Here is a 56,592-nt window from a genome sequence, read left to right as displayed (position 1 = left end):
CGCTGCTCGACCAGCGGTTGACCGCCCTGGCCGGGTCAGAGTTCATCGCCGGTCTGCCTGACGTTCTGCGGATTCCTTTGTCGCAGCCGTTGTTCATTCTCGGCACACTGTTTATTCTCGTGGTGTTGTTTCTTCCGGGTGGGCTGGCTGGGCTCACTCGGCGCAGCGGGCGGCCGCAACGACCTCAGGGGCGAGGCCGGAAGCGCATGCTTGACTCAGAGGAGACGACATGACTGACGACGGCCTGCACACCCTGGGCCGATGGACCCGCGACCGGGCCAGGGCCACGCCCAAGCGCGTCGCCGTCGACGACCGCGGCGTCACACTGCGCTACCGCGACCTCGACGACCGGGCCAGCGACCTCGCCCAAGCTTTTCGCGCCGCCGGCTACGGCGTCGGCGATCGGGTGGCCACCATCACCGGCAACAGTTCGGACCAGGTCGTGTTGTTCTTTGCCTGCGCGCAGGCCGGCCTCGTTCTCGTGCCGCTGTCCTGGCGGCTCGCGCCCCGCGAGCTTGCCGCGCAACTGCAGCTCGCTGATCCGGCACTGTTGCTGGTCGAAGACGAGTTTCAGACCCTGGCAACGGATGCCCAGGGTCGGCTTCCTTTGCCGCTCCCGTCGACGCTGCTCGGCATGAGAGGGGTCGAGGACAGCGTGCCCGCCCCGCGACGCGCCCCGGAAGACCAGCTGGTGAACCGCGAAGTTCATGACGATGACGCCCTGCTGATCGTGTTCACCTCCGGCACCCTCGGCCCGGCCAAGGGCGTGGTGCTGACCCATGCGAACTGTTTCTGGACCAACCTGTCGCTCTCTCGCATTACCGAGATCACCAGCAGAGATGTCGTGCTCTCGGTCATGCCGCAGTATCACGTGGGCGGCTGGAATATCCAGCCGTTGCTGGCCTGGTGGATGGGTGCCACGGTCGTGCTCGAGCGCACTTTTGACCCCGGCCGGGTACTGCACCTGATCAAGGACCGTCGCATCACGACCATGATGGGCGTTCCCGCGAACTACTTGTTTCTCGCACAGCACCCGGATTTTGCCGCGACCGACCTGTCGAGCCTGAATCACGCCGTGGTTGGTGGCGCGCCCATGCCCGCGCCCTTGCTGCGCACCTGGCATGCCCGCGGTGTCGCACTCACCCAGGGCTACGGCCTGACCGAGGCTTCCCCAAACGTGTTGTGTCTGCCCGACGACGAGGCCCGCAGCATGGTCGGCTACGCCGGCAAGCCGTATCCGCACGTCGAGGTCGCCGTGGCCGATCCGATCACCGGCGAACTACTCGGTGGGGCCGCCACGGGTGAACTGCTCGTGCGTGGGCCCGGCGTGTTTTCGGGCTACTTTCGCGCTCCCGAGCAGACCGCTCGCACCCTGCGCGGTGGCTGGCTGCACACCGGTGACCTGGTGCGTCGCGATGAGCACGGTTATTTTGCCGTGATCGATCGACTCACCGATATCTTCATCTCGGGCGGGGAGAGCGTGGCGCCGGCCGAGGTAGAGACCGTGCTGGTCGAATACGCGGCGGTCGCGGAGGTGGCGGTCATCGGGGTGCCGCACGAGCGCTGGGGAGAGGTCGGTGTGGCGTTCATCGTGCTGGCACCCGGATTCGCGGCTGATGAGGCCGGCATTCTGTCCTACGCCCGTACCCAGCTGGCCGCGTTCAAGGTTCCGGCCTTCGTACGTTTCGTGCCGGAGATTCCACGATCCCTCGGCAGCAAGGTGCTGCGGCACCAGCTGCTGGAGCGCTGGAAGCACGGTCTTGATTTTGAGAAGATAGGAAACAAACAATGAGCGCCGGAATGCCGCGCACCGCCCGAGGCGAAGAAACCAAGCGCAAACTCATCGAAGCAGCCGAGCAGGTCTTCTCGCGGGTCGGCTACGCCGACGCGTCGATCTCGCGAATAACGGATGCCGCTGGCATCGGCCAGGGCACGTTCTACCTCTATTTCGACTCGAAACTGCAGATCTTCAACGAGCTGGTCGAGGACCTCAACCACCGCGTACGGTTGGCGATGAGTGCGGCATCCGCTGTCACGGAAAATCGCATCGATTCGGAGCGCGCCGGATTTCGGGCCTTCTTTCAATTCACCGCCGACCACCCGGCGCTCTATCGGGTGATTCGCGAGGCAGAGTTCGTCTCGCCCGGTGCCTTGCGCCTGCACTACACCCGCATCGTTGAGGGCTACATAGCGGGGCTGCGCGCGGCCGGCGCCGCGGGCGAGATCAGCGACATCGATCCGACCGTCGCCGCCTGGGCGCTCATGGGAATCGGCGAGATGATCGGCATGCGCTGGGTGCTCTGGGGAGATGACGAGGCGCTCGAAGGCGCCGCATCCGATCCGTTCGCAAGCGGAACCCGCGCCGTGCCCGAGCATGTTTTCGAGCAGATGATGCGGTTCATCGAGGGTGCGCTGGGTGCCGGCAGTACCGTCTCCAGCAGCACCGTCTCCAGCAGTACCGCGGAAATGAGGCAATCATGAGTGAGCATTATCAGCCGTTACGTGTCCCGGTGGCCGAGGGAGACCTGCGCGGTGGCCAGTGGCGCGCTGCGCAGGAGCAGTCGACGGTGCTGGCCATCCACGGCATCACCGCCTCGCACCTCTGCTGGCCGTGGCTGGCTGAACGCCTGTCCGGCTCAAGGGTGATCGCTCCTGACCTGCGGGGTCGCGCTCGCAGCAACGCGCTGCCCGCGCCCTACGGGCTGCGTCGGCACGCCGAAGACCTGGCTGGGCTGCTGGACTTTCTGGAGGTCGACCGCACGGTCGTGGTCGGCCACTCGATGGGCGCGTTTGTCGCAGTGTGGCTCGCCCACCTATACCCGGACCGGGTTGACTCCCTCGTTCTGGTCGACGGTGGCCTGCCGATTCCGCGGGACGCGGGCATCGACCCGCTGCTCATGCTCGGCCCAGCCGCCAAACGGCTGTCGCAGACCTTCGAGACGGTCGAGGCCTATCTGGACTTTTGGCAGAATCACCCCGCTTTCGTCGCCGACTGGTCGCCGCGGGTGGCCGATTTTGCTCGCTACGACCTCGATGGCACCGCGCCGGCTCTGCACCCCTCGGCGCGGCTGGAGGCGGTGGCCGCCAATGCGATGGAGCTCAACGGCGCCGACGGGTACGCGGAGGCGCTCGCCGGCCTGGGCGTGCCGATCGATTTTCTGCGTGCGCCGCGCGGGCTGCAGAACGAGCCGACCGCACTGTACGACCGCGCGGCCTGCGCCGACTGGGCGACACGACTGCCGCAGCTGACGGTGCGGGAGGTCGACGATGTCAACCACTACACGATCGTTATGAGCGACCAGGGCGCCGACCAGGTAGCCCGGGCCGTGAACCTGCACACCCCGGCCAGCTACCCGAGAGGACCCCGATCATGAGCGACACCATCACCACCAGTACGGGCAACATTTTCGACGGCATCACCGCGCACAGCGTTGCCACCCCGCGCCTGCGTGCCGGAATGCTCGAACGACCGGCAACAGGAACCACCAAGGCGACCGTCGTCTTCGTGCACGGCAACGTGTCGTCATCGCTGTTTTGGCAGCCGCTCATGCTGGCCCTGCCCGCCTCGGTGCGGGCGCTCGCCATCGATCTGCGCGGCTTCGGCAGCAGCGAAACTCTCCCGGTCGATGCCACTCGTGGTGTGGCCGACTACTCCGACGATATTGCGTCGGTGCTGGCCGAGCTCGGTGTCGACCGGGTGCACCTCGTGGGCTGGAGCATGGGCGGCGGCGTGACCATGCAGCTGCTGCTCGATCACCCCGGCCTCGTGGCCACGGTGACCCTGGTGGCGCCGGTTTCCCCGTACGGCTTCGGCGGCACCGGGGGAGCGGATGGTCATCGGCTGAGCGTAGACGACGCCGGCACAGGCGCCGGCGGAGCCAACGGCGACTTCGTGGCGCGCCTGCAGAACGGCGACCGAGGTGCCGACCCGACCAGTCCTCGCACCGTCTACCAGACTACCTACGTGAAGCCGCCGTTCAGCTCGGAGCACGACGATATCTGGATCGACTCCATGCTGACCACGGCCACCGGCGTCGGCAACTACCCCGGGAATTCGACGGCTTCAGAGAACTGGCCCGGCTTCGCCCCCGGCGACAGCGGCGTGCTCAACACCATGTCTCCCGGCCATTTCAATACGAGCGGCGTCGTCGACCTGGCCGAGAAGCCAGCCATCCTCTGGATTCACGGAAGCGACGATGCCATCGTGTCGGACACCTCGTTCTTCGACCTCAACTATCTCGGGCAGCTCGGCGTGATTCCAGGCTGGCCGGGCACCGATGTGGCCCCTCCCCAGCCGATGATCCAGCAGACCCGGGCTGTGCTTCTCGCCTACCAGGCCGCCGGCGGTCAGCTGACCGAGCTGGAACTGGCCGACTGCGGGCACTCACCGCACCTGGAACACCCGGCGGCGTTTCTGGAGGCACTGCTCGCTCAGCTCGAGCGTTGACCCGAGGCTGCATTCAGCTTGGCTTGCACTTCGACAACTAAGCTAGGCAAGTGGCTGCAATCAACTTGGGGATGCCCAAAGTACCTGAGGTACTCGCTCCCAGACGTAAATCCCGTCAAATCAAAGTCGGAAAGGTCCTGGTCGGTGGCAATGCTCAAGTGAGCGTGCAATCGATGACGACGACTCCAACGACGAACATCAATGCGACGCTCCAGCAGATCGCCGAACTCACGGCGACCGGATGCGACATCGTGCGTGTTGCCGTACCGACCCGCGATGACGCCGAGGCGCTCCCGATCATCGCGAAGAAGAGTCAGATTCCGGTCATCGCGGACATCCACTTTCAGCCGAACTATGTTTTTGCCGCGATCGATGCCGGCTGCGCCGCGGTGCGCGTCAACCCCGGCAATATCCGCAAGTTCGACGATCAGGTCGGCAAGATCGCTGCGGCCGCCAAGGCCGCCGGTGTCAGCCTGCGCATCGGCGTCAACGCCGGCTCGCTCGAGCCGAGCCTCATGCAGAAGTACGGCAAGGCCACCCCGGAGGCGCTCGTGGAGAGCGCCGTCTGGGAGGCAAGCCTGTTCGAGGAACACGACTTTCACGACTTCAAGATCTCGGTCAAGCACAACGACCCGGTGATCATGGTCAAGGCCTACCGTCTGCTGGCCGAGCGCGGCGACTGGCCGTTGCACCTCGGTGTGACCGAGGCCGGCCCGAGCTTTCAGGGCACGATCAAGAGCGCAACGGCGTTCGGTATTCTGCTCGGCGAAGGTATCGGCGACACCATCCGCGTCTCGCTGAGTGCTCCACCGGTCGAGGAGATCAAGGTGGGCCTGCAGATTCTGCAGTCGCTCAACCTGCGGGAGCGCAAGCTCGAGATCGTCTCCTGCCCGAGTTGCGGCCGGGCCCAGGTGGATGTCTACAAGCTCGCCAACGATGTCACCGACGGGCTGGAGGGCATGACAGTGCCGCTGCGCGTCGCGGTCATGGGTTGCGTCGTCAACGGACCGGGTGAAGCTCGCGAAGCCGACCTCGGTGTCGCGAGCGGCAACGGCAAGGGCCAGATCTTCGTGCGCGGCGAGGTCATCAAGACCGTGCCAGAGTCCGAGATCGTGGCCACGCTGATCGAAGAGGCCAACCGTCTCGCCGCCGAGATGCCCGCTGCCGCGCTCGGCAGCCCCACGGTCTCCGTCGGCTCCAACTAGCACTTCGCCCGGCGACACCGCTGCGCGCGGAGCGCGCGTCTCGAGACCCCGGGAGCCGATTCGCGAGAGCGGGGAAAATGCTGCTTCAGCACCCCTGAGACAACATTTTTCCCGCTCTCGCGGGCTATGGCGCGAGTCTCGGTCGCTCCTTTGTCGCGCCTCGACCAGCAGACAGCATCCGCTCGCACGCTTGCATTTCTTACGGGTGTCATAATATAGTTACACCTGTCAGGAGGCGTCGCAATGAATGTGGAACAGCTCAGCGCGACCCTCGCGGCGGTCGCCAGCCCGCAGCGCATGTTAATTCTCGCCGAGTTGCAGGGCGGGCGCGTGCACGTCAGCGAGCTGGCCAGGCGCGTTGGAATGTCGCGGGCGCTGCTCTACATGCACCTTGCCAAACTCGAAGCGAGCGGGTTCGTCACCACGTCACTCGAACTCTCCCCGGAGGGAACCGCTCTCAAGCACGTCGCGCTGGCCCCATTTTCAGTCACCGTGACCATCGACACCATCGCCGATGCCGTGGCAACAACCGCCACGGTAAACAACCAATAAGGGGAAAACTATGAATTTTGACTTCGCGTATCTCGTTCCCATCGTCGCTATCATCGGCGGAATCACCTACGCAATTTTCAAGCAGTACTTGAGGTCTCGGGGCCACGACTACGAGGGTTCGCCTGCGGTGCGAGAGGCATTGGCGCGGAGCAACGAGACCAACGCCGCATTGCTATCAAAACTCACCGCAATGGATACGCGCCTGGCCGCAATCGAGCGCACCCTGAGCGAGGTCGGCTGACGCCTGCGGTTGCACGGCCAGTGGGGAAGTGGCTGGCGGCGCCCGCGTAAGGTAGACGGGTGCCTACACGTCTCTCCAACTACTTCCTCCGTACTCTCCGCGAAGACCCCTCCGACGCCGAGGTGACCAGTCACCGTCTGCTCGTGCGGGCCGGCTACATCCGTCGCCAGGCCCCGGGCATTTTTGCCTGGCTGCCACTCGGCCTGCGGGTGAAGGCCAAAGTGGAGCGCATCATCCGCGAGGAGATGACCGCCGCTGGCGCCCACGAGGTGCACTTTCCGGCACTGCTGCCGCGCGAACCCTACGAGCTGACCGGCCGCTGGGACGAATACGGCGAGGGCCTGTTTCGTCTAAAGGACCGCAAGGGCTCCGACATGCTGCTCGCGCCGACCCACGAAGAGGTCTTCGCGCTGCTCGTAAAAGACCTGTACAGCAGCTACAAAGACCTGCCGTTGTCGATCTATCAGATTCAGGACAAGTACCGCGACGAGGCCCGCTCGCGCGGCGGACTGCTCCGCGGCCGCGAATTCACCATGAAGGATGCCTACTCCTTCGATTACACCGACGCCGGCCTCGACCTGAGCTACCAGCTGCAGCGCGACGCCTACGAGCGCATCTTCACCCGTTTCGGCCTCGACTACGAGATCGTGCAAGCGGATGCCGGCGCAATGGGCGGCTCCAAGAGCGAAGAGTTCCTGCACCCGACCGCGGTCGGCGAGGACACTTTTGTGCGCAGCGCCGGCGGCTACGCGGCCAACATTGAGGCGTTCCGCACCCTCGTTCCGGAAGGCAAAGACTTCAGCGCGCTGCCAGCAGCGCAGGTTTTCGACACTCCGAACACCCCGACCATTCAGACGCTGGTCGACAAGGCCAACTCCGATCATCCCCGCCGCGACGGCCGGGAGTGGACGGCAGCGGACACGCTCAAGAACGTCGTGCTCGCGCTGACCAGCCTGGACGGTACGCGTGAACTCATCGCTATCGGCGTTCCCGGCGACCGCGAGGTCGACTTGAAGCGCGTCGAGGTGGCATTCGCTCCGGCCGAGGTTGAGGCCGCGAATGAGGGTGACTTCGCCAAGAACCCCGGCCTGGTCAAGGGCTACATCGGCCCGTGGGGGGCGACTGGCGCGGTTCTCGGAGTGAAATCGACCACCGGCATCCGTTTTCTGGTCGACCCGCGCGTGGTCGCCGGCACCGAGTGGATCACCGGCGCCAACGAAGCAGGCCGTCACGTGTTCGGCCTCGTCGCCGGCCGTGACTTCGCTATCGAGGACGTGGTCGAGGCCTCCGACGTGCGCGCCGGCGACCCGGCCCCGGACGGCTCCGGCCCGGTCGAACTCATTCGCGGCATGGAAATCGGGCACGTGTTCCAGCTCGGCCGCAAGTACGCCGAGGTGCTCGGCCTCAAGATTCAGGGCGAGGACGGCAAGCTGGTCACCGTCACGATGGGTTCATACGGCATCGGCGTCACCCGCATCCTCGCGGTCATCGCCGAACTCAACAACGATGCAAAGGGCCTGATCTGGCCCGAATCGGTCACCCCCTTCGACGTGCACGTGATCGCCACCGGCCGGGACGAGATCGTCTTCGACACCTCGGAGGCCGTTGTGGCAGCCCTCGAGGCTACCGGCCGTGAGGTGCTCTACGACGACCGCCGCAAGGTCTCGCCCGGAGTCAAGTTCGGTGACGCCGAGCTCATCGGGGTGCCGTGGATCGTCATCGTCGGCCGCGGAGCCGCCGACGGCATTGTCGAACTGTGGAACCGCCGCACCGGCGACCGCGAGCAGGTCGACGTCGCCGACGTCGCCAAGCACTTCGCGTAGCACTGACTAAATTCCCCGCTGTCAGAGCGGATGCTGCCGGCTGGCCCAGCCGGCAGCATTCGCTCTTCGGCGTACCAGCGCGGAACGGACCCGGCCACGGCAGTGGGTGACGGGGCGCTGCAGATTCGGGTACCGTAGTACCCAGCCCGCTGCGCGGTTTCGCGGCGGCAAGATCTTAAATAGAGGAGGCCGGCCATGGACATCGACCTCAGTGTTTTGCGGCTATTGGAGCGCGAAAAAGAGATTCCCTTCGAGGAACTCGTGCAAATCATCGAACAGGCGATTCTGACCGCCTATGTCAAGCACATCCAGCAAGACGTCTCGAAGTTTGAAGCTTCGAAGATTGCTGAAGCCAAGCACGATATCCAGGAAGTGCCAGAAGCGCGCGTCGTTCTCGACCGTAAGTCTGGGCACGTGGACATCTACATTCCGGAACACGACGACGATGGCAACGTCATCGGCGAAGCCGTCGACAACCCCACCGACTTCGGTCGCATCGCGGCCTTCGCCGCCAAGCAGGTCATCAACCAGCGCCTGCGCGACCTGGCCGACGACGCGGTGCTCGGCGAGTTCAAGGGCCGCGAGGGTGACATCGTCGCCGGCATCATTCAGCAGGGTCCGAACCCCCGCATGATCCACGTCGACCTCGGCACCATCGAAGCGATCATGCCTCCAGAGGAGCAGGTTCCCACCGAGAGCTATGTGCACGGCGCGCGTATTCGTGTGTTCGTCACGGCCGTCGGTCGCGGGCTCAAAGGCCCACAGATCACCGTGTCGCGCACCCACCCGTCGCTGGTGCGCAAGTTGTTCGCACTCGAGGTCCCTGAGATCGCCAGCGGAGTCGTCGAGATCGTGTCGCTCGCCCGCGAAGCCGGTCACCGCACCAAGATCGCGGTGCGCGCAACCGAGCCCGGCGTCAACGCCAAGGGCGCCTGCATTGGCGAACTCGGCCAGCGCGTGCGCGCCGTCACCGTTGAACTCAACAACGAGAAGATCGACATCGTCGATTTCTCTCCCGACCTCGCGACCTTCGTTGCCAGCGCACTGTCGCCGGCCAAGGTGACCAGCGCGTACGTGATCGACGAGTCGATCAAGGCGGTGCGAGCCCTCGTGCCCGACTACCAGCTCTCGCTCGCCATCGGCAAAGAGGGGCAGAACGCCCGCCTCGCGGCCAAGCTCACCGGCGCGAAAATCGACATTCAGCCGGACAGCATTCTGGAGGATGCCGAATAGGGGGTACGATGGACTCCGTAAGAACGTGTATTGGCTGCCGTTCGCGCGCCCCTCGATCCTCACTTTTGCGGATCGTTGCTGGGAAATCAGAAATTGTGGTGGATGAAACCGCCACAATCCCCGGTAGAGGTGCGTGGTTGCATGCCCGTGAATCGTGCTTTCAGGATGCCGTAAGGCGACACGCTTTCGGGCGTGCCTTTCGTGTGACCAGGTCACTGGACGCGAAACAACTAGAGAACAGGCTGAATTGGCTTATGGATAACTAATGAGCGGCTCGAAATGAGACCCGTCCGTTACTAACGGTCTGCCCCTTTCCGGGTGCAGACCCGGAACAGGAGAATTGTGGCTGCGAAACCACGCGTGCACGAGATCGCTACCGAACTCGGACTCGAAAGCAAGGATGTCCTTGCTAAATTGAAAGAAATGGGCGAGTTCGTCAAAGGACCGTCTTCCAGTGTTGAACCGCCAGTAGCGCGTCGCCTTCGCGCCGCTCTCGAGTCGGCAAGCGCTGCCGCAAAGGCTGCAACGCCCACGCCTGCTGCTGCCGGTGCTACCAGTACCGCAACGCCGGCTCGTCCGAGCCACGGCGCCAAGCCGGGCGCTCGTCCGGGCCCGAAGCCTGCGGCTGAACCGGTCGCCCCGGTTGTCGCCGAGTCTGCCGCTCCAGTTGATGCTGCGCCCCTTCCGGTGGCACCCCTCACCGTTGCCGAGCGCCAGACCCAGGCCGCCGAGAAGGCTGCCGCTGCCGAAAAGGCTGCCGCCGCCGATAAGGTCGTCGCAGCAGAGGCCGCCGACAAGCCCAGCACCGATGCTCCAGACGCAAAGACCACGGAAGGATCGGCTACGCCGGTCAAGCCGGGTATGCCTCGCCCCGGAGCTGCCCGACCGGGCAATAACCCGTTCGCCAGCAACCAGGGCATGGGCCAGCGCCCGGCTCAGCCGCCGCGTCCGGGTAACAACCCGTTCGCGAGTGCTCAGGGCATGGGCCAGCGCCCCGCAACACCTACGCCGAGCAACATTCCGCGCCCTCCGGCACCTCGCCCGGGTGCCCCGCGCCCCGGCGGACCCGGCCAGGCTGCACGCCCGACCGGCTTCGGTCAGCGGCCAGGTGCCTTCCAGCGCCCGGGCGGCGCTCCGGGTGGAGCCGGCGCCGCCCGCCCCGGATTCACTCGTCCCGGCGCTCCCGCCGGAGCTCCCGGCTTCGGCCCGCCTCGCCCTGCCGGCGGAGGAGGCGGAGCCGGTCGCGGTCGCGGCCCGGGCGGTGGCACCGCTGGTGCCTTCGGTCGCGGTGGCGGCAAGAACAAGGCTCGCAAATCGAAGCGTACGAAGAGAGCAGAGTTCGAGCTGCGCGAGGCCCCGTCGCTGGGTGGAGTATCCGTACCCCGCGGCGACGGTGGAACCGTTGTGCGTCTGCGTCGCGGAGCATCCATTACGGACTTTGCTGACAAAATTGACGCGAGCCCAGGAAACCTCGTTACCGTACTGTTCCACCTCGGTGAAATGGCCACGGCAACGGAGTCCCTCGATGAGGCCACGTTTGACGTGCTCGGTAGCGAGCTCGGCTACAAGATTCAGATGGTGTCGCCAGATGACGAAGACCGTGAGCTGCTGCTCGCGTTCGACATCGACATCGACCAGGAACTCGAAGACGAAACCGATGAAGACCTTGAGATTCGTCCTCCCGTTGTCACTGTCATGGGTCACGTCGACCACGGTAAGACCGCGCTTCTTGACGCGATCCGTAACGCCAAGGTCGCCGAGGGCGAAGCTGGTGGAATCACGCAGCACATCGGTGCGTACCAGATCATCACCGAGCACGAGGGCATCGACCGCGCGTTGACCTTCATCGACACACCGGGCCACGAGGCGTTCACCGCCATGCGTGCTCGTGGTGCGCAGGTCACCGACATCGCCATTCTCGTAGTCGCTGCCGATGACGGCATCATGCCGCAGACGATTGAGGCACTCAACCACGCCCAGGCCGCCAACGTGCCGATCGTGGTTGCAGTGAACAAGATCGACAAGCCCGGTGCCAACCCGCAGAAGGTGCGTCAGCAGCTCACCGAATTCGGTCTCGTCGCCGAAGAGTACGGCGGAGACGTCATGTTCGTGGACGTGTCGGCCAAGAACAAGACCGGCATCAAGGAAATCCTTGACGCTGTGCTCCTAGTCGCTGACGCCGGACTCGACATGCGCTCCAACCCGAACAAGGATGCCCGTGGTGTCGCCATCGAGGCTCGCCTCGACAAGGGCCGCGGCGCGGTGGCAACCGTGCTGATCCAGTCCGGAACGCTGCACGTCGGAGACTCCATCGTCGCCGGAACGGCCTACGGCCGCGTCCGTGCGATGGCCGACGAGAACGGTGTTGCCGTTCTCGCCGCCACGCCGTCCCGCGCGGTCCAGGTGCAGGGTCTGTCGAGCGTTCCCCGCGCCGGCGACACCTTCCTCGTTATCGAGGAAGACCGTACTGCCCGTCAGATCGCTGAAAAGCGTGAAGCCGCCGAGCGCAACGCCCTGCTGGCCAAGGCCCGCAAGCGCATCAGCCTCGAAGACTTCACCCGTGCACTCGAAGAGGGCAAGGTCGAGTCGCTCAACCTCATCATCAAGGGTGACGTTTCTGGTGCCGTTGAGGCCCTGGAAGAGTCGCTGCTCAAGATCGAGGTCGACGATTCGGTTCAGTTGCGCATCATCCACCGTGGTGTCGGTGCGGTCACGGAGAGCGACGTCAACCTCGCTACCGTCGACAACGCCATCATCATCGGGTTCAACGTTCGCCCCGACACGAAGGCCCGCGAGCGTGCTGCTCGCGAAGGCGTCGACGTGCGGTTCTACTCCGTCATCTACTCCGCCCTCGAGGACATCGAGAATTCCCTCAAGGGAATGCTCAAGCCCGAGTACGAAGAGGTCCAGAGCGGTATCGCCGAAATTCGAGAGGTCTTCAGCTCGTCGAAGTTCGGAAACGTTGCCGGTGTCATCGTGCGCTCCGGTACCATCACCCGAAATGCCAAGGCTCGCGTTATTCGCGAGGGCATCGTGGTGGGGGACAACCTGGGCATCGAGTCGCTGCGTCGCTTCAAGGACGATGTCACCGAGGTCCGTACGGACTTCGAGTGTGGTATCGGACTGGGCAAGTTCAACGACATCCGAATTGGCGATGAGATTGAGACCATCGAAATGAAGGAAAAACCGCGCGTCTAACTCGCGGTTTGGTTGGGGTCGGGCTCTTCACGGAGCCCGACTTCGGCATTGGGTCGGGTCTCCGCAAATTTCCCCCGAAAAGGAAAGAGCGGGGACCCCTACCCCGATTCCCTTTTCGGGGGAAATTTGCTCCGACCCTCAGTTGGGTAGGCAACATCCGTTTAATGCGGTGAAAAAACAGAATTACCGGGCGCTTCGGGCCCCGCTAACAAGGAGTATCGAAATGGCAGATCCGGAACGCGCCAGAAAGATGGCGGACCGCATTAAGGTCATCATTGCCAAGCGGCTGGAACGCGGTCTGCGCGATCCAAGGCTCGGGTTCGTGACCATTACGGACGTGAAGGTCACGGGCGATCTGCAGCACGCCTCGGTGTTCTACACCGTCTACGGCTCGATCGAGGAGCGCACCGACAGCGCAGCGGCGTTGAAGGCCGCTACCGGCCTGATGCGCAGTGAGGTCGGCAAGAACATCACTGCGAGGCTCACGCCGTCGATCGAGTTCATCGCCGACGGTATCCCGGAGAACGCGGCTTTGATCGACGACCTGTTGCGCGAAGCGCACGACCGCGATACGGCGACCGAAGACAGCAAGGGCACGGCGACGTACGCCGGTGACGCCGACCCGTACAAGAAGCCGCGCGAGTACGACCTCGACGACGACTCGGATGACGATGAGTCGGACGAGTCCGACGCCGCGAGCACCGCGAAGCACTAGCACCACCAGCATTCTGCACGGGGCCTGGGCCCCGTCCTCGTTGAGGCTGCGCTTCGAGGGGTTTGCTTCGGGGACGACGGCGGGCTAGGGCGTAGGGCGGGCTAGCGGTGGGCAGGGGTGCGCTCGTAGCGCGCGAAGCGGTAGCGGAGTGCGGTGGTGGAGCGGAGCCATCCGCTGGTTGGGTCCGTGTGTACCCGGGTCCAGGCAGCGGTGAGTGCGGGCGCGTGGGTATCACCGGGGATGTCGGCGTCGATCTCGGTCACCTCGAGAATGCCGGCGAAGGGCAGAGCGAGCCGGTAGATTTCGGCGCCGCCAATCACCCAGACGACACTCGAGGTAATGGCGAGAGCGTCCTCCAGGGTGTGCGCTACGGATGCCCCCTCCGCTGCCCAGCCCTGCTGCCGGGTGATCACGATGTTCTGTCGGCCGGGCAGGGGGCGGAAGCGTTCGGGGAGGGAATCCCAGGTGCGCCGGCCCATGATGACGGCGCTGCCACTCGTAACGGCACGAAAATGGGCGAGGTCTTCCGGCAGATGCCAGGGCATGACCCCGTTGGCGCCGATCACGCCTTCGCGCGTCTGCGCCCAGATCAGGCCGAGTGTCATACCGCGACCGCGCCGCGAATGGCGGGGTGGTGCTGGTAGTTCTGCAGAACGAGGTCGTCGTACTCGTAGTCGAACAGGCTGGCTCGACCCGGCTTTATACGCAGGGTGGGGGAGGCGAACGGGGTGCGGGAGAGCTGCTCGGTGACCTGCTCGACGTGGTTGTCGTAGATGTGGCAGTCGCCGCCGGTCCAGACGAACTGACCGAGTTCGAGTCCGGCTTGCTCGGCGACGAGCTGGGTGAGCAGGGCGTAGCTGGCGATGTTGAAGGGTACGCCGAGAAAGAGGTCGGCGCTGCGCTGGTACAGCTGGCAGGACAGCTTGCCGTCGGCGACGTAGAACTGAAACAGGGCGTGGCAGGGGGCGAGTGCCATTTTCGGCAGGTCGGCCACGTTCCAGGCTGAGACGATCATGCGGCGGGAGTCCGGATCGGTGCTCAGAGTGTCGAGCACCTGGCTGATCTGGTCGATAGTCTCTCCATCGGGGGTGGGCCAGGACCGCCACTGCACCCCGTAGACGGGGCCGAGCTCACCGTTCTCGTCGGCCCACTCGTTCCAGATGCGCACCCCTTTTTCCTGTAGCCAGCTCACGTTGGAGTCGCCGCGCAGAAACCAGAGCAGTTCGTAGGCGATCGACGCGAAGTGCACTCGCTTGGTCGTGATGAGGGGAAAGCCCTCGGCCAGGTCGAAGCGCAGCTGGCGGCCGAACACGCTGCGGGTGCCGGTTCCGGTGCGGTCGGCCTTGCGTGCACCGTTTTCGAGGGTGTCGCGCAGCAGCGCTGAGTACTGGGCATCGGCGGTTGAGTAGCCGGGCGAAGCGGCAGGTGAAGCCGTCGCAGAAGTCGTTGATGTCACCACCCCAGCGTACGCGATGCGCTCACTCCGGCAGGGTGAAGCCGCCATCGGCCGGGATCGCCAGGCCGTCGGTGACGAGGCTGGCCAGCGCGCGCTGCAGCTGGTCGGCATCCGGCCAGAGTGTGACGAGCTCGGCATCCGTGACCGAACGGTGCGTCGAACGTAGTTCGGCCATGATCAGGCCGCGCACCTGCCGGTCACTGCCCTCGAACTTCTTCTGCACGCTCTTGCGGGTGCCAGTGTATTCCGGGTAGTCGGCGGCGCGCCACGCACACACATTCCTAATCGGGCATACATCGCAGTGGGGGCTGCGGCTGGTGCAGACCACCGCCCCGAGTTCCATGATCGCGGCGTTGAACAGGGTGGCTTCCTGGGCACTCTGCGGCAGAAGCGCGCCCATCGCGTCGAGGTCGCGGCCGCGGCTGGGCTGCGAGGGTTCGCCGGCGCCGGCAATCGCCCGGGCGATCACCCGTCGGGTGTTGGTGTCCACGACCGGATGCCGGTGGCCATACGCAAACGCCGCCACCGCCCGTGCGGTGTAATCGCCAATGCCGGTCAGGGCGAGCAGATCGTCGACGTCGGACGGCACGACACCCTCGTGCAGCTCGGTGATCTGCACCGCTGCGGCGTGCAGCCACAGCGCACGCCTCGGGTAGCCGAGACTGGACCAGGCCCGCACCGCCTCGCTCGGCGGAACCGCGGCCAGCGACGCGGGTGTTGGCCAACGCGCCAGCCATTCTTCCAGCCGGGGGATGACCCGGTTCACCGGCGTCTGCTGCAGCATGAACTCACTGACCAGAATGCCCCAGGCGCCGAAGCCGTCCCGGCGCCAGGGGAGGTCGCGGGCGTTAGCCGTGAACCAGGCGTTGAGCGTGGCGCTGACGGAAGTCGCATTGGTCTGCGAAGAGGGTGTGACGTTCATCCGTTCTAACCTAGGCTCGGTTCATGAAGCTGGTTTCCACACCGCGCATCGACTTTCTGCGCACCCTCGCCGCCGAGATTCTGCACAACTACGGCCGTGGCCGCACAATCATTGCCATCGACGGAACGGATGCCGCTCGTCGCGCCGCCTTCGCCGACGACCTCGCCGCGGTCTTTCGGGAACAGGAACGACACGTGTTTCGGGCGAGCCTGCGCTACTTTCAGCACTCCCGCGCCGAACAACAGCGACTCGCTCACGACACAGCAGACCGGCTCTACCGGGTCGGCTACGACTACTCGGCGCTGCGCCGGGTACTGGTCGAACCGTTTCGCCTGGGCGGCAGCACCGGCTTCGTCACCGAAGAATTCGACCCCGACCGGGACGCCTGGATCCAGCCAACCTGGCAGACCGCGCCCGCCGATGCCACGCTGATCATCGACGGCGACTACATCAACCGTCCCGAGCTTCACGGGCTCTGGCTGTTCAGCGTGCTGCTGGAGGGCGAACCGGGCAACGAGTCCCAGACCAGCTACCTCGCCGAGGTACACCCGCGCGATATCGTGTCGGCCGTCGTCGACGAGACCAACCCGCAGGCCCCGCGCCGCGTGCTGACCGACCGCTGCTAGCGAAACCGACCGCTGCTAGCGAAACCGACCGCGGCTAGCGAAACCGGCTCCGTAGGTCAGCCGGCGTCAGAAAGACGCCGCTTCGCTCAACCTCGTGCACCAGATCGGTGAGCCGCGCGTTCACCGGAGCGGCCAGCCCGACCGCCGCCGCGGCCAGCACGACCGCGCCGTTCAGAAAATCGATCTCGGTGCGCTGCCCGCGCGCGAGGCTCTGCAGGGTCGAACCCTGATTCGGCACAGTGCCCATGCGCGCGCGCAACGAGCGCGGCAGCACCTGGCCGGCCCAGACCGGCGCCAGCGCAAACAACCGCAGCCGCCGGTGCGAAAGCCCCTGCAATGTACCAAACCGCACCCCGCTGGCCAGTCCCACCCGCACGGTTTCGCGCATGCTCCGGGTCATCAACCGGCGTAGACCGGCCTGCCCGATCACGTCCTGCACGCTCATCCCCGTTATGGCCGGCAGGGCATTGAGCATGTTGACGACGAGTTTGGTCCACTGCGCACCGATGAAGTTATCCAGCGCCAGGGTGGGCGCGGCCGCGTGCATCACCGCCTGCCAATGCCGGGTGGCGGCATCCGCTCTGCCGTCGCCGCGGCCGAGATAGCTCTGGGCGGCCGTCGTGACCCGCACCCGGCCCGGCCCCTCGTAGTGAGCGGCAACGATCGTGATCAGCCCGAAACAGTCAGACCGCGGCAGCAGCCGGCGGGCGGTCGCCACTCCGTCAAGCCCGTTCTGCACGATGATCACCGGGGTGCCGTCAAGTACGGCGGCGTTCTCGGTAATCGCCGCCGCGGCATCCTGGGCCTTGGTGCAGATCAGCGCCAGGTCGCAGGGTGCAACCAGCCGTTCAACCGCGATCGGGTGCGCGAGGAGGTCACCGAAGCCCCCGGTCAAGCGGATGCCGTCGGCCAAAACCGCCGGCAGGGCAGCTCCGCGGGCGGTCACCACCAGATCGTGCCCCTGGGCCGCGAGCAGGCAGGCGAACGTACTGCCCAGGGCGCCAGCACCGATCACCGCAATTCTCACGGCTCACATACTACGGCCCATCAGCCGATTCGCACCGCGGCCCCAGTTGCACGCTGGTACCCTCAGGAAGTGACCAGCGGCCTTCTACTCATTGACAAGGCGCAGGGCTGGACCAGCCATGACGCTGTCGCCCGAACCCGGCGTTTGGCCGGCACCCGCAAGGTCGGCCACGCCGGCACCCTAGACCCCATGGCCACCGGGTTGCTCGTACTCGGCATCAACAGTTCGACCCGGCTGCTCACCTATGTCGTCGGTCTCGATAAGGAATATCTCGCCACCATCCGCCTCGGCCAGTCCACCACAACGGATGACGCGGAGGGCGACTGCCTCACCCGCGCCACCGCAGAGCGGGTCGCCGCCATCACCCCGGCAGCCGTCGCGGCCGGCATAGCAGACCTCACGGGCGATATTAGCCAGCAGCCGAGCGCGGTCAGCGCCATCAAGGTGGACGGCAAACGTGCGTACGCCCGGGTTCGCGCGGGCGAAGATGTGCAGTTGCCGTCGCGTCCGGTGACCGTGAGCGTGTTCGAACTGCTCTCCAGCACCAGCCGCGACGGATTTCTCGACCTCGAGGTTCGCGTCGAATGTGCCTCCGGCACCTACATTCGGGCTCTCGCCCGCGACCTGGGGCTCTCGCTCGGCGTCGGCGGCCACCTCACCGTGCTGCGCCGCACCCGCATCGGGCCGTTCCGCATCGAGAACGCCGCCACCCTCGAACGAGTCGACGTCGCCGCCGCGCTCATTTCGCCAGCGGATGCCGCCACCCGGCTGCTCCCACGCCTCACGTTGACCCACGAGCAGGCCATCGACCTCGGCCTCGGCAAACGCATCACGGTCGCGCCGGACGCTTCCCGCACCGGACCCGTCGCCGCCATCGCTCCCGACGGCCGCCTGGTCGGACTGGTCGAATACCGCGGCGACCAAGCCAAGTCCCTGCTGAACTTTCCACCAGATGAACCGAGCACCCCATGATCGAATGGTTCACCTGGCTGCAACTGGCCATCGCCGTGCCCGGCGGGGTGCTCTGCGTCGTCCTCGGCCTGTTCGGACGTAAACCCACCGACCTCACCATGGGAGCGACTGCCCTCGTGGAATTATTGTTGATTGTGCAGCTCGCGGCCGCGATCGCGGCGCCGCTGGCCGGCAATACAGCCACCGGTAGCCTGCTCGAGTTCTACACCTACCTGGTCAGCGCCATCCTGCTGCCGGTCGTGGCCGGATTCTGGGCCCTGGTCGAACGCAGCCGGTGGAGCACGGTCATCCTCGGCGTGACCTGCCTGTCGGTCGCAGTCATGCTGTACCGCATGAACCAGATCTGGAACGTACAGGGCAGCTGACGCGGTTCCAGGTTCGCTGCGGATGCTGCAATAATTACCGAACCAGATGAATGCCGAGCAATGACACAATCAGACACCGAAACGCCAGCCCCCTCCAGCCGGGTGAGCGGCATCGGCCGACTCCTCATCGCCGTCTACGGTGTGCTGGCCCTCGCGGCCACCGGGCGTTCGTTCGTGCAGATCGTACGGGCTTTCGATGAAGCCCCGCTCGCCTACACGCTGTCGGCTCTTGCTGCCGTCGTCTACATCGTCGCCACGGTCGCCCTGATCAAACGCAGCGCCCTTTGGTACCGCATCGCCTGGATCACCATCAGCTTCGAATTGCTCGGAGTGCTCGTCGTGGGCACGTTGAGCCTGGTCGATCCGGCCTTGTTCCAGCATGCCACCGTGTGGTCGGTCTACGGCAGCGGCTACATCTTCATTCCGCTCGTGCTCCCGCTGCTGGGCATGTGGTGGCTTCGACGTCACCCGGTCACCCCGGCCGAGGGCCTTGCATGAAAACCCTTTACGGAGTCGACTCGGTACCAGCGAACTGGCCCGCCTCGGCCGTGAGCATCGGCAAGTTCGACGGCGTGCACGCCGGGCATCGCGCGGTCATCGCCGAACTCAAGGCCATCGCGGCCCGGGAACAACTCGCGGCCGTCGTCGTCACGTTCGACCGGCATCCGCTGGCCCTGCTCTCGCCGGCCAACTGCCCGAGCACGCTGGTTAGCGCCGAGCAGAAACTCAACCTGATCGCGGAGACCGGCGTTGATGCCACGCTGCTGCTCGAGTTCAACCACGCTCTCTCCAGCCTTCCGCCGCAGGAATTCATCGAGCGCATCCTGGTCACTGCGCTGCATGCCCGCTTCGTGCTGGTCGGTCGCGACTTTCGATTCGGGGCGAAGGGCGCGGGCGATGTTGCCCTGCTCCGTGAGCTCGGCACCGAGTTCGGCTACAAGGTACGCCTGATCGACGACGTGAAGCCCGACGGCGAACGCCGTGTGTCGTCCACCTGGATCCGCGATTTGCTCGGCAGCGGCGCGGTGACCGAGGCCGGCCAGCTGCTCGGCCACCTGCCCACCGTGCGCGGCGTCGTCGTGCACGGTGCTGCCCGGGGCCGCGAGCTCGGTTTTCCCACTGCCAACCTGTCCGCCGATTCCGACGGCCTTATTCCTGCCGACGGCGTCTATGCCGGCTGGCTGAGCGATGCCGGATCCCGCTACCCGGCAGCCATTTCGGTGGGTAACAACCCCACCTTCGACGGCGTCGCCCAGAAGCAGGTTGAAGCGTACGTGCTCGACGAGGTCGATCTGGACCTCTACGACCACGTCGTCGACGTATCGTTCGTCGAGCGGATTCGCGGCATGGTCGCCTATTCGGGTATTGATCCGCTGATCGCGCAAATCCGCGATGACGTCGCGCGGGTGCGGGCAATTCTGATCCGCTCGAACGCGAGCTAATCCAGCCGTAGCCGGTTGCCCACGGCAAACCAGGCTGTCGCGCCGAACAGCGGGGCGAGCAGAACCGCCAACGCCCAGTTGGTGCGAACGGTCGGGCAGAGGTGTGCGGCCCGCCCGATCTGAATCATAGCGACGAGCGACAGTGCGAGCACGATCACGCTGGCGACCAGCGCCACCACGATGCCCACCCAGCCATTTTCGCCCACATTCCCCATGTCAGAAACCATACCAATTAGTATGTTTCTTGTACAGCCACAAGCGGGAGTGGAGTTGGAGCCGGCGGTCACGGCATGGGGGCAGTTCGCCCCGGTACGCTGGGCATACGAGTATTTTCCTGGGGGTTTTATGCCACAACAAACACGAGCGATAGAAACGCGCGCGGCGATAATTCGCGGCGCCGCGGAAGCTTTCGAACAACGCGGGTACGGGAGCACATCACTCGCACAGGTGAGCGCTGCCGCCGGGGTCACCAAGGGGGCTCTTTACTTTCACTTCGACTCCAAGGAAGCCCTCGCGGTGGCCATCATCGATGCCCAGCATGAGAAATCGGTCGGGGCCGGCCGAGCGCTGCTTGACCACAACGTGCCGGGCTTGCGCGCGCTCGTCTCCATGTCGTACGAGCTGGCGCGCCAGCTGCGCGACGACGTGATCGTCAGTGCCGGGGTGCGCCTGACCATCGAGGCCGTTAATTTCTCCACGCCCGTTTCCGCTCCGTATCTCGATTGGATGGTCGCCTGCGAGGAGTTCTTGCGCCGGGGGATCATCGACGGGGACGTGACGCCAACAGTGAATGTGGCGGCCGCGGCGCGTTTTTTCACGGCCGGTTTCACCGGCGTGCAGGTCGTCTCTGACGTCCTGACCAAACGCGGCGATATCGACCAGCGCCTGACCGAGATGTGGGCGCTGATGCTGCCCGGCCTTGTTGCCCCCGAACGCTGGGACGACCTGAAGAATCTGGCCGTCGAGGTGCAGCGGGACCGCACCGTGGCCGCACCCCTAGACTGACTGAGTGAATACCGTCGTCTCCCGCCGACTCTGGCCGGGGCGCGGCCTCGCCCTGCTGGGCATCATTTTGGTCGCGGCGAACCTGCGAACCGCTGTCGCCGCGCTCTCGCCGATCGTGACCCAGATTAACGCCGATATTCCTCTCGGCGCCGTGTCGCTCGGGGTACTCGGCATGCTCCCACCGGTCTGCTTTGCCCTCTTAGGCATTTTCACCCCCCTGTTCACCCGCCGACACGGCCTGGAAGCACCACTCGTGCTTGCCCTCGTTGCGATCCTGCTCGGCCACGTCACCCGCGGCCTGTCCGGCTCGATCACCATGCTCATCATCGGTAGCGTCATCGCTTTCGCCGGGCTCGGCATTGGCAACGTGCTGCTGCCTCCGCTGGTCAAGAAGTACTTTCCCGACCGGGTCGGGCTCGTGACGAGCCTGTACGTCACCGTCGTGTCCCTGAGTACCCTCGTACCGCCGCTGATCGCGGTTCCGGTAGCGGATGCCGCCGGCTGGCGCCTCTCGCTCGGCATGTGGATGCTGCTCGCCCTGCTCGCTCTGGTGCCGTGGATCACCATGCTCGTGCGGCATCGCACCACGCGAACGCCCGGCCCCGTCGCCGACGAGGCCGACGCTGGAATTCTCGGTCGCCTGTGGAAGTCATCGATCGCCTGGGCGATCACTGGGGTGTTTGCGGTCTCGTCACTGAACGCCTACGCCATGTTCGCCTGGCTGCCGCAATTGCTCGTCGATACGGCGGGGGTCAGCCCGGCCCAGGCTGGCACTCTCCTCGCGGTCTATGCCGGCATGGGTATTCCCTGCGCCCTGATCATTCCGGTGCTCACCGCCCGCATGACCAACGTCGGGCCGCTCGTCTACATCGGCGTGTTCCTGTTCGTGGCTGGTGATCTCGGTCTCCTGATCGCGCCGGAGACCCTGACCTGGCTCTGGGTCAGCTTTGCGGGTCTGGGGCCGTTGTTTTTCCCGCTCGCGCTCGTTCTGATCAACCTGCGCACCCGAACCCACGCGGGCGCTGTGGCTCTCAGCGGCTTCGTGCAGAGCGTCGGCTACACCCTGGGAGCCGCCGGGCCGCTGGTCTTCGGTCTGTTGCACGAGCTCAGCGGCGGCTGGACCTGGCCGCTTGGCTTTCTGCTCGTCACCGCTCTGGTGATCATCATCGCCGGTACGGTAATCGGTCGGCCGCACATGCTCGAGGACGATTTGGAACGCTCTCGCTGACCGGTTCCCTCAGGGCACCAGTTCGGCCCGGTGGATCAGCGCCGCAGCACCGATCAGCGGGCCGTCGCCCGACAGTGCTGACGGCACCACCCGCACCCGGGTGGCACAGGCGAACTGCACCCGCCGTTTGATCGCCTCCCGGGCAAACTCAAGCAGATCGGGGGTGACGTTGGAAAAACCGCCGCCGATGGCAACCAGGTCGAGATCGAGCAGGGTCGCTGCGGAGGCGATGGCCTGACCGAGCGCACCGCCGCTGCGTGCGACGGCGGCGACCGCGATCGGATCGGCGGCCGCATACGCTGCCGCGAGTTCTTCGCCCGACTCGCCGGTGAAGCCCTGGGTACGCGCCCAGGCGACGGTCTTCGGCCCGGAGGCGATCGCCTCGATGCAGCCCACCCCGCCGCAAGCGCACGGGTCGCCAAAACCGCCGACTTCGATGTGGCCGATATGCCCGGCATTTCCGGTCGGCCCCGACGCGGTCACACCACCGAGAATCAGGCCGCCGCCGATGCCGGTCGACACGATCATGCCCATCAGGTTGTCGACGCCCTGCCCGGCGCCCACCCAGTGCTCGGCGAGGGTGATGCAGAGCCCGTCCATGCGCAGGCGTACCGGCAGGTCGGGAACGAGCGCGGCCACCAGCTCCTGGAGGGGATACTCGCGCCAGACCGGCAGATTCAACGGTGACACCGCGCCCTGCCGCAGCTGGATCGGCCCGGCACAGCCGATACCGACCCCGACCAGCGGATATCCCAGAGGCACGCTCGCCAGGGTTTGAAGCACCACACCCCTGACGGCGAATGCCAGCTCCTCACTCGTCGCTCTCGCCCCGGTCGAAGCGCGGTGTCGGCTGGCGCCGAGGACGACTCCGTGGTCATCCACGAGGGCCGTTTCGACCTTCGTGCCTCCCACATCGACGGCGAGAACATAGGCGGAGGCTTCCATGGCGGGCATGCACTCATCGTAGAAGGTTGTGCACCCTGCTCAGATGAGCAACAATCCCTACGGCTGTTGATTCGCGCGGAAGACCGCCGTAGGCTGGGTTCAAACGATTGGACCGCGATCTCTACATGAGCGACACCGACGAACTCCTGTCCATCCGCGCCGCCGAGCTCTACTACGAAGAGAACCAGACCCAGGACGAAATCGGTGTGATTCTGCGCCTGACGCGGTGGAAGGTCGGCCGCTTGCTGGCGAGTGCCAAGGCCAACGGTTTCATCCGGATCGAGATCGTGCACCCGCGCGCCCGCCGGCTGCCGATCGAACGCCGCCTGCGGGAATCGACCGGCCTCACCGACGCGATCGTGGTCTCCTCCGCTGGGGTGTCGAGTGACGCCGAGCTGCAGTCGCGCACCGCGCAGGCCGCCGCCGACTATCTCACCAGCCTCCGCCCGATTCCGCGCACCCTCGGCATCAGCTGGGGTCGCACCCTGCACGACGTCTCCCTGCATCTGAAACAGGGGTGGGCGCCGGGTGTGAACGTGGTGCAGATCAACGGCGGCGTCAGCCTGAATCAGCGCACCGGCACCGCGGCATCCACTGCGGTGACCATCGCCCACAAAGCCGACGGTTCGGCCACCCTGCTGCCGAGTCCCGCCATCTTCGAACGCCTCGAGACCAAGCAGGCTATGGAAGCCGACCGCACCGTCGCTGGGGTGCTCGCCCTGGCGCGCAACGCGCAGGCCTACGTTTTCAGCGCCGGGCAAGCGGATGCGCATTCTGCCCTGGTCGACAGCGGCTACCTGACGGTGGCCCAGATCGACGACCTCGTGGCCCGCGGCGCCGTCGGTGACGTCGTCGGCCGCTACATCGATGCCAACGGCCGCATCGTCGACCCCGAGCTCAACGAACGCACGGTCGGCATTCAAATCGACCAGTTGCGCCGCGCCCCGCACACCATCGCGGTCATCTCCGGACACTCCAAACACGCCATCGCCCGTGCCGTGGTCCGCAACGGGCTCTGCACCGTGCTGGTGACCGACGAAGACACCGCAAACGCTCTGCTCCAGGAAAAGGACACCCCATGACCCACAGCCCCCTGGCTACCTACCAGCCGGAACAGCGCGCCCTCGCGTTGATCGGCGGGGAGGCCACCGACGCGAACCTGCGCCGGTATCTGCACGGAATCCCCGGAATCGACGCCGTCGGCCTCGAAGCCCGCGCCGCCGACCTCGGTACCCGCTCGATCAAGACCAGCTCCAAACGCTGGGCGATCGACACCATCATCGGCCTGATCGACCTGACCACCCTCGAGGGCGCAGACACCCCAGGCAAGGTGCGTTCTCTCGTAGCGAAGGCCCTCGTGCCAGACCCTGGGGACCCTGGCTGCCCGCGCGTCGCGGCGGTCTGCGTCTACGGTGACATGGTCGGCGCCGCCGTCACTGCGCTCGGCTCAACCCACGCCGCCGGTGGGACAGACGGTACCGGTGTTCAGGGGGTGCGCGTCGCAGCGGTCGCGACCGCCTTCCCGAGCGGCCGAGCCTCCATCGCAATCAAGCTCGCCGACGTGCGCGACGCGGTCGCAGCCGGCGCCGATGAGATCGACATGGTCATCGACCGGGGAGCTTTTCTGGCCGGCCGGTTCGGCCAGGTCTACGACGAAATCGTCGCCGTGAAAGAGGCCTGCCGCCGCGCGGACGGATCGTTCGCCCACCTCAAGGTGATCCTCGAGACCGGCGAACTCAACACCTACGACAACGTGCGCCGAGCCTCCTGGCTGGCCATCCTGGCCGGCGGTGACTTCATCAAGACCTCCACCGGCAAGGTCGCCCCGGCCGCGACGCTCCCGGTGACGCTGTCGATGCTCGAGGTCGTGCGCGACTGGCACCGCCTCACCGGCGTGCGAATCGGCGTGAAGCCGGCCGGTGGCATCCGCACCTCCAAAGATGCCATCAAATACCTCGTGACGGTCGCCGAAACCGTGGGGGAGGAGTGGCTGACGCCGCACCTGTTCCGCTTCGGCGCCTCCAGCCTGCTGAACGACGTGCTGTTGCAGCGCCAGAAGATGACCACCGGGCACTACTCCGGCCCCGATTACGTGACGATTGACTAGGGAACGACCATGAAATTTCTTGACTACGCCCCGGCCCCAGAGTCCCAGGCCCTGCTTAATCTCAAAAGCGATTACGGTCTGTTCATCAACGGTGATTTCACGCCCGGCCGCGGCACCCCGTTTCAGACCATCAACCCGGCCACCGAGCAACAGATCGCCATGATCTCCACCGCCAATGAAGCGGATGTCGACGCCGCCGTCTCCGCCGCCCGTCACGCCTACGACGGGGTCTGGTCGCGGCTCTCCGGTAGCGACCGGGGCAAGTACTTGTTTCGCATCGCCCGCCTAGTGCAGGAACGCGCACGCGAACTCGCGGTCGCCGAAACCCTCGACAACGGCAAGCCGATCAAGGAAACCCGCGACGTGGACATTCCCCTCGTCGCGGCCTGGTTCTTCTACTACGCGGGCTGGGCCGACAAGCTCGACCACGCCGGAGTCGGACCGAACCCGGCCGCGCTCGGCGTCGCAGCCCAAGTCATCCCGTGGAACTTTCCGCTCATGATGCTGGCCTGGAAGATCGCCCCGGCGCTCGCCGCCGGCAACACCGTCGTGCTTAAGCCCGCCGAAACCACCTCACTCACCGCGCTGCTGTTCGCCGAGATCCTGCAGCAGGCCGACCTGCCAGCCGGCGTGGTGAACATCATCACGGGCGACGGCAGCACCGGCCAGACCCTGGTCAACCACCCCGGCGTCAACAAGGTCGCCTTCACCGGCTCGACCGCGGTCGGGCGGGCCATCGCCCGTTCCGTCGCCGGAACCGATAAGAAGCTCAGCCTCGAACTCGGCGGCAAGGGCGCCAACATCGTCTTCGACGACGCCCCGATCGACCAAGCCGTCGAGGGCATCGTGCGCGGCATCTTCTTCAACCAGGGCCACGTCTGCTGCGCCGGAAGCCGCCTGCTGGTGCAGGAAAGCATCCAGGACGACGTCATCGACCGGCTCAAACGTCGCATGCAGACGTTGCGCCTCGGCGACCCGCTTGACAAGAACACCGACATTGGTGCCATCAACAGTGCGGAACAGCTCGCGCGCATTCGAGAACTGTCCGACCTGGGCCAGCAGGAGGGCGCCGAACGCTGGAGCACCGACTGCGTCATTCCTACGACCGGCTTCTGGTTCGCGCCGACCATCTTCACCAACGTGTCGACGAGTCACCGCATCGCCCGCGACGAGATCTTCGGCCCGGTGCTTTCCGTGCTCACCTTTCGCACCCCGGCTGAGGCCATAGCCAAGGCGAACAACACGCCGTACGGTCTCTCCGCCGGAATCTGGAGCGACAAGGGCAGCCGCATCCTCGCCGTCGCCGATAAGCTGCGCGCTGGCGTGATCTGGGCGAACACCTTCAACCAGTTCGACCCGTCCAGCCCCTTCGGCGGCTACAAGGAGAGCGGTTACGGCCGCGAGGGCGGCCGCCACGGTCTCTCGGCGTACCTCAAGCCCGCCGTGCGTAGCGGCTCACGGTCGATCCCGGCCGTCGAGCACACACCGCAAGCCGTCGCCTCCGCTGGCAAGAAGTCGGCATCCGCAAGCAAGAAGTCCGCATCAGCAGAGAAGGCCGCCAAGTGAACCGCCTCGCCATTCCCAAGACCTACAAGCTCTACATCGGCGGCAAATTCCCGCGCAGCGAATCCGGCCGGGTCTACGAGGTGCTCTCGCACCAGGGCGACTTTCTGGCCAACGCCGCGAAGGGCAGCCGTAAGGACACCAGGGACGCCGTCGTCGCCGCCCGCAGCGCTCTCAGCGGCTGGGCCGGTGCCACGGCCTACAACCGCGGCCAGGTCTTGTACCGCATTGCCGAACTGCTGGAGGGCCGTCGGGCGCAGTTCGTCGACGAGATCGAGAGCTGCGAGGGTGTGAATGCGGCGGTGGCGGGCACCCAGGTCGATGAGGCCATCGACCGCTGGGTCTGGTACGCCGGCTGGGCCGACAAATACGTGCAGGTCGCCGGCAACGCCAACCCGGTCTCCGGACCGTTTTTCAACCTCTCCGTGCCCGAACCGACCGGCGTCGTGGCGATCATCGCCCCGCAGGGCAGCGAGTCGCTGCTCGGACTGGTCAGCGCGATTGCCCCGGCCCTGGTCGCGGGCAATACCGTCGTCGTCGTCGCCAACGAACTCGCGCCGCTGTCTGCGATCAGCCTCGGTGAGGTGCTCGCTACGAGCGACGTACCCGGCGGCGTGGTCAACATCGTGACCGGTTCCCCGACCGAGATCGCACCGTGGTTGGCCAGCCACGCCGACGTCAATGCCCTCGACCTCGTCGGTGCCGGGGCCCTGGACTGGGTGGAGCTGCAAATCAGCGCCGCCGACACGCTCAAGCGTGTGCTGCCGCCCGAGACCGGAGCGGATGCCGCGGCTCCCGCCCTGTCCCGCATCCTCGCCTTCACCGAACTCAAAACCGTCTGGCACACCAAGGCAATCCTCTGATTCGACCGGACTGCCGGTTCGCGGCATCCACTCAGGGGCGGCTGGGGAGAACGGGATAAACTCCGCCGCATGACCTTACGCAGAGCACTTGTCACCGGCGCAACGGGCTACATCGGCGGACGCCTCGTCCCCAAACTCCTGGAGGCCGGCTTCACCGTGCGGGTGCTCGTGCGCACCCCGTCGAAACTGCGGGATGTGCCCTGGGCCGACCAGGTCGAGGTCGTGCAGGGTGATCTCGGCGACCTGGCCTCTGTACAGCGCGCCTGCGCCGATATCGACGTGTTGTACTACCTCGTGCATTCGATGGGCGCGGCCGGGGATTTCGAGAAGACCGAGCATCTGGCCGCCGAGAATGTCGCACAGGCCGCAGCCGCAGCCCGGGTTTCACGAATCGTGTACCTCGGTGGCCTGCATCCCGCGACCGGCACACTCTCGCCGCACCTCAACTCCCGGCGGGAGGTTGGCCGCATCCTGCTCGCCAGCGGCGTGCCGACCATCGCGTTCCAGGCCGGTGTGGTGATCGGCTCCGGCTCGACGTCGTTCGAGATGATCCGCCACCTGACCGATGTGCTCCCGTACATGCCCGCGCCTAAATGGGTGCGAAATAAGATCCAGCCGATCGCCGTACGCGACGTACTGTACTACCTGCAGGCCGCCGCCGACCTTCCAAGCGACGTGAACCGCACCTTCGACATCGGCGGCCCCGATGTACTGCGCTACGGCCAGATGATGAACGGTTATGCCCTCGAGGCGGGCCTCAAACAGCGGGCCATCGCCGCCCTGCCCGTGCTCACGCCGTGGCTGGCTTCACAGTGGGTGAACCTGGTCACGCCCATTCCGCGCAACCTCGCCATCCCCATAATCGCGTCACTGCAGTACGACTGCGTCGTGGCCGAGAGCGACATCGACGAATACATTCCGCAGCCGGAAAACGGCCTCACCGGCTATCGCCGGGCGGTGCGCCTCGCTCTCGGCCGAATGCGCGACGGCGATGTGGAGACCAGCTGGCGCAACTCGTCCATCGAGGGGGCGTCGAGCAATCAGCTGCCGAGCGACCCGGACTGGGCCGGGCACACCGTGTACACCGACCTGCGCGAGAAGACCACCACGGCCGACCCCGCCGCCCTGTGGCGGGTCATTGAGAGCATTGGCGGTGAGAACGGCTGGTACTCCTTTCCGTTGGCCTGGGCCGTTCGCGGTCTCATGGACAAGGCCGTCGGCGGCGTCGGACTCCGCCGCGGACGCCGCAACCCCGACCATCTGCACACGGGCGAGGTCCTCGACTTTTGGCGGGTCGAGCAGATCGACCACGGCAGTTTCCTGCGGCTCCGCGCCGAGATGCGCGTACCGGGCCGGGCCTGGCTCGAAATGACCGTCAAAGAAACGGATGACGGTGGCTCGGTCTACCGTCAGCGCGCGGTGTTCTTTCCCCGCGGTCTCAGCGGGCGACTGTACTGGGCGGCGATCCTTCCGTTCCACGGCATTATTTTCGAGGGCATGGCCACGCGCATCACGGCGACCGCTGCAGCGGAGCGGAAGGCGGAGCATGCGCTTGCGCCGGCTTCTGGCTCTGACGCACACTGAACCTGCAGTAGAACGTGCGTATAGTCTGAGAATTCTGGCGGCTCGGTCAGGTTCGGGGCATGATGGTTACAAGTAGGAGGCCACTATGTCAGTTTCTCTCGTTTTTCTGGGCGACGGCCTCGTTGCGGGCGGTCAATGGGACGAATGGTTTCCCGAGCACGATGTGCACAACCTGGCCGTCAGCGGAAACACCACCGATGAGGTGATCGCCCAGATCGACCGGGTGATTGAGTTGCGACCGGACGCCATCGTGATCGGGGTCGGAACCAACGATCTCGGCTGGCGTAAGTCCGACGAGTACGTCGTGCGAAACATTGAAACCATCCTGCACACCCTGCGCCGCGCCTTACCGGAAACCCGCATCATGGTGCAGTCTGTCTTGCCTCGTGACCAAGACTTCGCCGAGACCATCCGCTCAATAAACCGGCACGTATGGCAGTATGCCCCCACCCAGCACGTGCAATATCTCGACCTCTGGCCGACCCTCGCCCTGCCGGACGGCGAGCTCGACCCAGCACTCGGCATTGATCGTCTGCACCTGAATCCGGCCGGGTATGCTGCCTGGCTCGCCGAACTGAAGCCGGGGCTGGAGCTGCTGTTCGAACGCCCGCCTTCGACGACGTCAATTCCTATCCAGCACGCCTGAGTTTCCCGCACGAGCGCGCAGTTCGCTGCCCGCACGCTCGGTAGAGTGGACTCATGCTCAGATCGGTTCGCCCCGCGCTCGTTCTCACTCTCGGTGCGCTGATCAGCGGTGTTCTGGTCATCGGGGGAGACGTGTTCGCTCTGGCGCCGCCCGCGCAGGCCGCCACCGCTCCGGCACCGCTTCGCACCAACACGCTTAACCTGGTGGGCGCAGACGTCAACGACTTCAGCTTTGATTCCTTCGACGCCCAATACAACCTCGGCCTGGACGTCGACGGCCGGTCAACGCTGACAACCGTCGAGACGATCGTGGCCCGGTTTCTTGAGGTCGACCAAAACCACGGCATTCAGCGTGCCATTCCCACGCACTACGAGGGACGCCCCACCGACATCGTGATCGAGAGCGTCACCGACGAGAACGGTACGCCGCGACCGTTTGACACCGAGACCACCAGCGAAGACCGCGATGAAGAGTTTCTCATCGTGACGAGTGCCGCCGACGAATTTGTGCATGGGGCGCAGACCTACGTGATCACGTACGCGCAATCCAACGTGACCCTGTACTCCGACGACGCAGACACCGAAGAGTTCTACTGGGATGTGAACGGTACCGGATGGGACCAGCCGTTCGGCCAGGTCACCGCAATGGTGCGGTTCGATCCGGAGCTGGTGGACCGGTTGGGCGCCGAGGTGCGGTGTTTTCAGGGGCGGGGTGATTCTGATAGGCCGTGTGACAGCATCCGTTTCACCGGGTCCGATACTGAACCGACCGTCTCCGCGCTGGCTCTCCAGCTTGGGCCGCAGGAGAATCTGACCATCGATGTCGAGTTCCAGCCGGGTACCTTCGTGCCGCGCGATGATTCTTTCACCGCCAACGCCCTCCCCAGCATTGGGCTGGTCGGCGCGATCCTGGCCCTGCTGACGGCCGTGTTTGCCGCGTTGTTACGCGCCACCCGATTGCGTGATGCGCGCGGTCGATTCACCATCATCGCCGAGTATCTTCCGCCACGAGGAGTGAACCTGCTCACCTCCGGAGACATCGTCGGTGCCGCGAGTAAGGCGATGGCGGCCCAGTTCATCAGCTTCGCGGTGCGTGGCAACGTGCGCATTCTCGAGGCGGGCGACAAGAAAAGTCACTTTCTGCTCGAGTTCGTGCACGCCGACGGTGTCGACGAGACCGAGAGTCGCATTCTCGGCAAGCTCTTTCCCGGACTAGAGCCCGGCGACCAGCGTGACCTGAAGAAGAAGAGCATTTCGCTGAGCAAGGCCCTGGCGAAGGAACGCACGGCGAGCCGCGCGCAATCTCTGCGTCTGGGTCTGCGGGAACAGAAAAACGTCTCCCTGCGCAGTGGGCTGCTCGGGCTTGCCGTGGTCAGCGCCGGCGTCGCCATCGTGGCCAGCCTGGGCGCCGTCATCACCGTGGTGGGTGGGCTCTGGCCCCTGCTGATCATCGTGGTGGGTATTGTGGCCGGGGTTGCCACGATCGCGTTGGTCGCTAATTTTAGAACGCTCACTGAGAGCGGTGCAGAACTGCGTGACTATCTGAAGGGCGTCAAGTTGTATATAGGTCTCGCCGAAGCCGATCGGCTGCGAGTGTTGCAGAGTCCGGAGGGAGCCGTGCGTTCCGTCTATCGGCCGGAAAATGGTCGGCCGGAGAAAGGTCGGCCGAATCTCGGCCTTGGCACCGTGACAGCGGATGCCCCCTCCGTGCAAATCGTGAAACTTTACGAACGCGTGCTGCCCCTGGCCGTACTGTTCGGGCAGGAGAAGGAGTGGTCTGGCGTGCTGAGCCAGTACTACGCCGAGAGCAACACTCAGCCCGACTGGTATTACGGGTCCGGAATTTTCCAGGCGGCGTACTTCGCGGGTGCGATCAGCTCCTTCCAGGCCGCCACGACGGCGTCCTGGTCGGGTAGCGCCACCAGCAGTTCGAGTTCAGGCGGAGGCGGCGGCGGTTTCTCGGGCGGCGGAGGCGGCGGCGGCGGCGGGGGAGGCGTTTGATGAAACGGGCAATGGGCACGCCAGCCGCACCGACGTTCACGCGCTCGGCCCTCGCGCCGGGACTGCTCGGCGCCATCGTTCTGCTAGCCGGACTCGCGCTTCTGGACGGTGAGAGTTTCATCATCATTCGCTACGCGGTCAGTATTCTGGCACTCATTATCTGTGTCTTCGTGATTCAGGCACGTTCCTGGTACTGGCTGATCGGCCTCGTTCCGATGGCCATCCTGTGGAACCCGGTCGTCATCATCGACCTCAGCGGTCAGGGCTGGGTCTCGGCTCAATTCATCGCGGCGATCATCTTCATCGTCGTCGGGCTGCGCACCAAAGTGCCAATTCGCAAGGAATGAACGTCGGGCGTAGACTACTATCGCGTTGGGAGAACTCGAGCAGGTCTCTACTGGCTCTCGCATTCGGTGGCAGCACCTGTCATAGCTGCAGCACCGTTGCGACAGCATCCGCTTGACCTTGGGTCCGGCATTATGATCAGGGCGCGTGCTGTGTTTCATGTACCACTTGTTTCTGTATGTCAGAGAAACGATGTGCGCACAGCGCGTTCAGGAAACACCAGAATGCCGTGACCGGCACGCTCGGATACGTACAGCCGGTACCCGTACCGTTCTGCTTCGAAGTGGAGAACAATGGCTTATACCCGCACCGATGCCTCGAGCAGCCGGAACAACCTCGGTCGTAGTGGGTCCACCCGCAATCGGGCTCACCCGCGTTCACGCGACGATGACGCGCCGATCATTCCCATTCTCGCCCGCAAGGTGCGCGAGGTCGAAGCGAAGGCGCAGTCCGGCACCAAGCTCGGGCCGACCAACCGCACGAAATACCAGGTCATTGCCCTGCTGATGCGTGAGGAACGCGCTCGGGTGAAAGGCGACAAAGAGCTCTCCGACGCCAACCGAGCAGAGCTGCTCAAACGCCTCGATGGGATCGCTCAGATTCTGGCCAAGACGGCCGCCCGCGACACGAGCCTGATCACCCTGCTCGAACCCGACGCTGGCGTCTCCACCGTCGCCCAGCGGTTTCGGCGTGATTGGCTGCTCGAATCCGGTGCCGAACTCAGCCCAGACGAACTCATCATCACCCGGGAGCCCGAGGCAGCACCGGTCGTGCTGCAGAACCAGGTCATCCCGCAGTCGGTGAAGGCCAGGCAGCTGGCCAACCCGTTCCTCGCCCCCGACTTCAGTACCGCGGCCCAGCCGATCGTGCACCCGCGTCGACTCGCGAACTGGGAACTGCTCGGTCCCTTGTTCAAATCGTTCGAGTACGGATCCGGCGGCCAGGCGGCCAGTATGGACATGCCGGAAGCGCCCCGCCTCGACCGGCTCTCCCCGGGCGGCATGGAGCTCATGCGGCACCAGGCGCGTTTCATTGAGAGTGCCCGCCTCGGCCATCGCAGCTACCTGCTCGCCGACGAGCCCGGTCTCGGCAAGACCGCGCAAAGCTTGCTGGCGGCATCCGTTGCCAATGCCTACCCGTTGCTGGCCATCGTGCCGAACGTGGTCAAGATGAACTGGGCGCGCGAAGTGGAACTGTGGACGCCGAACCGGCGGGCGACCGTCATCCACGGCGACGGCGACACCCTCGATGCTTTCGCCGACGTTGTAGTGGTGAACTACGACGTGCTCGACCGCCACCTCGCCTGGCTCGGCACGCTCGGGTTCAAGGGCATGGTCGTCGACGAGGCGCACTTCATCAAGAACCTGTCGTCCCAGCGGTCCAAACACGTGCTGTCGCTGGCCGACCAGATTCGTCGCCGCACCCCGGGCGGCAACCCGCTGCTGATGGCTCTCACCGGAACGCCTCTCATCAACGACGTCGATGATTTTCGCGCCATCTGGCAGTTCCTCGGCTGGATCGATGGTGACAAGCCTGCCCCTGCACTGCTGAAACGTCTGGAAGAGACCGGCCTGACCCCGGCCGACATGGGCTTCTACAAGGAAGCCCGCGCCGCCGTCATTGACATGGGCATCGTGCGCCGCCGAAAGGTCGACGTCGCCGCCGATCTGCCGGCCAAGCGCATCGCCGACCTGCCGGTGGAACTCGACGATGACCTCGGCCGATCCATCCGCCAGGCCGAGCGGGAGCTCGGTGCCCGTCTGGTCACCCGTTTTCAGGCGCTCGTCGCGGCCCGGCACGCTGGCTCGGGCGGTCCGGCCGTTCCCGACGAAGACCAGCGGGATGCCTACATTCGCGCCGTCGCTCACGCTGAGCTCGAAGATTCCAAGGGCCAGACCACTGGCGAAAACGTCTTCACGATGGTGCGCAAGATCGGTCAGGCCAAGGCCGGGCTCGCGGCGGATTACGCGGCGCAACTGGCCCGCTCGGTGGGCAAGGTGGTGTTCTTCGCCAAGCACATCGACGTCATGGACACCGCGGAGGAGATCTTCGCCAAGCGCGACCTGAAAACGGTTTCGCTGCGGGGCGACCAGAGCGCCTTGGCCCGCCAGGTCGCAATTGATTCCTTCAACAACGATCCCGACGTCGCGATCGCGGTGTGTTCGCTCACCGCAGCCGGTGTCGGCGTCAACCTGCAGGCCGCATCGAACGTGGTGCTCGCCGAACTCAGCTGGACCGCAGCCGAGCAGACCCAGGCGATCGACCGGGTGCACCGCATCGGTCAGGATGAGCCGGTCACCGCGTGGCGCATCATCGCCGCGCACACCATCGATGCGCGAATCGCCGATCTGATCGGCAGCAAAGAGGGTCTGGCTGCTCGCGCCCTCGATGGTTCCCAGGCAGAGTTTTCGGCCACCGATTCGGTGCAGGCGAGTGCGCTCATCTACCTGCTCAGCCAGGCCCTCGACGGAAAGCTGTAACCCGGATGAAGATCGGTATTCTCACCAGCGGCGGCGACTGCCCCGGACTGAACGCGGTCATTCGCGGCGCCGTGCTCAAGGGTGTGCGCACCCATGAATTCGAATTCGTCGGAATCCGCAATGGCTGGCGCGGACTCGTGCAGAGCGAGTTCATGGAACTCGATCGTCACAGCGTTCGCGGCCTGTCTCGCCAGGGCGGCACTATTTTGGGCAGTTCTCGCACCAACCCGTTCGAGGGCGAACACGGCGGCCCGGAGAACATCCAGCGCACCCTCGACGCCAACGGCATCGACGCCGTGATCGCGATCGGCGGAGAGGGCACGTTGACCGCCGCACATCGCCTCACCGAGGCCGGACTCAACATTGTCGGAGTGCCCAAAACCATCGACAACGACCTCGAAGCCACCGACTACTCGTTCGGCTTCAATACCGCCGTCGAAATCGCCACCGAAGCCATCGACCGCCTGCGCACCACCGCCGAATCGCACGGGCGCTGCATGGTCGTCGAGGTCATGGGGCGCCACGTCGGCTGGATCGCGCTGCACTCCGGAATGGCCGGCGGTGCCCACGCCATCCTCATCCCAGAGCAGCCCAAGTCGATCGAGCAGATCTGCGACTGGGTCGAGCACGTGCGTGACCGCGGCCGGGCCCCGGTCATCGTCGTCTCGGAGGGTTTTCTGCTCTCCGGCATGGAGGAAGCGCACTCCACCAAGGGCCTCGACGCATTTCATCGCCCCCGCCTCGGCGGAATCAGTGAGGTCATCGCCCCGCTGATCGAGGAACGCACCGGCATCGAAAGCCGCGCCACCGTGCTCGGCCACACCCAGCGCGGCGGCGCACCGTCGGCCTACGACCGGGTGCTTGCCACCCGCCTCGGCATGGCGGCGGTGGACGCTATCCACAACTCGCAGTGGGGGTCGATGGTGTCGCTGCGCGGCACCGAGATCGACGTCGTGAGTATCGCATCGGCCACAATCGGCCTCAAGCGGGTCTCACCAGCCCGCTACGACGAGGCCGCCGTACTTTTCGGCTAGGAGCGTGGCACGCGTTTGAGCTGGTGGCACGTGTTCAAACCAGTGCCGGCTTCTCAAACGAGTGCTGCGACGTGTAGACCCGAGAGCTGCGGGCTGGTCAGGCGAGTTTGGCCTGCACCTGGGCCAGCGATGGGTTGGTCGCGGCCGATCCGTCGGGGTACAGGATGGTCGGCACGGTCTGGTTGCCGTTATTGAGGCTCATCACGAGCTCCGGTGTGCCGTCAACCTGCTCGATATTCACCTCGGTGTAACCGATGCCGGCGGTGTCGAGCTGCTTCTTCAATCGTTTGCAGTAACCGCACCAGTCGGTCGTGAACATGGTGATGGTTCCGGTAGCGGGTACAAAGTCCATGATCGGAGCTTATCCGAGCCGCCTCCGAAAGAACCGCATGCGCGTTAAGATGAAGCAATGACTTTGCCCCAGGTATGCGTGTGCTACCTCACCCGACTATCTCCCGAAGGCAACCGGCAGGTACTGCTGGGGCGCAAGAAGAAAGGCCTCGGCGTGGGCAACATCGTCGGTCTCGGCGGCAAGCTCGAAATCGGTGAGAGCGCAGTGGACGCTGCCGTGCGTGAAATCGAGGAGGAATCCGGGCTGGTGGTTGCGGCATCCGCTTTGACTGAACTGGGGTATCTCACCTATCTGTTTCCGCACCGCCAAGAGTGGAGTCAGGAGTCGACCGTGTTCGTCTGCGACGAGTGGTCGGGGACCCCGCGGGAATCGAACGAGCTGAACCCGGTCTGGTTTGACGTGGCGACCCTGCCGGTGGATGAAATGTGGGACGACGCCCGGCATTGGCTGCCCGGGGTGCTGGGCGGCGTGCCGGTACGCGCCACGTTCACCTTCGGAGCTGACCTGGAAAGTGTGGTGTCTCGTGCCTGAATTCAGCCTCATCATCGTTCTGGTCATCGCGCTGGCACTCATCTTCGACTTCACCAACGGCTTTCACGACACGGCCAATGCCATGGCCACTCCGATCGCAACCGGCGCGATGAAGCCCAAAGTTGCCGTTGGCGTCGCCGCCATTCTCAACCTGGTCGGGGCTTTTCTCTCCACCGAGGTTGCGCGCACCGTGTCGGGCGGCATCATTAAGGAGGGGGACGGCGGGGTGCTGATCACCCCCGAACTCATCTTCGCCGGACTGATCGGCGCAATCGTGTGGAACCTGGTCACCTGGCTGATGGGCCTGCCGTCGAGCTCGAGCCACGCCCTGTTCGGTGGGCTGATCGGCGCCACGATCATCGGCGTCGGCACCCAGGCCGTTGACTACAACGTCGTGGCCGCCAAGGTGATTCTGCCCGCGCTGATCGCGCCGCTGATCGCCGGCGGCGTGGCGCTCGTCGCCACGCGCCTGGCCTACACGATCACCCGGCGCGATGTCGGCAAACCAGACGGCCGCGGCGGGTTCCGTTACGCGCAGATCTTCTCCTCCTCGCTCGTCGCGCTGGCACACGGCACCAACGATGCCCAGAAGACGATGGGCGTGATCACGCTGACCCTCATCGCCGGCGGGTTCCAGGCAGTTGGCAGCGGCCCCACCTTCTGGGTCATCGCCGCCTGCGCCCTCGCCATCGCCATCGGCACCTACACCGGCGGCTGGCGCATTATCCGCACCATGGGCACCGGCCTGACCGAGATCAAGCCGGCCCAGGGGTTCGCCGCCGAAACCAGCACCGCTGCCACGATCCTCGCCTCCAGCCACCTCGGATTCGCCCTCTCCACCACCCAGGTCGCCTCCGGGTCGGTGATCGGCTCCGGCCTGGGCCGCCGGGGCTCGACCATACGCTGGGGGATGGCCGGACGCATCGCTCTCGGCTGGGTCATGACCCTGCCAGCCTCGGCCATCATGGGCGCGTTCGCCGCCGGACTCGCCCTGCTGGGACCCGTAGGCATCGTGCTCGACATGGTGATCGGAACAATCGTGATCATGGCCCTGTTCCGCTGGTCGCGCCGCAACCGGGTAACCCACCACACCCTGCTCAACGACATCGATGATGCAGGACGGGTGGTCAATATCAAGAAGACGCCGCGCCGGCCCACCCGTCATGGCCGTGGCGACCGCAGAAAGGTGTCACTGTGATCGACTGGAGCGCCTTTCTCGTCGTCTCGGTCGCGTCACTGTTCTCGGCGGCCCTGCTCGTGAGTCTCTACTCGCTGGGCCTGCGCCTGCTCACCACGGCCGGCCGCATCCCGCTGGTGGAGCCGCACGAGTTCACCGGCGCGATCACCGTGCTGAGCCCGAAGAAGGCCGCGAAGCAGGTCAAACGAGCGCGCAAGGCCGCCGCAGCCAACCCGCTCACGCCCGGGCTGAAGCGCCTGGCCCTCTGCGCCGGGTACGCCTGCTTCGTGCTCTGCGGCATCGCCGTGCTGTACGGCGTCTACCTGATCGTGCCGGCCCTGCACCGGTAGCCCCGCTCGGCGTCCCGGTTTCTGCTTGCGCGCACCCAAATGGGGCGCGGTCATCCGCTTGTCAGGCGGGTTAGGCAGGTCAGGCGGGTCAGGCCGTCCGACGCACTCGGCCGAGCCAGGTCATCAGGTGGTAGATCACGATGGCCGCTAGGGTACCGAGGGCGATGCCGTTGAAGCTTAGGGTGTCCGCGTTCAGCGTGAAGTCGGCGATACCGATAATGAGCGCGGTCGCCGCGGTGAACTGGTTCACCGGCTTGGAGAAGTCGACCTTATTGTCGAGCCAGATCTTCACACCGATCACCCCGATCAGCCCGTAGAGCGCGGTGGTGACACCGCCGAGCACGCCATCGGGGATCGTGAAAATGATCGCACCGACCTTGGGGGAGAGGCCGAGCAGAATAGCGACGATTCCGGCCACCCAGTAAGCCGCCGTGGAGTAGATGCGGGTCGCCGCCATGACGCCGATGTTTTCGCCGTAGGTCGTGGTTCCGCTGCCGCCGCCGAAACCGGCCAGCATGGTGGCGAGGCCGTCGGCGAGCAGGGCGCGCCCGGTGAGCCGGTTCACCTTCGCATCCGTCATCTGCGCAACGCCCTTGATGTGGCCGACGTTCTCGGCGATGAGCACGAGGACGACGGGCAGAAAGGCGGGCAGCACGCCCAAGACAGCGGCTGGGTTTTCAAACGGGTTGGCGGGCGCGGTGAACGGCGGCAGCCCGATCCAGGCGGCGTCGGCGATCCGGCTGAAGTCGACCTCGCCGAAGAAGACGGCCGCGACGTAGCCCACCACCACGCCGAGAAAAATCGACAGCCGACCGAGGATGCCGCGAAACAGCACGGTGCACAGAATCACCGCGACGAGCGTGATCAGCGCCGTGAGCGGTGCCTTGTCGAAGTTGGCCTTGGCCACCGGGGCGAGGTTAAACCCGATAAGCGCGACGATGGCGCCCGAGACGATCGGCGGCATCAGTCGGTCGATCCACCCGGTGCCGGTAAGTTGCACGATGACGCCGACCAGGGTGAGCAACGCACCGACGGCCATGATGCCGAACAGGGCGCTGCCCATACCGGCCGAGGCGGTGGCTGCGGTGATCGGTGCGATGAAGGCGAACGACGAACCCAGGTAGCTGGGCAGTTTGTTCCCGGTGATCAGCAGGAACAGCAGGGTTCCGATGCCGGAGAACAGCAGCGTGGTGCTCGGCGGAAAGTCGGTGAGCAACGGCACCAGAAAGGTCGCACCGAACATGGCCACGACGTGCTGCGAGCCGATGCCGATGGTCAGTGGCCAGCTCAGCCGTTCGCCCGGGCCGACGACCTCCTGTGCCCCGACCGTTTTTCCGTCGCCGTGCAGGGTCCAGGGCAGTGCCATCGTGGTTCTCGTTTCTTCTGGTGCGGTATCTGTGTCGAGCGTAGTCGCAGCCGGTCAGCACGGCGGAATAGACTCGGGCGCATGAGTCAACTCGCTGATCCCACCACCGAGGCGGGGCTGGAGGTGCGAGTGGCCGCCGGACTGCTCCGCGGAGTTCGCGAGCGTGGCGTGCTCGCCTGGCGCGGTATTCCCTATGCGGCGGCTCCGGTGGGTGATCGACGTTTTCGTGCGCCGCAGCCGCCATCGGCCTGGCACGGTGTGCGCGATGCGAGCCAGTGGGGCCTGATCGCCCCGCAGAGTCATAAGGGCCAGTTTCGTGGTGCCCACCCGCGCATTCCCCAGGGAGAAGACTGCCTCAACCTCAACGTGATCGCGCCAGACGAGCGGATGCGTCCCGGCGCGCAGTTCGAGGACGCGCTGCGGCCGGTGATGGTGTTCATCCACGGCGGTGCATACAGCGTCGGCTCCAGCCGTGAGGTTCCGCGGCAGGGCGAAGGGCTCGTGCGGCGGGGCGGCATCGTCTACGTCAGCCTCAACTACCGGCTGGGGGCCCTCGGCTACCTGGACTTCTCTCGGTATGGCACGGCGGAGCATCCGTTTGAGAGCAATCTGGGACTCCGCGACCAGGTTGCCGCGTTGCAGTGGGTGCAGGAGAACATTCACGCCTTTGGCGGTGACCCGGATGCCGTCACCCTGTTCGGTGAGTCGGCCGGCGGCAACGCGGTCACCACCCTGATGACCGTGCCGAGCGCGGCCGGCCTGTTCCACCGGGCAATCGCGCAGAGCGCGCCGCCGAACGCGGTTTACCCGAGCGATCTCACCGCGCGCTGGGCCGGCGAATTCGTGGACAGTCTGATCGATCCCGGCCCCTCTAGCACCGCCGAAGCGGCCCGCCTGTTGCTCGCCGCCGACCCGGCACTGCTCGCCGCCGCCACGACGGCGCTGACCGTGCGTACCCCCGACCAGGACCCGGGTACGATTCCGCTCTGCCCGGTCATTGACGGAGTTTTTCTGCCTGAGCGACCACTCGACGCTTTTCGGGATGGCCGGGCCGCGCGCATCCCACTGATCATCGGCACCAACGCGCGCGAAGGGTCACTGTTCAGCGGCCGGATCGACATTCTGGCCACGACACCAGCGCGGATCCGCGCGATTTTCAAGAAAACCAAGAAGAAAGCGAAGAAAGCCCTCAAAGCGCAGTACCCGGGTATTCCGGCGTTGCGCGCGGCGCTGGATTTCGGCGGCGACTATTCTTTCTGGTACCCGAGCGTGAAAGTCGCAGAACGACACTCGCGCTACGCGCCGGTGTACTTCTACCGCTTCGACGCCGCGCCGCGGCTGCTACGCCTGATGGGCCTTGACGCTACCCACGGTCTCGAACTGTTTCCGTTGTTCGACCGGCTCGACGGCTGGTTCGGCCGCAGCATGACGGCGCTCGGGGGGCGACGAGCCTTTCAGGACATCGGTACCAGGATGCAGGGCTGGTGGCTCGGCTTTGTAGCCGGCGGGGTGCCATCGGCCGAGTGGCCTCGGTACGAAGAGGGAACCAGGGAGACCCTCATCATCGATCGGGAAGACATGATCGAATCCGACCCGAACCGCGAGCGGCGCCTGGCCTGGGGGCGATTCGTGCCGCACGTTTGATCGGCCAGCGCTGGCCCGGTCGTAGACTGGAACCTTGCGTTAAAGCCACGGCACCGGGAGCACACCATTTCGAGCACTGAGACACCCACTACTGCTGCCTCGCCGCAGCCGACGCCGCGTGGCCTGAAAGCCCGCGTCGACGCATACTTCGAGATCACCAGGCGCGGCTCCACCTGGTCGCGGGAATTTCGTGGCGGCGTCGTCACATTCGTCACGATGGCGTACATCGTTATTTTGAACCCGCTCATTCTCGGCGGGTTCAGCGCCGACCAGGCCGCCGTCGACGTCGAGGGCGGCTGGCTTCCCAATGAGCAGGTCGCCGCCGTCACCGCGCTGACCGCCGGCGTCATGACCATTCTGTTCGGCGTCATCGCGCGCCTGCCCTACGGCTTCGCCGCCGGACTTGGCATTAACTCCTTCCTCGCCGTGAGCGTCGTCGGCCAGGTCACTTGGGCCGAAGCGATGGGCCTGGTCGTCATCAACGGGCTCATCATCGTGCTGTTGGCCTCGACCGGACTGCGCGAACTCATCTTTAATGCCATCCCGCGTCCGCTAAAGATTGCCATTACGGTCGGTATCGGTCTGTTCATCGCGTTCATCGGTCTCGTCGACTCGGGCTTCGTGCGGGCCAGCGGCGCGAACTCACCGCCGGTGCAACTCGGCGATGCCGGCTCGATCGCCACCCTGCCGACCGCCGTGTTCGTGATCGGGCTAATTATCATGGGCGTGCTGCTGGCCCGCAAGGTCAAGGCCGCACTGCTGATCGGCATCGTAGCGACTACCATCATCGCGGTCATCCTGGAAGCCATCTTCAAGGTCGGGCCGTCGTTCGGCTCGAACCCGGCCGGCTGGAACCTCAACGCCCCCGTGCTGCCGACGAGCGTCGTCGCCCTGCCCGACCTCGGACTAATCGGCGAGGTCTCTTTCGGTGCCTTCGAGCGCATCGGCATGCTCGCCGCAGTGATGTTGGTCTTTACCCTGGTTTTCACGAACTTCTTCGACGCGATGGGCACGATGACCGGCCTGGCCAGTGAAGCTGGCCTGGCCGATAAGGACGGCAAATTTCCCAGGCTCAAGTCTGCCCTGATCGTGGAGGGCATCGGGGCCGTCGCCGGTGGCGCCACCAGCGCCTCCTCGAACACCGTCTTCATCGAATCGGGCGCCGGAATCGGCGAGGGAGCCCGCACCGGCGCGGCCAACGTGATCACCGGCATCCTCTTTCTGGCGGCCATGTTCTTCACCCCACTCACCCAGATCGTGCCGCTCGAAGTGGCCGCCGCCGCCCTTGTCATCGTCGGGGCGCTGATGGTGTCGCAGATTCGCCACCTCGACTTCAGCGAATTCTCCAGCACCCTGCCCATCTTTCTGACCATCATCGTGATGCCGCTGACCTATTCGATCGCCAACGGCATCGGCGCCGGGTTCATCAGCTGGGTGCTCGTGCGCAGCCTCTCGGGCAAGGGCCGCGAAATCAGCCCGCTGCTCTGGGTCGTCGCGGTCGGTTTCGTGCTCTTCTTCGTGCGCGGCCCGGTCGAGGCGTTGATCGGCTGAGTTACCCGGCGAGCGGATGCCGCGGCTCTCGCCGCCGAAATTCGCCCGCCCACCCCGGCCTACTCGAGAAAGCCCCGCAGGAGTAGGGCCGTACCGCGCAGGTGCTCGCGCATCGCGTCCGCGGCGGCATCCGGTCTTCCACTGAGAATCGCTGCGACAATCTGTTCGTGCTGTTTATTGGAGTGCACGATGTTGGGTGCCAGCAGGGGAATGGCATCGAGCAATTCGTTCAGGCGCATGCGCACGTCGGCGAGGAGCGGTACGAGCGACGGGGAACCGGCCAACTCGCCGATATAGAGATGGAGTCGGGAATCAACGCGACGGTACTCCTCCGCGCCGACGTCTGCGGCCGCCCCGAGGCTCGACCAGAGCAGCTCACGCTCCGGCGGGGACATCACCTTGGCGGCGGCGGCGCGGGCAGCTCCGACCTCGAGAATGTCGCGCAGGGTGAGCACATCATCAATCTCGGCGGCAGTCATCGACGGGTGCGGGGTTCCAGCGGCGGACTCAGCCGGATTCACCGGCGGCGTGGGAAGTTCATCCCTGACAAAGGTGCCGCCGTATCGTCCGCGCCGGGAGACGAGGTAGCCGGCCTCCGCCAGGGACCCGATTGCCTCTCGTAGGGTATCGCGACTGACGCCCAGCTGGGTGGCAAGGTCACGCTCCGGCGGCAACCGTTCGCCCGGAGCGATCAGGCCAAGTCGCACAGTCTGCAGGAGGCGTTGAACCGTCTCTTCAAACGTGTTGGTGCCCGAAACCGGCCCCAGGAGGAGACCGCTGTTGAGCCCCGCCGCCGGTGCCGGATCACTATTCTGGCGTGACATAGGCCGAGCTGATGCCGCCGTCCACCAGAAAGGTGGAACCGGTCATGAATGAGGAGTCGTCACTGGCCAGGAATGCAACGGCCGCCGCGAGTTCCTGAGGTTCGGCGAAGCGACCCACCGGAATATGCACGAGCCGTCGAGCGGCACGTGCTGGGTCTTTCGCGAACAGTTCCTGGAGTAGCGGCGTATTGACCGGCCCCGGGCAGAGTGCGTTCACCCGAATACCCTGGCGAGCGAACTGCACGCCCAGTTCCCGGCTCATAGCGAGCACTCCGCCCTTCGACGCTGTGTAGGAGATCTGGCTGGTTGCCGAACCGAGCACGGCCACGAAACTCGCCGTGTTGATAATAGACCCGCTGCCCTGCCGAACCATGTGACGCAGAGCCGCGCGGCAGCAGAGGTACACCGATTTGAGGTTGACGTCCTGCACCTTTTGCCAAGCGGGAAGTTCGGTCGTTTCGATGGAGTCGTCGTCGGGCGGTGAAATGCCGGCATTATTGAATGCCACGTCCACCGATCCGTAGGTCTCGAACGCGGTGTCGAACAGATGGTCCACCTGATCCTGATCGGTGACGTCGACTTTCACAAAGAGACCGCCGACCAATAGTGCGGCCGCTTGGCCGGCCTCGTCGTCGAGGTCACCGATGACGACCATGGCGCCCTCGGCTCTGAAACGTTTCGCGGTGGCTAAGCCGATTCCGCTGGCCCCGCCGGTGATGACGGCGACCTTGCCGGCCAGGCGCTGGGTCAGGTCGATGGGAGTGATGCTCACAGGATCTCCTTCGTTGAGGGACTAGTCAACCGCGATGAAAACGTTCTTGGTTTCAGTGAAGTGCAGGGGCGCATCCGGCCCCAGCTCCCGTCCGAGTCCGGATTGCTTGAACCCGCCAAAAGGGGTCGAGTAGCGCACCGAAGAGTGCGAATTGACCGACAGATTGCCCGACTCGATCCCGCGTGAGACTCGAATGGCTCGGCCGATATCGCGAGTCCAGATCGACCCGGATAGCCCGTAACGGGAATCGTTCGCCAGCGTCACGGCGTCGTCTTCGTCGCTGAAGGGCAGTACGGTCACTACCGGGCCGAAGATCTCCTCGGTCACACATCGGTCCGTGCGGCTCGGGGGGAGCAGCACTGTCGGAGCCATCCAGAATCCGGCACCGGTCGGAGCGCTGCCGCGGAAGACGACCGGTGCGTCGTCCGGCAGATATGCCGACACGGCAGCGTGGTGCTGGCGGGAGACGAGGGGCCCCATTTCGGTATCTGGGTCGGTCGGGTCGCCGACCCGCACCGCAGCCACGGCCGGTTCGAGCAGCTCCATGAATCGATCCATTGCGCTGGCCTGCACCAGGATGCGGCTTCGAGCGCAGCAATCCTGTCCCGCATTCTCAAACACGCCGGACGGCGCCGCGGCGGCCGCGCGTTCCAGATCTGCATCGGCGAAGACGATATTGGCACTCTTGCCGCCCAGTTCGAGCGTCACCCGCTTGACCTGGTCCGCGCAACCGGCCATGATCTGCTTGCCGACGGTGGTCGAGCCGGTGAACACGATCTTGCGCACGTCGGGGTGCGTCACGAAACGTGTTCCCACGACCGAACCACGACCCGGCAGCACCTGGAACAGGCCGTCCGGCAGTCCGGCTTCGAGGGCGAGTTCTCCCAAACGGATGCTCGACAGCGGCGTCCACTCGGCTGGCTTCAGCACCACGGCGTTACCGGCCGCGAGGGCCGGCGCGAAGCCCCAGGCACCGATCGTCATCGGAAAGTTCCACGGAGTGATCACGCCGACAACACCCAGCGGCTCATGAAAGGTGAGGTCGATCCCGCCCGCGACCGGAATCTGCTGGCCGAACAGGCGCTCGGGTCCTGCCGCGTAATACTCGAGGACGTCACGTACGTGGCCGGCTTCCCAGCGCGCTTGCGTGATCGGGTGCCCGGAGTTGCGCACCTCGATCTTGGCCAGGTTTTCCCGGTCACCGTCAACGACCTGGGCGAATCGACGCAAGATGCGGCCCTTATCGGCGGGAGCTACGCGGGCCCACACTGTCTGGGCTAGGACGGCGCGGGCGATCGCCTCGTCGGTTTCTTCCCGGCTCACGTGCTCGATGGTTTCACCGATGGATTCATCGGCCGGGTTGACGATGGTGTAGCTGCTCATCGGCTTGTCTCTCCTGCTCCGTTGAGTGCGGCTCTAGTCTGGTCTGCTGCGCGGTAGTCGCGGGCGGCCGTGACCAAACCGGTGAAGAGACGCAGGTCATCGGGCGACTGCTCCGGATGCCATTGAACGGCTACCCCGAATGGGACGGCCGCCAGCTCGACCGCCTGCACGATGCCGGCATCCGTTGTGGCCGTAATCCGCAAACCGGCGGCGAGGCGGTCGATGGATTGATGGTGGTAGACGGGCACTGCGGGTAGGAGCGTTTGGCCGTCCAGCAGTGCGCTGAGCATCGAGTCTGGTTCAACGGCAACGTCGACGACGTTGAACACACCGTTGCCGGCCTGATAGGTGGTGTCGCCGACCAGGTCTGGCAGATGCTGGTGGAGACTTCCGCCGAGGGCGACGTTGAGCATTTGCGCACCGCGACAGATTCCGAGGAACGGCAGTTGGCGGGCGACAGCCTCATGCAGCAGTACATCTTCCCAAGCGTCTCGATCGGGCCGGGGCTCGTCGGTCTCGGGGTGCGGGGCCTGACCGTAGCGAGCTGGATCGACGTCTTTACCGCCGGTGATGACCAGTGCGTCGAGCCCGTCGAGCACGCGGTTGGCAATAGCCGCGGTCACCGGCTGCGGCGGCAGCAGCACGGCAATGCCGCCGGCTTTGGTGATTGCATCGAAATAGACCCGTGGCAGAATCGCGGCCGGCACATCCCACACCCCGGTCTGCGCCTGTTCGAGGTAGGTGGTCAAGCCGATCACCGGTCCGGCATCACAGTCGCTCAAAGCCGCGCACCCGTTCCCAGTCGGTGACGACGGCATCGTAAGCCTGCACCTCGATGCGGGCGTTGTTCAGGTAGTGCTCGACGACCTCGTCGCCGAACGCCTCGCGGGCCACGGCGGACCCTGCAAAAAGTTCGGCCGATTCGCGCAGAGTTGACGGTACCCGTGGCACGTCGCTGGTGTAGGCGTTTCCCTCGTAGGCCGGCTGCAACTCAAGTTCGTGTTCGATGCCGTAGAGACCCGCCGCGATCAGGGCTGCGACGGCCAGATACTGGTTCACATCGCCTCCGGGCACCCGGTTTTCCACCCGCAGGGCCGGGCCATGCCCGACGACGCGCAGCGCGCAGGTGCGGTTGTCGAAGCCCCAGGCTAGCGCGGTCGGCGCGAAACTGCCCGGAACGTAACGCTTATACGAGTTGATGTTGGGGGCGGAGAATAGGGTCAGCTCCCGCATGAGGGCGAGCTGCCCGGCCACGAAGTGTTGGAACAGCTTCGACATGCCGTGCTTCGCCTCCGGGTCGTAAAAAACCGGTTCGCCGCCCGAGCCTTGCAGGCTGATGTGGATATGGCAGCTGTTGCCCTCACGCTCGTTGAACTTGGCCATAAAGGTGAGACTCTTTCCGTGCGCGTCGGCGATCTCCTTTGCCCCACTCTTGTAGACGGAATGATTGTCACAGGTGGCCAGCGCCGTCGCGTACCTGAATCCGATCTCCTGCTGCCCGAGATTACATTCGCCTTTCACCCCTTCGCAGTACATGCCGGCGCCGTCCATGGCGAGACGAATATCGCGCAACAGCGGTTCCATTCGCGTGGATGCCAGCAGCGAGTAATCGATGTTGTAATCGCTGGCCGGAATGAGGCCGTGGTACCCCTTTTTCCAGGCTTCACGGTAGCCGTCTTCGAAGACGATGAACTCGAGCTCGGTTGCACAGAACGGAGTGAGCCCGTGTTCGGCCAGTCGGTCCAGTTGGCGACGCAAAATCTGGCGCGGCGAAGCGAGCACCGGTTTCTCATCGAGCCAGTGCAGATCGGCGGTGACCAGCGCCGTTCCGGGCAGCCACGGGGCCAAACGCAGTGTGTCGAGGTCGGGGACCATCGCCATGTCCCCGTATCCGTGCGACCAGCTCGACGTGGCGTAGCCCTCGACGGTGTTCATCTCCACGTCGACGGCGAGAAGGTAGTTGCAGCATTCCGCGCCATGAGCGGCGGCATCCTCCAGGAACAGCCGAGCGGAGAGTCGTTTACCGACGAGGCGGCCCTGCATATCGGTGAACGCGACAACGACGGTGTCGATTTCACGGCGGGAAACCAGAATGGTCAATTCCTCGAGGGTGAGGTTTCCGGTACGAGCTGTCATCGAGCTTCTCCTCGGTGCTGGTATGCGGGCGGGGTGGTCAAGGCCGTTGAGCGGATCATGGAGCAGAGTGGTTCAATCATGCAATTTTCAACCATTAGACCACACTTCACCGACTGGAAGAGCGTTGCGGTTGCTCGAATTGAGACCAACGATTTTCGTCAAAGGTGTATACACCGCACCATTCAGCCTTTAGCATCATGGCAACCTCACTGAACGATTGCGCCCTCGCCGTTGGTAACGCCATCGGGTGCGCAACGAGCGCAAAGGAATTGAGATGTCCAAAGACACCTTGAAAGTTTCAGGCGTGAAGTACACCACAGCGCAAGCCGGCTACTTTGAGAAACGCCGGCTCACCCGCAGTGCCGGCATCTGGGGCCTGTGGGGTCTCGCTGTGGCAGCGGTAATCTCCGGGGACTTTTCGGGCTGGAACTTTGGAATCGACTTCGCCGGTTTTGGCGGAATGTCGATCGCGTTCCTGTTGCTGATCTTCATGTACTACGGAATGATTTTCAGCATCGGCGAAATGGCGGCGGCGATGCCGCACACCGGCGGGGCCTATTCGTTCGCTCGAGCGGCAATGGGACCGTGGGGCGGGTTCATCACGGGGCTCGCCGAGACCATCGAATACGTCGCGACCACCGCAGTCATTGTGTATTTTTCCGCTTCCTACGCCGATGGAATAACGCAGGAACTGCTCGGCGTCTCCCTGTCGCCGTGGGTGTGGTGGCTCATCCTGTACGTCGCCTTCATCGCGCTCAATGCTGCCGGCGCGGCCATCTCCTTCAAATTTGCCATCGTCGTGGCGATCATCTCCATTGCGATCCTGCTGGTGTTCTCCGCCATGGCAGCGTTCTCCGGGCTATTCAGCTGGGACAACCTATTCAATATCACGCCGGACGCCGGCCAGAGTGCCTTCCTTCCTCACGGCATAGTCCCGATCCTGTTCGCGCTGCCGTACGCCATGTGGTTCTTCCTCGGTATCGAAGAACTCCCACTCGCGGCCGAGGAATCGCACAACCCGGTGCGTGATATTCCGCGCGCTGGGCTCATCGCCCGGACGACGCTGATCGTTACCGGCCTGCTCGTTTTGTTTCTCAACACCGGAGTGGTTGGCGCGGCCGAGATTGCCGGATCGACCGAGCCCCTGCTCGATGGGTTCCGGGCGATCGTGGGCGACGGCGTCGCAGCGGTGCTGGCCCTGTTCGCCTTGATCGGGCTCTTAGCCTCCCTGCAGGGAATCATGTTCGCCTACGGGCGTAACATGTATTCGCTGTCGCGTGCCGGGTACTATCCCAAGTTTCTGTCGCTCACCGGGAAACGCCAGACCCCGGCTATTGCCCTGCTGGTGGGTGCCATCATCGGTTTCGTGGCGCTCGTGCTGGTCGATTCGCTCGGCGGGACTGGTGGTGTCGCCGGTGCCATCGTGCTGAACATCGCTGTCTGGGGCGCTGTGATCGCCTATGTGCTGCAGATGGTGTCGTTCGTACTGCTGCGCAAGAAGTTCCCGAATGCGAGCCGCCCGTACCGCAGCCCCTGGGGTATACCCGGTGCCGTTATTGCTGGCATTCTTTCACTGGCTATCTTTTTCGGATTCTTCATCAACGAACCGGCACGTCCGGCGATTGCGGCCATCGCCGTGGTCTACCTAGTCATGCTCGTGGCCTTTGCCCTGTGGGGACGCAAACGGCTGGTCCTCTCACCCGAGGAGGAATACGCGGTATCGGGCGGGTTGCACCGAGACCCGCAAGCGGATGGCTACGGCGGCGCGGTTGAGGACGAACTGCTCGCCCGGGACGGGAAGGACGACCCGCGACTCTGACCCGCGCGACTAGATCTCGCGGCAGTGGGTGGTGAGCAGGCCGATCTTGTCGATCGAGATGGTCACTGTCGACCCGTCGCCGAGGAAGATCGGCGGTTTGCGGCTGTAGCCGGCGCCGCCCGGGCTGCCGGTGGAGATCAGGGTTCCCGGCAGGAGCGTTGACGTCTTGGACAGGTACGAGATGATCTCTGCAACGGTGCGCACCATGTCGCAGCTGGAGGCATCCTGCAGGATGCGACCGTCAACGTGGGTGGTCAGCCACAGGTTTTGCGGGTCGCCGATCTCATCCGCGGTGACGACGAGCGGGCCGGTCGGGGTGAAACCGTCGAACGACTTGCAGCGAGACCACTGCGCCTCGGAGAACTGCAGGTCACGCGCGGTGATGTCGTTTACGACGGTGTAGCCGAAAACGTAGTCGAGGGCGTTGGCGACCGTCACGTTGCGGGCCGGGCGACCGATGATGACGCCGAGTTCGGCCTCGTAGTCGACCTGGGTGGTGAGGTCGCGCGGCCAGGTGATGGTCGAGCCGTGGCCGGTGAGGGAGTTGGGCCAGAGCGAGAACACGGTCGCCGCTGTTTCCAAGCGCAGGCTCAGCTCGGAGGAGTGTGCGGCGTAATTGGCGCCGATAGCGATGATCTGTGGCGGGCGCAGCACCGCGGAGGAATGCCGCAACTCATCGACCTGGGTCAGCACGGCGCCGTTGGAGACGGCGTCGAGGCTGATCGCGCGGATACGCTCGTAGCCGCCATCGCCCTGTTCGAGCAGGTCTTGCAGGTCGCGGGGGGCGTCGTCCATGACGTCGTCGAGAAACAGTGCCGCATCGTCGAAGATCACGGCCAATCGGGGAACGGAGGAGCCATCAACTCTCAAATGCGCAAATTTCACTCTTCTAGGCTAACCGGCTCTGCCTGCGGGTTGCGCTGTGAGGTGCTCCAACCCTCGGTCGGTCTACTTGGAGGAAACGGCCCCCTCGCCAACAGCAGGTGCACCGGCAGCATGCCACAGGTGCATTCCGGCGTAACTGCGCCACGGCGCCCAGTCGGCCCCGCGGACGGCCAGAGCGCGCGGTTGCACGGGTAGGCCGAGTCTGCCGGCACCCTGTCGCAGTGCCAGATCGCTGGTCAGCAGAATGTCGGGGCTGCCGAGCACTCGCATGGCCACGTACCCGGCCGTCCACGGTCCGATTCCCCGCAGCGCGACCAGACTTGCTTGGAGTTCGGCGCGGGTCTGCCCGGCTGACAGCTGCAATTCGCCCGCTGCCAGCGCCTCCGCGACCCGCAGGATCGTCTCGATTCGAGCGCCCGGCCCGCGCAGCACGGCAGGGCCGCCGGCAGCGATCTGCGCCGCAGTGGGAAAGAGCAGCCGCGACTCAGGCCCTGGCAGGCGTTCGCCGAGCGCATCGGCCAGCCTGGTCAGCGCGGTGCGGGCGGCGGCGACCGAGATCTGCTGCCCGATCAGCGCCCGGAACAGTGTTTCTTCGGCGTCCATACTGCCCGGCACGCGGATGCCGGGGGTCTTGGCGACCGAGATGGCCAGCGCCGAATCCGTGGCCAGATCATGATCGATGGCCTGTGCGTCAGCATCGAGATCGAACAGTCGACGAACCCGGCTCACCAGCGGTGCCAGGTCGGCGAGCTGGGTCAGACGGATGCTGCAAGCCAGGGCGGGGGCCGCATCCGTTCCCGACAGGGTCACCTCGACGGTGGCTGTGCCGTTGGGCAGCCGCACCGTGCGGGCGTAGCTCGTTGCGGTGGCCGTTTCGACGCCGGGCAGGGCGCGGGTGCCGAGAAAGCGCAGTAGGCCGGCGCCGTCGAAGGGTGCGCGGGCCGGCAGTTGCAGGGTCATCCTGGTTTCGGCAGGATCGACGCCAGGGATCGGACGCTCGAATGGTGGACGCCGGGTGGCGCGCACCTCGGTGGGGGTGCGTTCGTATACGGACGTGACGGTGTCGTTGAACTGGCGCACACTGCCAAAGCCGGCGGCGAACGCCACGTCCGTGATCTTCAGGTCGGTGCCCAGCAGTAACAGGCGTGCGGTCTGCGCACGATGCGCGCGGGCGAGGGCGAGCGGACCGGCACCGAGTTCGGCGACCAACACCCGGGTCAGATGCCGCGGCGTGTAGCCGAGGCGGGCGGCGAGCCCCGGTACGCCGTCGCGCTCGAGCACGCCGTCAGAAATCAGTCGCATCGCGCGGGCGGCGAGGTCATCCCGCAGGTTCCAGGCCGGTGAGCCGGGCACCGCGTCGGGCAGGCACCGCTTGCAGGCGCGCAGCCCGGCCTCATGGGCGGCCGCAGCGGTGAGGTAGAACGACACATTGCCCGGTTTGGGCGTGGCGGCCGGGCAGCTCGGCCGGCAGTAGATACCCGTCGTATGCACGCCGGTGATGAACTGGCCGTCGAAACGAGTGTCGCGCGAGCACATGATGCGGTAGCGCTCGGCGAAGACCTGGTCTGCGGCAGAGGACGTCATACCGTGAGCCTGCCACGATCGGACGCGGGACGGTAGCGGAAATCGGACCTGGGTGCTCGTCGATAGGCTGGGGGGATGAACGCACTGCTGCGCCTCCAGTCCGAGCTTGGCGACATCGTCAGCACTGCACAACTCGACCTCGCTGCCAGCCGCACCGACAAATCCGGCTGGATCGCCGACGGCACACCCCTCGCCATCGTGCGCGCCACCACGGTCGCTCACGTGCAGGCGGTGCTGCGCATCGCCACCGAATTCCGCGTGCCGGTGGTCACCCGCGGCGCCGGAACGGGACTCTCCGGCGGAGCCTGCGGCACCGACGGGTCCATCGTGCTTAGTGTGGCCGGGCTGACCCGCATCCTGGAAATCAACCCTGACGACGAACTCGCCGTGGTCGAAGCCGGGGTGATCAACCAGCACCTGAACGACGCGCTCGCCCAGCAGAACCTGTGGTTTGCCCCCGATCCGGCCAGCAAAGCCATTTCCACCGTCGGCGGCAATATCGCCACGAACGCCGGCGGCCTGCTCTGCGCCAAATACGGCGTCACCCGGGAAGCGGTGCTCGGCCTGACCGTCGTGCTCGCCGACGGCAGCTTGCTGCGCACCGGGCACCGCACCGTTAAAGGCGTCACCGGCTACGATCTCACCGCCCTGCTCACCGGCTCCGAGGGGACCCTCGGCGTCATCGTCGAAGCGACCGTGCGGGTGCGCGCGCTCACGGCAGGCACCGTAGCCACCATCGGTGCGGTTTTCGACACTGTCACGGCGGCGGCCGCAGGCAGCGCGGCGATCACGGCCGCACGCATCCGCCCCGCCGTCATGGAACTGATCGACCCGGTCGCGCTCGGCCTGGTCGCCGCCTACCTCGGGCCAGAGGGTTCGGCCGGTTTGCCGCTCGGTCGCGGCGCATTCCTGCTCGTGCAGACCGACGGCCCGGCTGCGCTCGCCGAAGCCGAACAGGCCGTTGCCGTGTTGCGGGCGGCCGGCGGCGAAGCCAGCCTGTCGACGGATGCTGCCTCCGGCGACCGCCTGCTGGCCATCCGCCGCGCCATGCACCCGGCCCTGGAGCAGTTCGGCCGCGTGCTGATCGAAGATGTGTCGGTGCCGCGCTCGCGTATGGCCGAGATGTTCGCCGCGATCGCCGAAATCAGCGCTCGCACCGGCATTCCCATTCCCACCGTCGCCCACGCCGGCGACGGCAACCTGCACCCGAATTTCGTTATTCCACGCGAAGGAGCAGCGGATGCGGCAGTGCCCGACGAGATCTGGGCCGCCGCCGACGAGATGTTCCAGGCCGCGCTCGCCCTCGGCGGCACCCTCACCGGAGAACACGGCGTCGGTGTGCTGAAACGCCGCTGGTTGCGCGATGAGATCGGCGATACGAGCCTCGCGCTGCAACGTCAGCTCAAAGCGGTCTTTGATCCGCTCGATCTTCTAAACCCCGGCACGATGTTTGCTGCCTGAGCCGCGCCGCCCGCGCCGGTATTCTCGAGTAATGAGCCTCGACCAGCCGCCAGGCCAGCAGCCAGGCCAGCCGCAGCCATTCCCGCAGTGGCCCGTGCAGCCGAGTCCGTCGCCGGTGCAGCCGGTTTGGAGCCAGCCGGTGCGCCCAGCTCGCGTCGGCCCGATCGTACTGGCCGTGATCGGCATCGTGGTCGCCGGGCTGGCCCTGCTCGCCGTGTTTTTGTACCTCACCACGTTCCTCGGCGCCGGCGCCCTACTCGTCGGGCTGATCCTGGCGCTGGTGCCGCTCGCTGTCGTGCTGCTCGCGGTGCGCTGGATCGACCGCTGGGACCCGGAGCCGCGACCCGCCTTCATTTTCGCCCTGCTGTGGGGTGCCGGCATCTCCATCATCACCGCTCTGCTTTTCGACCTCGGTGTTCAGATCACGATAGCGGCCAGCGCGGGGGCACTGACCGGGAGTGATTTCGCATCCGCCGTCATTCAGGCCCCGATCGTAGAGGAAGTCGCCAAGGGCTTCGGCATTCTCGTACTGTTCTGGGCGGTGCGGAGGCACTTCGACGGCCCGGTCGACGGCGTCGTCTACGCCGCGACGATTGCGGCCGGCTTTGCGTTCTCGGAGAACATTCAATACTTCGGACTGGCCATGACCGAGGGCAACGCGCAGAGCCTCGGCATCACGTTCTTGCTGCGCGGGGTCTTTTCGCCGTTCGCGCACGTCACGTTCACGATCTGCACGGGGCTTGCCCTCGGCCTGGCCGGGCGGCGCAGCGCAGGCAAGGGCGGGGCGGTCGGTTATTTTCTGCTCGGCCTGATCCCCGCGATCCTCCTGCACGCGCTGTGGAACGGGTCCACCTTTGTGCTCAGCGGCGACGCCGCTGTGCTCATCTACTACGCGGTCGTGCAGGTGCCGCTGTTCATCGCCGCAATTCTCATCGTGCTGTTTCTACGCCGGCAGGAGGCCCGCATCACCCTGCGGCGGCTGCACGAATATTCTCAGGCCGGCTGGTTCACCGCGGCCGAGGTCTCCATGCTCGGCACGGGCGCCGGGCGACGCCAGGCGCTCGCCTGGGGCAGACGCCAGCAACGCCCGAAGAAGCTCGCAATGCGTCACTTCATAACGGATGCGACCCGCCTCGCCTTCGTGCGCGACCGTCTCGTTCGGGGCCAGAGCACTCCGGCCCTGCACGCCCAGGAAGCTCGACTGCTCGGACGGCTGATGAATCATCGGGCCGACGTGCTGGGATAACGGCACCAACAGAAACTCGCCGCTTCGGTGGTGTGGCAGTGCCGACGACTCTCCCGATGCGACGAGTTGGTGTATACCAAGAATGCACCCGTGAGCGGGCTGGCGCAAGCATTATTTTCTCTGTCGTCCGAGGTGGGCGGCCGGTGTGCAATTCGGCGCCGAATCCGGTTGGATGGGGGTATGACTGATTTGAATTCCAAGCCCGAAATTGACTTCCCGGAGGGCGCTGCCCCCGAACAGCTCGAGATTACCGATGTTGTCGTTGGTGACGGTGCCGAGGCTACCGCCGGCGCGACCGTCGACGTGCATTACCTCGGTGTCGAATTTGCGTCCGGCGACGAGTTCGACTCATCCTGGAACCGCCGCCAGTCGATCAACTTTCCGCTGCGCTCGCTCATCGCCGGCTGGCAGGAAGGTATTCCCGGCATGAAGGTCGGTGGCCGGCGCAAGCTCGTTGTGCCCCCGCACCTCGCCTACGGGCCGGCCGGTTCCGGTCACCGCCTCTCCGGCCAGACCCTGATCTTCGTGATCGACCTGCTCGGCGTGAGCTGAGTCGTTCGACCCTGACTACGACCGGCCCTGACTACGACCGGTCCTGACTACGACCGGTCGATGCGCAGGTGTTTGATCTTCGACGTGTGACCGCGGATGATGCTCACATCGCGCTTGGCCACCGTGAAGTGCTTGGCCAGCAGTGCCACGAGGGCGTCGTTCGCGGCGCCCTCGACGGCCCGCTGCTGCAGAAAGACCGTAACGGATGCGTGGTCCGATGTGCTCTCCGGATCGTCCACCACGAGCGGGCCTTTGCGGCTGCCGGGCTTCACGTGCACCGTGAGATTGAGCATGGCGGGCACGGCACTCCTGTTTGCCCCGGTTCGTGGTGAGGGGCGCACTACAACGCTAGTGCGCTGAGGCTAGAGCAGAGCCGCCGTCGGCTCCGGGCCGAGTGAAAACCGCCGTCCGGTGATGGACTCCGGCACGATCTCGACGAACACCGGCTTGACCGTGGGGATCAGCGGTCGCAGCGGCAGGGCGGCGGCGTCGTCGATCTCCCGCTGGGTGTCGAGCGCCCGGGCCGTTCCGTGCACGACGACGCTCCACGCGTCGTCGCGACCCACGCCATCCGTTTCGAAAGCGACCCGGTTGTTGACCGTGAGCTCGATTAGTTTGGTGCCCGACGCGGTGCGAAAGAGCAAGTGCCGGTCGGCGGCGACGAAATTGACCGGAAAGATATCGGGGATGCCGCCAACGGCCACGGCGAGGCGGCCCAGACTGGCCGAGAGCAAGACATTCCAGCATTCCTCTTCGCTGAGATTTTGCACGCCGATGCAGCCTCGTTGACGTCATTGAAAGTCATGGTCCATCGTCACACGCCCCGGGCCTCAGGGCCAGAGCGCCGGCGTGTTTTCCACCACAGCGGGCGCCTAAAATACTTTGCCCCCAATTGGGGGTGTTTTACCTGTAAACTGGAGTTTTGCCCAGCGGGG

The 56,592-nt window shown here is 65.4% G+C and carries 56 protein-coding genes (1 of these 56 cut by a window edge); 39 read left to right on the top strand and 17 right to left on the bottom strand.

Translation table 11 applies throughout. The features are described 5' to 3' along the window. The 13 genes from CJ028_RS06140 to rbfA form a co-directional block, all read left to right on the top strand. Positions 1-233 carry the final stretch of a branched-chain amino acid ABC transporter permease gene (locus CJ028_RS06140; RefSeq protein ID WP_105034398.1) on the top strand. 877 nt of this gene lie to the left of the window's left edge, so only the last 233 of its 1,110 coding nucleotides appear in the window; its start codon lies off the left edge, out of view; the stop codon is at positions 231-233. Continuing rightward, positions 230-1,792, top strand: coding sequence for a class I adenylate-forming enzyme family protein (locus CJ028_RS06135; RefSeq protein ID WP_105034397.1), 1,563 nt, complete (start codon positions 230-232; stop codon positions 1,790-1,792). Before CJ028_RS06140 ends, CJ028_RS06135 begins: the two co-directional genes overlap by 4 nt. Then, complete coding sequence (locus CJ028_RS06130) at positions 1,789-2,481, top strand: TetR/AcrR family transcriptional regulator (RefSeq protein ID WP_105034396.1); 693 nt, start codon at positions 1,789-1,791, stop codon at positions 2,479-2,481. Before CJ028_RS06135 ends, CJ028_RS06130 begins: the two co-directional genes overlap by 4 nt. Next, the gene (locus CJ028_RS06125) at positions 2,478-3,374 is read left to right on the top strand and encodes an alpha/beta fold hydrolase (protein WP_105034395.1); all 897 of its coding nucleotides are present in this window, start codon (positions 2,478-2,480) and stop codon (positions 3,372-3,374) included. Before CJ028_RS06130 ends, CJ028_RS06125 begins: the two co-directional genes overlap by 4 nt. Beyond that, on the top strand, positions 3,371-4,447 hold the full coding sequence (locus tag CJ028_RS06120; RefSeq protein ID WP_105034394.1) for an alpha/beta fold hydrolase: 1,077 nt from the start codon (positions 3,371-3,373) through the stop codon (positions 4,445-4,447). The genes CJ028_RS06125 and CJ028_RS06120 overlap by 4 nt, the downstream gene beginning before the upstream one ends. A gap of 50 nt (positions 4,448-4,497) precedes the next feature. Then, the gene (gene ispG / locus CJ028_RS06115) at positions 4,498-5,652 is read left to right on the top strand and encodes a flavodoxin-dependent (E)-4-hydroxy-3-methylbut-2-enyl-diphosphate synthase (protein WP_205683954.1); all 1,155 of its coding nucleotides are present in this window, start codon (positions 4,498-4,500) and stop codon (positions 5,650-5,652) included. A gap of 243 nt (positions 5,653-5,895) precedes the next feature. Then, a complete protein-coding gene (locus CJ028_RS06110) occupies positions 5,896-6,204 on the top strand; it encodes an ArsR/SmtB family transcription factor (RefSeq protein ID WP_105034392.1) in 309 nt (102 codons plus the stop codon). Between the two features lie 10 nt (positions 6,205-6,214). Continuing rightward, positions 6,215-6,445: a hypothetical protein gene (locus tag CJ028_RS06105; protein WP_105034391.1), complete on the top strand. Its 231-nt coding sequence runs from the start codon at positions 6,215-6,217 to the stop codon at positions 6,443-6,445. A gap of 59 nt (positions 6,446-6,504) precedes the next feature. After that, positions 6,505-8,268: a proline--tRNA ligase gene (locus tag CJ028_RS06100; RefSeq protein WP_105034390.1), complete on the top strand. Its 1,764-nt coding sequence runs from the start codon at positions 6,505-6,507 to the stop codon at positions 8,266-8,268. A 195-nt stretch (positions 8,269-8,463) separates the two neighbouring features. Beyond that, on the top strand, positions 8,464-9,501 hold the full coding sequence (gene nusA, locus CJ028_RS06095; RefSeq protein WP_105034389.1) for a transcription termination factor NusA: 1,038 nt from the start codon (positions 8,464-8,466) through the stop codon (positions 9,499-9,501). Positions 9,502-9,509: 8 nt separating this feature from the next. Further along, positions 9,510-9,767 carry a YlxR family protein gene (locus CJ028_RS06090; RefSeq protein WP_105034388.1) on the top strand — a complete coding sequence of 86 codons (258 nt, stop codon included), beginning with the start codon at positions 9,510-9,512 and terminating at the stop codon, positions 9,765-9,767. 76 nt (positions 9,768-9,843) lie between these two features. Then, a complete protein-coding gene (gene infB, locus CJ028_RS06085) occupies positions 9,844-12,699 on the top strand; it encodes a translation initiation factor IF-2 (RefSeq protein ID WP_105034387.1) in 2,856 nt (951 codons plus the stop codon). Between the two features lie 223 nt (positions 12,700-12,922). Beyond that, on the top strand, positions 12,923-13,414 hold the full coding sequence (gene rbfA, locus CJ028_RS06080) for a 30S ribosome-binding factor RbfA (protein ID WP_105034386.1): 492 nt from the start codon (positions 12,923-12,925) through the stop codon (positions 13,412-13,414). A gap of 101 nt (positions 13,415-13,515) precedes the next feature. Here rbfA and CJ028_RS06075 read toward each other — a convergent pair whose 3' ends face one another. Genes CJ028_RS06075 through CJ028_RS06065 form a run of 3 tightly spaced genes read right to left on the bottom strand, consistent with a single transcriptional unit; the run spans position 13,516 to position 15,792 of the window. Continuing rightward, a complete protein-coding gene (locus CJ028_RS06075; RefSeq protein ID WP_105034385.1) occupies positions 13,516-14,019 on the bottom strand; it encodes a dihydrofolate reductase in 504 nt (167 codons plus the stop codon). Continuing rightward, positions 14,016-14,870 (bottom strand): thymidylate synthase, encoded by an 855-nt coding sequence (locus CJ028_RS06070; protein WP_240607125.1) that lies wholly within the window; start codon positions 14,868-14,870, stop codon positions 14,016-14,018. Before CJ028_RS06070 ends, CJ028_RS06075 begins: the two co-directional genes overlap by 4 nt. Before the next feature lie 22 nt (positions 14,871-14,892). Further along, complete coding sequence (locus CJ028_RS06065) at positions 14,893-15,792, bottom strand: iron-sulfur binding domain-containing protein (protein WP_105034383.1); 900 nt, start codon at positions 15,790-15,792, stop codon at positions 14,893-14,895. 23 nt (positions 15,793-15,815) lie between these two features. Here CJ028_RS06065 and CJ028_RS06060 point away from each other — a divergent pair, with 23 nt between their 5' ends. Then, positions 15,816-16,418: a nucleoside/nucleotide kinase family protein gene (locus CJ028_RS06060; RefSeq protein ID WP_105034382.1), complete on the top strand. Its 603-nt coding sequence runs from the start codon at positions 15,816-15,818 to the stop codon at positions 16,416-16,418. Between the two features lie 34 nt (positions 16,419-16,452). Here the strand turns inward: CJ028_RS06060 and CJ028_RS06055 are convergent, their stop codons facing one another. Next, positions 16,453-17,445 (bottom strand): ketopantoate reductase family protein, encoded by a 993-nt coding sequence (locus CJ028_RS06055; RefSeq protein ID WP_105034381.1) that lies wholly within the window; start codon positions 17,443-17,445, stop codon positions 16,453-16,455. Positions 17,446-17,514: 69 nt separating this feature from the next. Between CJ028_RS06055 and truB the strand changes: the two genes are divergently transcribed. Genes truB through CJ028_RS06035 form a run of 4 tightly spaced genes read left to right on the top strand, consistent with a single transcriptional unit; the run spans position 17,515 to position 20,224 of the window. Beyond that, complete coding sequence (truB, locus tag CJ028_RS06050) at positions 17,515-18,417, top strand: tRNA pseudouridine(55) synthase TruB (RefSeq protein ID WP_105034380.1); 903 nt, start codon at positions 17,515-17,517, stop codon at positions 18,415-18,417. Continuing rightward, positions 18,414-18,782, top strand: coding sequence for a hypothetical protein (locus tag CJ028_RS06045; protein WP_105034379.1), 369 nt, complete (start codon positions 18,414-18,416; stop codon positions 18,780-18,782). The genes truB and CJ028_RS06045 overlap by 4 nt, the downstream gene beginning before the upstream one ends. Positions 18,783-18,842: 60 nt before the next feature. Continuing rightward, complete coding sequence (locus tag CJ028_RS06040; RefSeq protein WP_105034378.1) at positions 18,843-19,280, top strand: hypothetical protein; 438 nt, start codon at positions 18,843-18,845, stop codon at positions 19,278-19,280. Further along, positions 19,277-20,224, top strand: a complete 948-nt coding sequence (locus tag CJ028_RS06035; RefSeq protein ID WP_105034377.1) for a bifunctional riboflavin kinase/FAD synthetase — start codon at positions 19,277-19,279, stop codon at positions 20,222-20,224. The genes CJ028_RS06040 and CJ028_RS06035 overlap by 4 nt, the downstream gene beginning before the upstream one ends. Here the strand turns inward: CJ028_RS06035 and CJ028_RS06030 are convergent. Continuing rightward, positions 20,221-20,451, bottom strand: coding sequence for a hypothetical protein (locus CJ028_RS06030; RefSeq protein ID WP_161498906.1), 231 nt, complete (start codon positions 20,449-20,451; stop codon positions 20,221-20,223). The genes CJ028_RS06035 and CJ028_RS06030 overlap by 4 nt on opposite strands. Between CJ028_RS06030 and CJ028_RS06025 the strand changes: the two genes are divergently transcribed. Together CJ028_RS06025 and CJ028_RS06020 are read left to right on the top strand one after the other, a co-directional pair. After that, positions 20,405-21,229 carry a ScbR family autoregulator-binding transcription factor gene (locus tag CJ028_RS06025; RefSeq protein WP_105034375.1) on the top strand — a complete coding sequence of 275 codons (825 nt, stop codon included), beginning with the start codon at positions 20,405-20,407 and terminating at the stop codon, positions 21,227-21,229. The genes CJ028_RS06030 and CJ028_RS06025 overlap by 47 nt on opposite strands. 4 nt (positions 21,230-21,233) lie before the next feature. After that, positions 21,234-22,457: an MFS transporter gene (locus CJ028_RS06020; protein ID WP_105034374.1), complete on the top strand. Its 1,224-nt coding sequence runs from the start codon at positions 21,234-21,236 to the stop codon at positions 22,455-22,457. Between the two features lie 9 nt (positions 22,458-22,466). Here CJ028_RS06020 and CJ028_RS06015 read toward each other — a convergent pair whose 3' ends face one another. Beyond that, on the bottom strand, positions 22,467-23,411 hold the full coding sequence (locus CJ028_RS06015; protein ID WP_105034373.1) for an ROK family protein: 945 nt from the start codon (positions 23,409-23,411) through the stop codon (positions 22,467-22,469). Between the two features lie 116 nt (positions 23,412-23,527). Between CJ028_RS06015 and CJ028_RS06010 the strand changes: the two genes are divergently transcribed. From CJ028_RS06010 to CJ028_RS05965, 10 genes are all read left to right on the top strand, one after another. Next, the gene (locus CJ028_RS06010; protein ID WP_105034521.1) at positions 23,528-24,484 is read left to right on the top strand and encodes a sugar-binding transcriptional regulator; all 957 of its coding nucleotides are present in this window, start codon (positions 23,528-23,530) and stop codon (positions 24,482-24,484) included. After that, positions 24,481-25,509 carry a deoxyribose-phosphate aldolase gene (gene deoC, locus CJ028_RS06005; RefSeq protein ID WP_105034372.1) on the top strand — a complete coding sequence of 343 codons (1,029 nt, stop codon included), beginning with the start codon at positions 24,481-24,483 and terminating at the stop codon, positions 25,507-25,509. The genes CJ028_RS06010 and deoC overlap by 4 nt, the downstream gene beginning before the upstream one ends. A gap of 9 nt (positions 25,510-25,518) precedes the next feature. Further along, on the top strand, positions 25,519-27,075 hold the full coding sequence (locus tag CJ028_RS06000) for an aldehyde dehydrogenase family protein (protein WP_105034371.1): 1,557 nt from the start codon (positions 25,519-25,521) through the stop codon (positions 27,073-27,075). Next, positions 27,072-27,935, top strand: a complete 864-nt coding sequence (locus CJ028_RS05995; protein ID WP_105034370.1) for an aldehyde dehydrogenase family protein — start codon at positions 27,072-27,074, stop codon at positions 27,933-27,935. Before CJ028_RS06000 ends, CJ028_RS05995 begins: the two co-directional genes overlap by 4 nt. A 69-nt stretch (positions 27,936-28,004) precedes the next feature. After that, on the top strand, positions 28,005-29,519 hold the full coding sequence (locus CJ028_RS05990) for an SDR family oxidoreductase (RefSeq protein WP_105034369.1): 1,515 nt from the start codon (positions 28,005-28,007) through the stop codon (positions 29,517-29,519). 85 nt (positions 29,520-29,604) lie between these two features. After that, positions 29,605-30,165: a GDSL-type esterase/lipase family protein gene (locus CJ028_RS05985; protein ID WP_105034368.1), complete on the top strand. Its 561-nt coding sequence runs from the start codon at positions 29,605-29,607 to the stop codon at positions 30,163-30,165. Positions 30,166-30,218: 53 nt separating this feature from the next. Then, complete coding sequence (locus tag CJ028_RS05980; RefSeq protein ID WP_105034367.1) at positions 30,219-32,165, top strand: DUF2207 family protein; 1,947 nt, start codon at positions 30,219-30,221, stop codon at positions 32,163-32,165. Positions 32,166-32,176: 11 nt separating this feature from the next. Continuing rightward, a complete protein-coding gene (locus CJ028_RS05975; protein ID WP_105034366.1) occupies positions 32,177-32,512 on the top strand; it encodes a DUF6804 family protein in 336 nt (111 codons plus the stop codon). A gap of 291 nt (positions 32,513-32,803) precedes the next feature. Then, entirely contained in the window at positions 32,804-34,990 is a 2,187-nt protein-coding gene (locus CJ028_RS05970) for a DEAD/DEAH box helicase (RefSeq protein ID WP_105034365.1), read from the top strand. A gap of 5 nt (positions 34,991-34,995) precedes the next feature. Further along, positions 34,996-36,024 (top strand): 6-phosphofructokinase, encoded by a 1,029-nt coding sequence (locus CJ028_RS05965; RefSeq protein ID WP_105034364.1) that lies wholly within the window; start codon positions 34,996-34,998, stop codon positions 36,022-36,024. Positions 36,025-36,121: 97 nt separating this feature from the next. Here the strand turns inward: CJ028_RS05965 and CJ028_RS05960 are convergent, their stop codons facing one another. Next, positions 36,122-36,376 carry a mycoredoxin gene (locus CJ028_RS05960; protein ID WP_092340957.1) on the bottom strand — a complete coding sequence of 85 codons (255 nt, stop codon included), beginning with the start codon at positions 36,374-36,376 and terminating at the stop codon, positions 36,122-36,124. A 57-nt stretch (positions 36,377-36,433) separates the two neighbouring features. Between CJ028_RS05960 and CJ028_RS05955 the strand changes: the two genes are divergently transcribed. From CJ028_RS05955 to CJ028_RS05945, 3 genes are read left to right on the top strand one after another with little or no spacing between them, the layout of a single operon-like run. After that, positions 36,434-36,907, top strand: a complete 474-nt coding sequence (locus tag CJ028_RS05955; RefSeq protein ID WP_105034363.1) for an 8-oxo-dGTP diphosphatase — start codon at positions 36,434-36,436, stop codon at positions 36,905-36,907. Continuing rightward, positions 36,900-38,105: an inorganic phosphate transporter gene (locus tag CJ028_RS05950; RefSeq protein WP_240607124.1), complete on the top strand. Its 1,206-nt coding sequence runs from the start codon at positions 36,900-36,902 to the stop codon at positions 38,103-38,105. The genes CJ028_RS05955 and CJ028_RS05950 overlap by 8 nt, the downstream gene beginning before the upstream one ends. Continuing rightward, entirely contained in the window at positions 38,102-38,434 is a 333-nt protein-coding gene (locus CJ028_RS05945) for a peptidase (RefSeq protein WP_105034361.1), read from the top strand. The genes CJ028_RS05950 and CJ028_RS05945 overlap by 4 nt, the downstream gene beginning before the upstream one ends. 88 nt (positions 38,435-38,522) lie before the next feature. On the opposite strand, the gene CJ028_RS05940 is transcribed toward CJ028_RS05945, so the two are convergent. After that, positions 38,523-39,800, bottom strand: a complete 1,278-nt coding sequence (locus CJ028_RS05940; protein ID WP_105034360.1) for a uracil-xanthine permease family protein — start codon at positions 39,798-39,800, stop codon at positions 38,523-38,525. Between the two features lie 81 nt (positions 39,801-39,881). On the opposite strand from CJ028_RS05940, the gene CJ028_RS05935 reads away from it, so the two are divergent. Together CJ028_RS05935 and CJ028_RS05930 are read left to right on the top strand one after the other, a co-directional pair. Beyond that, on the top strand, positions 39,882-41,444 hold the full coding sequence (locus tag CJ028_RS05935) for a carboxylesterase/lipase family protein (RefSeq protein ID WP_105034359.1): 1,563 nt from the start codon (positions 39,882-39,884) through the stop codon (positions 41,442-41,444). 66 nt (positions 41,445-41,510) lie between these two features. Further along, complete coding sequence (locus tag CJ028_RS05930; RefSeq protein ID WP_105034358.1) at positions 41,511-42,995, top strand: NCS2 family permease; 1,485 nt, start codon at positions 41,511-41,513, stop codon at positions 42,993-42,995. Between the two features lie 59 nt (positions 42,996-43,054). On the opposite strand, the gene CJ028_RS05925 is transcribed toward CJ028_RS05930, so the two are convergent. From CJ028_RS05925 to CJ028_RS05905, 5 genes are read right to left on the bottom strand one after another with little or no spacing between them, the layout of a single operon-like run. Continuing rightward, positions 43,055-43,819: a FadR/GntR family transcriptional regulator gene (locus tag CJ028_RS05925; RefSeq protein ID WP_105034357.1), complete on the bottom strand. Its 765-nt coding sequence runs from the start codon at positions 43,817-43,819 to the stop codon at positions 43,055-43,057. Then, positions 43,803-44,591, bottom strand: coding sequence for a 3-oxoacyl-ACP reductase (locus CJ028_RS05920; RefSeq protein ID WP_240607122.1), 789 nt, complete (start codon positions 44,589-44,591; stop codon positions 43,803-43,805). Before CJ028_RS05920 ends, CJ028_RS05925 begins: the two co-directional genes overlap by 17 nt. A 21-nt stretch (positions 44,592-44,612) precedes the next feature. Beyond that, complete coding sequence (locus tag CJ028_RS05915; protein ID WP_105034356.1) at positions 44,613-45,974, bottom strand: aldehyde dehydrogenase family protein; 1,362 nt, start codon at positions 45,972-45,974, stop codon at positions 44,613-44,615. After that, positions 45,971-46,732: a gamma-glutamyl-gamma-aminobutyrate hydrolase family protein gene (locus CJ028_RS05910; RefSeq protein WP_338064127.1), complete on the bottom strand. Its 762-nt coding sequence runs from the start codon at positions 46,730-46,732 to the stop codon at positions 45,971-45,973. Before CJ028_RS05910 ends, CJ028_RS05915 begins: the two co-directional genes overlap by 4 nt. Positions 46,733-46,742: 10 nt before the next feature. After that, positions 46,743-48,110: a glutamine synthetase family protein gene (locus CJ028_RS05905; protein WP_105034354.1), complete on the bottom strand. Its 1,368-nt coding sequence runs from the start codon at positions 48,108-48,110 to the stop codon at positions 46,743-46,745. Between the two features lie 274 nt (positions 48,111-48,384). Between CJ028_RS05905 and CJ028_RS05900 the strand changes: the two genes are divergently transcribed. Next, complete coding sequence (locus CJ028_RS05900; protein ID WP_105034353.1) at positions 48,385-49,929, top strand: amino acid permease; 1,545 nt, start codon at positions 48,385-48,387, stop codon at positions 49,927-49,929. Positions 49,930-49,938: 9 nt separating this feature from the next. Here the strand turns inward: CJ028_RS05900 and CJ028_RS05895 are convergent, their stop codons facing one another. Beyond that, positions 49,939-50,814: a fumarylacetoacetate hydrolase family protein gene (locus CJ028_RS05895; protein ID WP_167395129.1), complete on the bottom strand. Its 876-nt coding sequence runs from the start codon at positions 50,812-50,814 to the stop codon at positions 49,939-49,941. A gap of 63 nt (positions 50,815-50,877) precedes the next feature. Continuing rightward, positions 50,878-52,398, bottom strand: a complete 1,521-nt coding sequence (locus CJ028_RS05890; RefSeq protein WP_105034352.1) for an AlkA N-terminal domain-containing protein — start codon at positions 52,396-52,398, stop codon at positions 50,878-50,880. A 75-nt stretch (positions 52,399-52,473) separates the two neighbouring features. Between CJ028_RS05890 and CJ028_RS05885 the strand changes: the two genes are divergently transcribed. The 3 genes from CJ028_RS05885 to CJ028_RS05875 all read left to right on the top strand — a co-directional run bounded on the left by CJ028_RS05885 (position 52,474) and on the right by CJ028_RS05875 (position 55,657). Then, on the top strand, positions 52,474-53,859 hold the full coding sequence (locus CJ028_RS05885; RefSeq protein WP_105034351.1) for an FAD-binding oxidoreductase: 1,386 nt from the start codon (positions 52,474-52,476) through the stop codon (positions 53,857-53,859). 31 nt (positions 53,860-53,890) lie between these two features. After that, positions 53,891-55,105 carry a PrsW family intramembrane metalloprotease gene (locus tag CJ028_RS05880; RefSeq protein ID WP_105034350.1) on the top strand — a complete coding sequence of 405 codons (1,215 nt, stop codon included), beginning with the start codon at positions 53,891-53,893 and terminating at the stop codon, positions 55,103-55,105. Between the two features lie 180 nt (positions 55,106-55,285). Next, entirely contained in the window at positions 55,286-55,657 is a 372-nt protein-coding gene (locus tag CJ028_RS05875; protein WP_105034349.1) for an FKBP-type peptidyl-prolyl cis-trans isomerase, read from the top strand. A 47-nt stretch (positions 55,658-55,704) separates the two neighbouring features. Here the strand turns inward: CJ028_RS05875 and CJ028_RS05870 are convergent, their stop codons facing one another. Next, positions 55,705-55,950: a DUF167 domain-containing protein gene (locus CJ028_RS05870; protein WP_105034348.1), complete on the bottom strand. Its 246-nt coding sequence runs from the start codon at positions 55,948-55,950 to the stop codon at positions 55,705-55,707. A 69-nt stretch (positions 55,951-56,019) separates the two neighbouring features. Further along, complete coding sequence (locus CJ028_RS05865; RefSeq protein WP_240607121.1) at positions 56,020-56,427, bottom strand: pyridoxamine 5'-phosphate oxidase family protein; 408 nt, start codon at positions 56,425-56,427, stop codon at positions 56,020-56,022. Between the last annotated feature and the right edge of the window lie 165 nt (positions 56,428-56,592).

This window comes from Cryobacterium aureum (genome assembly GCF_002954245.1).
In the GTDB taxonomy this organism is placed as follows: domain Bacteria; phylum Actinomycetota; class Actinomycetes; order Actinomycetales; family Microbacteriaceae; genus Cryobacterium; species Cryobacterium aureum.
This window is presented reverse-complemented; position numbering and strand designations above follow the sequence as displayed.

Excerpts from the sequence above, each read along its gene's own strand:
- CJ028_RS06065 (WP_105034383.1), bottom strand. The coding sequence starts at position 15,792 with ATGAACGTCACACCCTCTTCGCAGACCAATGCGACTTCCGTCAGCGCC.
- CJ028_RS05955 (WP_105034363.1), top strand. The coding sequence starts at position 36,434 with ATGACTTTGCCCCAGGTATGCGTGTGCTACCTCACCCGACTATCTCCC.
- CJ028_RS06015 (WP_105034373.1), bottom strand. The coding sequence starts at position 23,411 with ATGCCCGCCATGGAAGCCTCCGCCTATGTTCTCGCCGTCGATGTGGGA.
- CJ028_RS05970 (WP_105034365.1), top strand. The coding sequence starts at position 32,804 with ATGGCTTATACCCGCACCGATGCCTCGAGCAGCCGGAACAACCTCGGT.
- CJ028_RS06090 (WP_105034388.1), top strand. The coding sequence starts at position 9,510 with ATGGACTCCGTAAGAACGTGTATTGGCTGCCGTTCGCGCGCCCCTCGA.
- CJ028_RS06010 (WP_105034521.1), top strand. The coding sequence starts at position 23,528 with ATGAGCGACACCGACGAACTCCTGTCCATCCGCGCCGCCGAGCTCTAC.
- CJ028_RS05960 (WP_092340957.1), bottom strand. The coding sequence starts at position 36,376 with ATGGACTTTGTACCCGCTACCGGAACCATCACCATGTTCACGACCGAC.
- CJ028_RS05940 (WP_105034360.1), bottom strand. The coding sequence starts at position 39,800 with ATGGCACTGCCCTGGACCCTGCACGGCGACGGAAAAACGGTCGGGGCA.
- CJ028_RS06125 (WP_105034395.1), top strand. The coding sequence starts at position 2,478 with ATGAGTGAGCATTATCAGCCGTTACGTGTCCCGGTGGCCGAGGGAGAC.
- CJ028_RS06075 (WP_105034385.1), bottom strand. The coding sequence starts at position 14,019 with ATGACACTCGGCCTGATCTGGGCGCAGACGCGCGAAGGCGTGATCGGC.
- CJ028_RS05870 (WP_105034348.1), bottom strand. The coding sequence starts at position 55,950 with ATGCTCAATCTCACGGTGCACGTGAAGCCCGGCAGCCGCAAAGGCCCG.
- deoC (WP_105034372.1), top strand. The coding sequence starts at position 24,481 with ATGACCCACAGCCCCCTGGCTACCTACCAGCCGGAACAGCGCGCCCTC.
- CJ028_RS05990 (WP_105034369.1), top strand. The coding sequence starts at position 28,005 with ATGACCTTACGCAGAGCACTTGTCACCGGCGCAACGGGCTACATCGGC.
- CJ028_RS05925 (WP_105034357.1), bottom strand. The coding sequence starts at position 43,819 with ATGTCACGCCAGAATAGTGATCCGGCACCGGCGGCGGGGCTCAACAGC.
- rbfA (WP_105034386.1), top strand. The coding sequence starts at position 12,923 with ATGGCAGATCCGGAACGCGCCAGAAAGATGGCGGACCGCATTAAGGTC.
- CJ028_RS06110 (WP_105034392.1), top strand. The coding sequence starts at position 5,896 with ATGAATGTGGAACAGCTCAGCGCGACCCTCGCGGCGGTCGCCAGCCCG.
- CJ028_RS06120 (WP_105034394.1), top strand. The coding sequence starts at position 3,371 with ATGAGCGACACCATCACCACCAGTACGGGCAACATTTTCGACGGCATC.
- CJ028_RS06000 (WP_105034371.1), top strand. The coding sequence starts at position 25,519 with ATGAAATTTCTTGACTACGCCCCGGCCCCAGAGTCCCAGGCCCTGCTT.
- CJ028_RS06045 (WP_105034379.1), top strand. The coding sequence starts at position 18,414 with ATGATCGAATGGTTCACCTGGCTGCAACTGGCCATCGCCGTGCCCGGC.
- CJ028_RS05965 (WP_105034364.1), top strand. The coding sequence starts at position 34,996 with ATGAAGATCGGTATTCTCACCAGCGGCGGCGACTGCCCCGGACTGAAC.
- CJ028_RS05915 (WP_105034356.1), bottom strand. The coding sequence starts at position 45,974 with ATGAGCAGCTACACCATCGTCAACCCGGCCGATGAATCCATCGGTGAA.
- CJ028_RS06105 (WP_105034391.1), top strand. The coding sequence starts at position 6,215 with ATGAATTTTGACTTCGCGTATCTCGTTCCCATCGTCGCTATCATCGGC.
- CJ028_RS06135 (WP_105034397.1), top strand. The coding sequence starts at position 230 with ATGACTGACGACGGCCTGCACACCCTGGGCCGATGGACCCGCGACCGG.
- nusA (WP_105034389.1), top strand. The coding sequence starts at position 8,464 with ATGGACATCGACCTCAGTGTTTTGCGGCTATTGGAGCGCGAAAAAGAG.
- CJ028_RS05885 (WP_105034351.1), top strand. The coding sequence starts at position 52,474 with ATGAACGCACTGCTGCGCCTCCAGTCCGAGCTTGGCGACATCGTCAGC.
- CJ028_RS06040 (WP_105034378.1), top strand. The coding sequence starts at position 18,843 with ATGACACAATCAGACACCGAAACGCCAGCCCCCTCCAGCCGGGTGAGC.
- CJ028_RS05935 (WP_105034359.1), top strand. The coding sequence starts at position 39,882 with ATGAGTCAACTCGCTGATCCCACCACCGAGGCGGGGCTGGAGGTGCGA.
- CJ028_RS05975 (WP_105034366.1), top strand. The coding sequence starts at position 32,177 with ATGGGCACGCCAGCCGCACCGACGTTCACGCGCTCGGCCCTCGCGCCG.
- CJ028_RS06035 (WP_105034377.1), top strand. The coding sequence starts at position 19,277 with ATGAAAACCCTTTACGGAGTCGACTCGGTACCAGCGAACTGGCCCGCC.
- CJ028_RS05875 (WP_105034349.1), top strand. The coding sequence starts at position 55,286 with ATGACTGATTTGAATTCCAAGCCCGAAATTGACTTCCCGGAGGGCGCT.
- CJ028_RS05980 (WP_105034367.1), top strand. The coding sequence starts at position 30,219 with ATGCTCAGATCGGTTCGCCCCGCGCTCGTTCTCACTCTCGGTGCGCTG.
- CJ028_RS06030 (WP_161498906.1), bottom strand. The coding sequence starts at position 20,451 with ATGGTTTCTGACATGGGGAATGTGGGCGAAAATGGCTGGGTGGGCATC.
- CJ028_RS06025 (WP_105034375.1), top strand. The coding sequence starts at position 20,405 with ATGCCCACCCAGCCATTTTCGCCCACATTCCCCATGTCAGAAACCATA.
- CJ028_RS05985 (WP_105034368.1), top strand. The coding sequence starts at position 29,605 with ATGTCAGTTTCTCTCGTTTTTCTGGGCGACGGCCTCGTTGCGGGCGGT.
- CJ028_RS05890 (WP_105034352.1), bottom strand. The coding sequence starts at position 52,398 with ATGACGTCCTCTGCCGCAGACCAGGTCTTCGCCGAGCGCTACCGCATC.
- CJ028_RS06060 (WP_105034382.1), top strand. The coding sequence starts at position 15,816 with ATGAAGCTGGTTTCCACACCGCGCATCGACTTTCTGCGCACCCTCGCC.
- CJ028_RS05880 (WP_105034350.1), top strand. The coding sequence starts at position 53,891 with ATGAGCCTCGACCAGCCGCCAGGCCAGCAGCCAGGCCAGCCGCAGCCA.
- CJ028_RS06130 (WP_105034396.1), top strand. The coding sequence starts at position 1,789 with ATGAGCGCCGGAATGCCGCGCACCGCCCGAGGCGAAGAAACCAAGCGC.
- CJ028_RS05905 (WP_105034354.1), bottom strand. The coding sequence starts at position 48,110 with ATGACAGCTCGTACCGGAAACCTCACCCTCGAGGAATTGACCATTCTG.
- CJ028_RS05900 (WP_105034353.1), top strand. The coding sequence starts at position 48,385 with ATGTCCAAAGACACCTTGAAAGTTTCAGGCGTGAAGTACACCACAGCG.